The 57,671-nt window shown below is 44.7% G+C and carries 58 protein-coding genes and 1 pseudogene (2 of these 59 running past the window's edge); 9 read left to right on the forward strand and 50 right to left on the reverse strand.

The genetic code is table 11. The features are described 5' to 3' along the window. From der to ACMXYT_RS13255, 17 genes are all read right to left on the reverse strand, one after another. On the reverse strand, positions 1–693 hold the 5' portion of the coding sequence (gene der, locus ACMXYT_RS13175; RefSeq protein WP_415899050.1) for a ribosome biogenesis GTPase Der. 753 nt of this gene lie to the left of the window's left edge; the window shows 693 of its 1,446 coding nt (coding positions 1–693); the start codon lies at positions 691–693; the stop codon falls past the left edge of the window. An 87-nt stretch (positions 694–780) separates the two neighbouring features. Further along, positions 781–1,932, reverse strand: coding sequence for an outer membrane protein assembly factor BamB (gene bamB, locus ACMXYT_RS13180; protein WP_415899051.1), 1,152 nt, complete (start codon positions 1,930–1,932; stop codon positions 781–783). Beyond that, on the reverse strand, positions 1,933–2,592 hold the full coding sequence (locus ACMXYT_RS13185) for a YfgM family protein (protein ID WP_415899052.1): 660 nt from the start codon (positions 2,590–2,592) through the stop codon (positions 1,933–1,935). A 52-nt stretch (positions 2,593–2,644) separates the two neighbouring features. Beyond that, positions 2,645–3,880, reverse strand: a complete 1,236-nt coding sequence (hisS, locus tag ACMXYT_RS13190) for a histidine--tRNA ligase (RefSeq protein ID WP_415901126.1) — start codon at positions 3,878–3,880, stop codon at positions 2,645–2,647. A gap of 48 nt (positions 3,881–3,928) precedes the next feature. After that, a complete protein-coding gene (locus ACMXYT_RS13195; protein ID WP_415899053.1) occupies positions 3,929–4,924 on the reverse strand; it encodes a RodZ domain-containing protein in 996 nt (331 codons plus the stop codon). After that, on the reverse strand, positions 4,921–5,688 hold the full coding sequence (gene pilW, locus ACMXYT_RS13200; protein ID WP_415911543.1) for a type IV pilus biogenesis/stability protein PilW: 768 nt from the start codon (positions 5,686–5,688) through the stop codon (positions 4,921–4,923). Before pilW ends, ACMXYT_RS13195 begins: the two co-directional genes overlap by 4 nt. A 12-nt stretch (positions 5,689–5,700) precedes the next feature. Further along, on the reverse strand, positions 5,701–6,834 hold the full coding sequence (gene rlmN, locus ACMXYT_RS13205; protein WP_415911544.1) for a 23S rRNA (adenine(2503)-C(2))-methyltransferase RlmN: 1,134 nt from the start codon (positions 6,832–6,834) through the stop codon (positions 5,701–5,703). A gap of 78 nt (positions 6,835–6,912) precedes the next feature. Then, positions 6,913–7,320, reverse strand: a complete 408-nt coding sequence (gene ndk / locus ACMXYT_RS13210; RefSeq protein ID WP_067869919.1) for a nucleoside-diphosphate kinase — start codon at positions 7,318–7,320, stop codon at positions 6,913–6,915. A 239-nt stretch (positions 7,321–7,559) separates the two neighbouring features. Then, complete coding sequence (iscX, locus tag ACMXYT_RS13215) at positions 7,560–7,760, reverse strand: Fe-S cluster assembly protein IscX (protein ID WP_415882217.1); 201 nt, start codon at positions 7,758–7,760, stop codon at positions 7,560–7,562. Between the two features lie 10 nt (positions 7,761–7,770). After that, positions 7,771–8,109, reverse strand: a complete 339-nt coding sequence (gene fdx / locus ACMXYT_RS13220; protein ID WP_415882218.1) for an ISC system 2Fe-2S type ferredoxin — start codon at positions 8,107–8,109, stop codon at positions 7,771–7,773. Beyond that, entirely contained in the window at positions 8,109–9,986 is a 1,878-nt protein-coding gene (gene hscA, locus ACMXYT_RS13225; RefSeq protein WP_415899056.1) for a Fe-S protein assembly chaperone HscA, read from the reverse strand. The genes fdx and hscA overlap by 1 nt, the downstream gene beginning before the upstream one ends. Positions 9,987–9,995: 9 nt before the next feature. Further along, positions 9,996–10,523, reverse strand: coding sequence for a Fe-S protein assembly co-chaperone HscB (gene hscB, locus ACMXYT_RS13230; protein WP_415899057.1), 528 nt, complete (start codon positions 10,521–10,523; stop codon positions 9,996–9,998). A 17-nt stretch (positions 10,524–10,540) separates the two neighbouring features. Next, positions 10,541–10,867 (reverse strand): iron-sulfur cluster assembly protein IscA, encoded by a 327-nt coding sequence (gene iscA, locus ACMXYT_RS13235; RefSeq protein ID WP_415882221.1) that lies wholly within the window; start codon positions 10,865–10,867, stop codon positions 10,541–10,543. 34 nt (positions 10,868–10,901) lie between these two features. Next, on the reverse strand, positions 10,902–11,285 hold the full coding sequence (gene iscU, locus ACMXYT_RS13240; protein WP_415885601.1) for a Fe-S cluster assembly scaffold IscU: 384 nt from the start codon (positions 11,283–11,285) through the stop codon (positions 10,902–10,904). A gap of 29 nt (positions 11,286–11,314) precedes the next feature. Next, complete coding sequence (locus tag ACMXYT_RS13245; protein WP_415899058.1) at positions 11,315–12,529, reverse strand: IscS subfamily cysteine desulfurase; 1,215 nt, start codon at positions 12,527–12,529, stop codon at positions 11,315–11,317. Between the two features lie 19 nt (positions 12,530–12,548). After that, complete coding sequence (iscR, locus tag ACMXYT_RS13250; protein WP_415889106.1) at positions 12,549–13,046, reverse strand: Fe-S cluster assembly transcriptional regulator IscR; 498 nt, start codon at positions 13,044–13,046, stop codon at positions 12,549–12,551. Between the two features lie 151 nt (positions 13,047–13,197). Then, a complete protein-coding gene (locus ACMXYT_RS13255; RefSeq protein WP_415899059.1) occupies positions 13,198–13,944 on the reverse strand; it encodes an RNA methyltransferase in 747 nt (248 codons plus the stop codon). Positions 13,945–14,081: 137 nt separating this feature from the next. On the opposite strand from ACMXYT_RS13255, the gene ACMXYT_RS13260 reads away from it, so the two are divergent. Then, positions 14,082–14,894: an inositol monophosphatase family protein gene (locus ACMXYT_RS13260; RefSeq protein WP_415899060.1), complete on the forward strand. Its 813-nt coding sequence runs from the start codon at positions 14,082–14,084 to the stop codon at positions 14,892–14,894. A 93-nt stretch (positions 14,895–14,987) separates the two neighbouring features. Here the strand turns inward: ACMXYT_RS13260 and ACMXYT_RS13265 are convergent, their stop codons facing one another. From ACMXYT_RS13265 to ACMXYT_RS13320, 12 genes are all read right to left on the reverse strand, one after another. Continuing rightward, on the reverse strand, positions 14,988–16,283 hold the full coding sequence (locus tag ACMXYT_RS13265; protein ID WP_415882226.1) for an adenylosuccinate synthase: 1,296 nt from the start codon (positions 16,281–16,283) through the stop codon (positions 14,988–14,990). Positions 16,284–16,326: 43 nt separating this feature from the next. Beyond that, complete coding sequence (locus ACMXYT_RS13270; RefSeq protein WP_415899061.1) at positions 16,327–17,502, reverse strand: ATP phosphoribosyltransferase regulatory subunit; 1,176 nt, start codon at positions 17,500–17,502, stop codon at positions 16,327–16,329. Positions 17,503–17,553: 51 nt separating this feature from the next. Next, a complete protein-coding gene (locus ACMXYT_RS13275) occupies positions 17,554–17,751 on the reverse strand; it encodes a DUF2065 domain-containing protein (protein ID WP_415892369.1) in 198 nt (65 codons plus the stop codon). Between the two features lie 132 nt (positions 17,752–17,883). Then, a complete protein-coding gene (gene hflC / locus ACMXYT_RS13280) occupies positions 17,884–18,756 on the reverse strand; it encodes a protease modulator HflC (protein ID WP_415892370.1) in 873 nt (290 codons plus the stop codon). Further along, positions 18,756–19,955: an FtsH protease activity modulator HflK gene (gene hflK, locus ACMXYT_RS13285; protein ID WP_415899062.1), complete on the reverse strand. Its 1,200-nt coding sequence runs from the start codon at positions 19,953–19,955 to the stop codon at positions 18,756–18,758. Before hflK ends, hflC begins: the two co-directional genes overlap by 1 nt. A gap of 133 nt (positions 19,956–20,088) precedes the next feature. Then, entirely contained in the window at positions 20,089–21,393 is a 1,305-nt protein-coding gene (gene hflX / locus ACMXYT_RS13290; protein ID WP_415899063.1) for a ribosome rescue GTPase HflX, read from the reverse strand. A 6-nt stretch (positions 21,394–21,399) separates the two neighbouring features. Further along, entirely contained in the window at positions 21,400–21,642 is a 243-nt protein-coding gene (hfq, locus tag ACMXYT_RS13295; protein WP_007022969.1) for an RNA chaperone Hfq, read from the reverse strand. 125 nt (positions 21,643–21,767) lie between these two features. Beyond that, on the reverse strand, positions 21,768–22,673 hold the full coding sequence (miaA, locus tag ACMXYT_RS13300) for a tRNA (adenosine(37)-N6)-dimethylallyltransferase MiaA (RefSeq protein ID WP_415901127.1): 906 nt from the start codon (positions 22,671–22,673) through the stop codon (positions 21,768–21,770). 37 nt (positions 22,674–22,710) lie between these two features. Continuing rightward, the gene (gene mutL, locus ACMXYT_RS13305; RefSeq protein ID WP_415899064.1) at positions 22,711–24,585 is read right to left on the reverse strand and encodes a DNA mismatch repair endonuclease MutL; all 1,875 of its coding nucleotides are present in this window, start codon (positions 24,583–24,585) and stop codon (positions 22,711–22,713) included. Positions 24,586–24,611: 26 nt separating this feature from the next. Next, on the reverse strand, positions 24,612–25,940 hold the full coding sequence (locus ACMXYT_RS13310; protein ID WP_415899065.1) for an N-acetylmuramoyl-L-alanine amidase: 1,329 nt from the start codon (positions 25,938–25,940) through the stop codon (positions 24,612–24,614). A gap of 22 nt (positions 25,941–25,962) precedes the next feature. Continuing rightward, positions 25,963–26,442 (reverse strand): tRNA (adenosine(37)-N6)-threonylcarbamoyltransferase complex ATPase subunit type 1 TsaE, encoded by a 480-nt coding sequence (tsaE, locus tag ACMXYT_RS13315; protein ID WP_415899066.1) that lies wholly within the window; start codon positions 26,440–26,442, stop codon positions 25,963–25,965. Next, positions 26,435–27,955, reverse strand: coding sequence for an NAD(P)H-hydrate dehydratase (locus ACMXYT_RS13320; protein WP_415911545.1), 1,521 nt, complete (start codon positions 27,953–27,955; stop codon positions 26,435–26,437). The genes tsaE and ACMXYT_RS13320 overlap by 8 nt, the downstream gene beginning before the upstream one ends. Positions 27,956–28,025: 70 nt before the next feature. Between ACMXYT_RS13320 and queG the strand changes: the two genes are divergently transcribed. Continuing rightward, positions 28,026–29,150, forward strand: a complete 1,125-nt coding sequence (gene queG, locus ACMXYT_RS13325; RefSeq protein WP_415899068.1) for a tRNA epoxyqueuosine(34) reductase QueG — start codon at positions 28,026–28,028, stop codon at positions 29,148–29,150. Here queG and orn read toward each other — a convergent pair. Beyond that, entirely contained in the window at positions 29,147–29,653 is a 507-nt protein-coding gene (gene orn, locus ACMXYT_RS13330) for an oligoribonuclease (protein ID WP_415894498.1), read from the reverse strand. The genes queG and orn overlap by 4 nt on opposite strands. Before the next feature lie 204 nt (positions 29,654–29,857). Here orn and rsgA point away from each other — a divergent pair, with 204 nt between their 5' ends. The 6 genes from rsgA (at position 29,858) to ACMXYT_RS13360 (ending at position 36,868) form a co-directional block, all read left to right on the forward strand. Beyond that, complete coding sequence (gene rsgA / locus ACMXYT_RS13335; RefSeq protein WP_415899069.1) at positions 29,858–30,886, forward strand: small ribosomal subunit biogenesis GTPase RsgA; 1,029 nt, start codon at positions 29,858–29,860, stop codon at positions 30,884–30,886. Positions 30,887–30,928: 42 nt separating this feature from the next. Next, a complete protein-coding gene (locus tag ACMXYT_RS13340) occupies positions 30,929–32,557 on the forward strand; it encodes an HDOD domain-containing protein (protein ID WP_415899070.1) in 1,629 nt (542 codons plus the stop codon). An 81-nt stretch (positions 32,558–32,638) separates the two neighbouring features. After that, positions 32,639–33,451, forward strand: coding sequence for a sulfurtransferase (locus ACMXYT_RS13345; protein WP_415911546.1), 813 nt, complete (start codon positions 32,639–32,641; stop codon positions 33,449–33,451). Beyond that, entirely contained in the window at positions 33,451–34,323 is an 873-nt protein-coding gene (gene asd / locus ACMXYT_RS13350) for an archaetidylserine decarboxylase (RefSeq protein ID WP_415899072.1), read from the forward strand. Before ACMXYT_RS13345 ends, asd begins: the two co-directional genes overlap by 1 nt. Positions 34,324–34,501: 178 nt before the next feature. Next, on the forward strand, positions 34,502–35,518 hold the full coding sequence (locus tag ACMXYT_RS13355; protein WP_415911547.1) for a YgfZ/GcvT domain-containing protein: 1,017 nt from the start codon (positions 34,502–34,504) through the stop codon (positions 35,516–35,518). Positions 35,519–35,611: 93 nt separating this feature from the next. Beyond that, positions 35,612–36,868, forward strand: a complete 1,257-nt coding sequence (locus ACMXYT_RS13360; protein ID WP_415899074.1) for a GGDEF domain-containing protein — start codon at positions 35,612–35,614, stop codon at positions 36,866–36,868. On the opposite strand, the gene ung is transcribed toward ACMXYT_RS13360, so the two are convergent. The 6 genes from ung to ACMXYT_RS13390 all read right to left on the reverse strand — a co-directional run bounded on the left by ung (position 36,843) and on the right by ACMXYT_RS13390 (position 41,728). Further along, entirely contained in the window at positions 36,843–37,523 is a 681-nt protein-coding gene (gene ung, locus ACMXYT_RS13365; protein WP_415899075.1) for a uracil-DNA glycosylase, read from the reverse strand. The two genes, ACMXYT_RS13360 and ung, sit on opposite strands and share 26 nt — an antisense overlap. 7 nt (positions 37,524–37,530) lie before the next feature. After that, a complete protein-coding gene (locus ACMXYT_RS13370) occupies positions 37,531–37,971 on the reverse strand; it encodes a hypothetical protein (protein WP_415901128.1) in 441 nt (146 codons plus the stop codon). 110 nt (positions 37,972–38,081) lie between these two features. Further along, on the reverse strand, positions 38,082–39,584 hold the full coding sequence (gene lysS / locus ACMXYT_RS13375) for a lysine--tRNA ligase (protein ID WP_415896881.1): 1,503 nt from the start codon (positions 39,582–39,584) through the stop codon (positions 38,082–38,084). A gap of 32 nt (positions 39,585–39,616) precedes the next feature. Further along, a complete protein-coding gene (prfB, locus tag ACMXYT_RS13380; protein WP_415899076.1) occupies positions 39,617–40,711 on the reverse strand; it encodes a peptide chain release factor 2 in 1,095 nt (364 codons plus the stop codon). 115 nt (positions 40,712–40,826) lie between these two features. Beyond that, a complete protein-coding gene (gene fldB / locus ACMXYT_RS13385) occupies positions 40,827–41,345 on the reverse strand; it encodes a flavodoxin FldB (protein ID WP_415899077.1) in 519 nt (172 codons plus the stop codon). Between the two features lie 59 nt (positions 41,346–41,404). After that, complete coding sequence (locus tag ACMXYT_RS13390) at positions 41,405–41,728, reverse strand: phasin family protein (protein ID WP_415882248.1); 324 nt, start codon at positions 41,726–41,728, stop codon at positions 41,405–41,407. 166 nt (positions 41,729–41,894) lie between these two features. Here ACMXYT_RS13390 and gloA point away from each other — a divergent pair, with 166 nt between their 5' ends. Then, the gene (gene gloA, locus ACMXYT_RS13395; protein WP_415885633.1) at positions 41,895–42,287 is read left to right on the forward strand and encodes a lactoylglutathione lyase; all 393 of its coding nucleotides are present in this window, start codon (positions 41,895–41,897) and stop codon (positions 42,285–42,287) included. Positions 42,288–42,339: 52 nt separating this feature from the next. On the opposite strand, the gene ACMXYT_RS13400 is transcribed toward gloA, so the two are convergent. From ACMXYT_RS13400 to ACMXYT_RS13465, 14 genes and pseudogenes are all read right to left on the reverse strand, one after another. Further along, a complete protein-coding gene (locus tag ACMXYT_RS13400; protein ID WP_415899078.1) occupies positions 42,340–44,043 on the reverse strand; it encodes a type II secretion system protein GspD in 1,704 nt (567 codons plus the stop codon). Beyond that, positions 44,040–44,495, reverse strand: coding sequence for a hypothetical protein (locus ACMXYT_RS13405; RefSeq protein ID WP_415899079.1), 456 nt, complete (start codon positions 44,493–44,495; stop codon positions 44,040–44,042). The genes ACMXYT_RS13400 and ACMXYT_RS13405 overlap by 4 nt, the downstream gene beginning before the upstream one ends. A gap of 6 nt (positions 44,496–44,501) precedes the next feature. After that, a complete protein-coding gene (locus ACMXYT_RS13410; protein WP_415899080.1) occupies positions 44,502–45,716 on the reverse strand; it encodes a type II secretion system F family protein in 1,215 nt (404 codons plus the stop codon). Next, positions 45,713–47,344, reverse strand: a complete 1,632-nt coding sequence (locus ACMXYT_RS13415) for a GspE/PulE family protein (protein WP_415899081.1) — start codon at positions 47,342–47,344, stop codon at positions 45,713–45,715. Before ACMXYT_RS13415 ends, ACMXYT_RS13410 begins: the two co-directional genes overlap by 4 nt. Positions 47,345–47,350: 6 nt before the next feature. Then, positions 47,351–48,439 (reverse strand): type IV pilus twitching motility protein PilT, encoded by a 1,089-nt coding sequence (locus ACMXYT_RS13420; RefSeq protein ID WP_415899082.1) that lies wholly within the window; start codon positions 48,437–48,439, stop codon positions 47,351–47,353. After that, positions 48,439–49,083, reverse strand: coding sequence for a hypothetical protein (locus tag ACMXYT_RS13425; protein WP_415899083.1), 645 nt, complete (start codon positions 49,081–49,083; stop codon positions 48,439–48,441). The genes ACMXYT_RS13420 and ACMXYT_RS13425 overlap by 1 nt, the downstream gene beginning before the upstream one ends. Further along, complete coding sequence (locus ACMXYT_RS13430; protein ID WP_415899084.1) at positions 49,080–50,813, reverse strand: hypothetical protein; 1,734 nt, start codon at positions 50,811–50,813, stop codon at positions 49,080–49,082. Before ACMXYT_RS13430 ends, ACMXYT_RS13425 begins: the two co-directional genes overlap by 4 nt. Continuing rightward, on the reverse strand, positions 50,813–51,706 hold the full coding sequence (locus ACMXYT_RS13435; RefSeq protein ID WP_415912213.1) for a hypothetical protein: 894 nt from the start codon (positions 51,704–51,706) through the stop codon (positions 50,813–50,815). The genes ACMXYT_RS13430 and ACMXYT_RS13435 overlap by 1 nt, the downstream gene beginning before the upstream one ends. After that, positions 51,707–51,781: pseudogene (locus ACMXYT_RS13440) on the reverse strand (prepilin-type N-terminal cleavage/methylation domain-containing protein); the annotation flags it as partial. Further along, a complete protein-coding gene (locus ACMXYT_RS13445; protein ID WP_415899086.1) occupies positions 51,769–52,620 on the reverse strand; it encodes a type II secretion system protein in 852 nt (283 codons plus the stop codon). The gene ACMXYT_RS13445 and the pseudogene ACMXYT_RS13440, both read right to left, overlap by 13 nt. Before the next feature lie 178 nt (positions 52,621–52,798). Beyond that, positions 52,799–53,881: a type II secretion system protein gene (locus ACMXYT_RS13450; protein ID WP_415899087.1), complete on the reverse strand. Its 1,083-nt coding sequence runs from the start codon at positions 53,879–53,881 to the stop codon at positions 52,799–52,801. Positions 53,882–54,006: 125 nt separating this feature from the next. Further along, positions 54,007–54,186, reverse strand: coding sequence for a hypothetical protein (locus ACMXYT_RS13455; protein WP_415899088.1), 180 nt, complete (start codon positions 54,184–54,186; stop codon positions 54,007–54,009). A 451-nt stretch (positions 54,187–54,637) separates the two neighbouring features. Then, positions 54,638–55,873 (reverse strand): GGDEF domain-containing protein, encoded by a 1,236-nt coding sequence (locus ACMXYT_RS13460; RefSeq protein ID WP_415899089.1) that lies wholly within the window; start codon positions 55,871–55,873, stop codon positions 54,638–54,640. 409 nt (positions 55,874–56,282) lie between these two features. Beyond that, positions 56,283–57,671, reverse strand: the final stretch of a protein-coding gene (locus ACMXYT_RS13465; RefSeq protein ID WP_415911548.1) for an EAL domain-containing protein. Its footprint extends 1,902 nt past the window's final position; the window shows 1,389 of its 3,291 coding nt (coding positions 1,903–3,291); its start codon lies off the right edge, out of view — the gene reads right to left on this strand; the stop codon is at positions 56,283–56,285.

A 57,671-nucleotide genomic window follows, 5' to 3' on the forward strand; every position in this document is an offset into this window, starting at 1 on the left:
GTAGTTCTTCTCATCTCTAATATATGGGATATAAACACTGTCTCGAGTTGTACCTGCTTTATCAAATACAACTACACGATCTTCACCCAGCATTCGATTAACCAAAGTAGATTTACCTACATTTGGGCGACCAACTACGGCAATTTTAATACTCTTATCAACTTCATCCATGGTTTCTTGTGTTTCTTCCTCTACTTCAGGAAGTCCTTCAAGAACCATCTCGATCAACTGGGTTACACCACGGCCATGGGAAGCTGCAATCGGGAATGGCTGACCAAAGCCTAACTCATAGAAATCAGCGACAACCACATCTGGGTTTAAACCATCAGTCTTATTAACAACAAGGTAGAATGGCTTATTACTGCGACGAAGGTAATTCGCAATCATCTCATCAGCAGGGTTAATACCAGCTCGACCATCTACGATAAATAGTACTACATCAGCTTCTTCAACTGCCTGAAGCGATTGTTTTGCCATTTCATAATCAATACCTTGTTCATCACCGGTAATTCCCCCGGTATCAACAACAATGTAATCCTGTTCTTCATTCGCCAAGCGACCTTCACCGTATTTTCTATCACGGGTCAAACCTGGCAAATCAGCAACCAAGGCATCTCGAGAACGAGTAAGACGATTAAACAAAGTAGATTTGCCGACATTTGGTCGACCAACTAGCGCAATTACCGGTAGCATTTTACTCACCCCTGCTTTAAGTGCAGGTAAAAACAAAAACGGCGGCTATCTGCTCAGCAAATAGCCGCCTGAAAATTTATAATCTAATTACTGCAAACTTAGGGCAGCTAATCGACCACCATTTGTTAGCACGTACAGAACATCATCTTTCACGATCATATCACCATAGACACCTGACGAGTCTAGCTTATGACGCGCAATAAAGCGGCCATCAATCTGTGATAGGAAGTGTATGTATCCTTGACGATCTGCCACTGCAATTTCGGAACCTAAAGAAACAGGTGCAGTGATGCTTCGATATTGAAGCTTGGTTTGACGCCATACACTAGCACTACTTCCTCTATCGAATGCCTGCACAGAATCATCCGCTTCACTTACGTAGATATTGCCAAAGCCCTCAGCCATTGAGCGGTAGCTTGACACATCTTGAGCCCAAACAACCTGAGCTCTAAATGGGTTAATAGCGACTAAACGCCCTTGATAACTTGTAACGTATAACATGCCATCAACTAGCAATGGACGACCATCAATATCAACCATACGCTCTAATTCAGAGCGACCTTGTGGTAGCGCGACACGGTTTTCCCAAATAGGGATACCCTTTTGGTTATCTAACGCAACAAGCTTACCACTTGCTAAACCAGCAAAAGTAACATCGCTAGCTACGATTGGCGTACTTGTACCACGCAGCGTAAGCCTTGGTACTTGGCTATCGTAAACCCAACGCTTCTCACCGGTACTTGCTTCAAACGCTACAATTTTACCGTTGATCAGCTGAATAACTGCTAGCTCTGCATTAAATTGCGTCGCAGATGTTGCTTCCGAACTAACTTTTCCACGCCAAAGCTCATTACCGTTATCCGCAGCAAGGACGATCACCTCGCCCTCTTCTGTAGTAACAGCAACTTTACCGAAGCCTGCACCTACGCCACCAACAATCGACTGCTCTAGTTCAACCGTCCAGCGTTTTTTACCGGTTTCTAAATCAAAGGCGATTACAGAACCATCTGCATCTGCTGCAAAAATAGCGTCATGATCAATAGCAGGTTTAAACTGATGGAACTTACCCTTCATACCAGAGCCAGCAGAAGTGGACCAAAGTACCGATACTTTTTTCTCTGCTTCAAAAGACTCTAATGGCGTCGGTTGAACCTCTTCCCCGCCATCACCCCAGAATCCGCAACCGCTTACAACAGCTGCTAATAAACCAACAGCCGTTACACGAACAAGGCTCTTCATTTAGCTATCCTCAGATGCCAAGTCATTAAGTTTCATTTCCAGAATAGGTCGAGAACCTTCTTGACCCGCCGCTGCAACTGCAATTTTGTATGCTGCACGAGCTTTATCTGCATCACCTTGTTGCAAATACAGATCACCTTTCAGCTCTTCAATTGCAACTTTGTAACCACCCACGGGCACACTACCAATAAGCGTCAGCGCTTTATCAACTTCACCTTGGGCAGCAAGAATGCGTGCTTTACGTAAGTTGGCCAAAATAAACATAGATTCCGTTGGCTGGTTTTTAAGCAACCATTCCAACTCTTCTAGTGCTTTTGGTAGCTCTTTATTATCTGCAGCTACACGGGCCATTATTAACGCTGCATAATTAGCATATGCCGTGCCTTCATAATCATCTTTTAGCTGCTGGCTCAAGTGAGTCGCGGTAGCTAGTTGAGCTTCATCTTGTTGAGGCCCAACCGCACCTACAACGGCTTCTAGGAGGTTTTGATACAGAATAGATGCATTTTCAGCTTTAGCTGCTTGTTGATCCTGCCAGCCTTTCCATCCCAATACAGCAGCCAATGCCACAGCAACGCCCAAAATTAGGGATTTGCCGTTTTCATTCCACCAGTTTTTTAGTGCCTGGACCTGCTCTTCTTCGGTGCGTAACTCTGCCACCATTAACTCCTGTATCTAATAGACTTTTACGTTCGTATTTTACTAATCAGACTTATCGTAAACCGCTGATCTTATCGACAATTTGTTCTTCATTAAGATCAAATGAAGGCTCTTTGTCATACCAAATTGTGCCAGAAAGTTGCTGATTATCGTTTGCTTTAAGCAACAGAACAATAGGCGCACCCGTTTGCTGTGCTTTTTGGCTGATATTTTTTAAACCACCACAGTGAATACGGACCCTTAAACCCGGAAACTGATCACGTAGCTTATCCGCGAATAATACGATTCTTGATTGAATGCCTTTCTCCTCAGCTGCCACATAAAGATCAAAAGGCTGCTTTACACTTTCAGGTATCAGCTCTAAGGTTTCCAGCAATAGGATCAGGCGTTCAACCCCCATCGCGAAACCTACTGCAGGTGTTGGACGTCCACCAAGCTGCTTAACTAAGCCATCATAACGACCACCTGCACATACTGTTCCTTGAGCACCTAATTTCTCAGTCACCCACTCAAAAACCGTTTTGCAGTAGTAATCTAGACCACGCACTAAACGAGGATTAATCTCATAGGCGATACCCGCCTCATCTAACATTGAGGTTAATTCAGCAAAGTGGGTTTTCGATTCTTCATCAAGATAATCTGTAAGCACAGGTGCAGCATCAAGTAATGCTTGAGTATTCTGATCTTTACTGTCGAGAATACGAAGTGGGTTAGAATCAAGGCGACGCAAACTGTCTTCGTCCAACTGATCCTTTCTTTCTTCTAGATATTCAACAAGTGCAGCTTTATAATCCGCTCTTGCTTCGTTACTACCTAGCGAATTTAATTGCAGCGTTACCGAATCGAGAAGACCTAAGTGTTTCCATAATCGAGCACTTAGCATGATCACTTCGGCATCAATATCAGATGACGCCATACCAAAGGTCTCTACGCCAATTTGATGAAATTGACGATAACGGCCTTTCTGCGGGCGCTCATAACGGAACATTGGTCCTTGATACCAAAAGCGCTGCATCTGATTAAACAACAAGCCATGCTCCTCTGCTGCGCGGACACAACTTGCAGTACCTTCTGGACGCAAAGTTAAGCTTTCGCCATTGCGATCATCAAAGGTGTACATCTCTTTCTCAACGATATCAGTAACTTCACCGATAGAGCGTTTAAAAAGATTTGTTTGCTCAACCACAGGCATACGAATTTCACTATAACCGTATGCTGATAGAACATCTTTAACTGTCTTTTCTAGGTACTGCCATATTGGCGTTTGTTCAGGCAGGATGTCGTTCATCCCGCGAATGGCTTTAATCTTGGCCAAAACGAAAACCTTAATTCAAAATTATTCTGCTACCGGAAGGGTCAAGCGGACAATATTCTTACGTGTGTGAGGATCTAGATTAAGTGCTTTACCGTTATAGCTCACACTAGACACAGCATCTGCAGCCCCGATCAAAATATTCAATGGCGGTTTACCTGTCACATTAAGGCTTTGCCCTTTACCTCTAAGGTTATTAAACAAAGTCTTACCATTCGCATCCTTGATAGACACCCAACACTCTGCGACAAAAGAGGCGCTAAAATTAACTTCACTTAGATCCGCCGTAGAAGGTGTAGGAACAGGTTCTGAGTCAGGCTCAGTCGCCGCTTCAGTTTCTTCTGTAGTTTGAGCTTCTTTCTGCTCAATCGCTGTTTGTAACTTCTTAATCTCCTCAGCAGTGAGATATTCGGGTTCAGCTTCAGACTGATCTGCTGTAGGCGCCTGCTCCTCTACCGAATCAGATGCAGGCTGATCATCTAACTTTGGCAACACTAACTGGGCAGTCCCACCTTCTATTGCTACGACTGCATCTTCGGTTGGAGTTGGTAAAGACTCTGTTTGCACTGAACTTTCTTCTGTAGGTGCTATATCTTGTATAGATCCACCATGCTGAGTCTGCCACCACCATAGAATTAAACCGATAAGAGCGATAACGATAAGCCATGTTGAGATTTTCATCACGGGGTGATTCATCTCAACTTGCTGACGAACACGACTTACTGGGCGAATTTGACCTTTACCACCCTCGCCATGAATCGTTTCAAATTCTGCAACGAGTTGATCATCATCAAGGTGGAGTAGCTTCGCATAAGCACGGATATAGCCTTTAGCAAAGACAAGGCTGGGTAAGCCTTCTAAGCTACAAGCTTCCAGTTGAATAATATACTGTGCAGGTAAATTAAGATCGGTAGCTACTTGTTCAATACTTAAGGATAGATTTTCACGTGCTGTAGTTAAACGCGCACCCCACTCTTCTGCCAATACTTCGGGCAAACATTCTTGCTGTTCTGTGCTCAACGAGTGGACTCCTTATATTCCTGATACTCTTTTGATTCAGGAAATAAATTTTTCAATATCAAAGCGTATGTTGCAGCTCTGGAGGCGTTACGCTCTTCCCTAGCCAAACGTATACCAACCCAAAGGCTTTTAGCGTAATGCTCAACCCTACGGCTTTCAACAAGCGCTAAGAATTTTTGAAACTGTTTGTCTGCTTCTAGATAGTTACCTTCAGCAAGTAATATTTCAGATAATTCAACCATAGACACTGGCCTATTAGCTGTAACCTGAAGTGCACGTTGAAAGGCATGCTTAGCCGCATCTTCTCGATTCAGGTTGCGATAACAACGACCTAAATTTTCAAATGCTTGAGAGCGGCGATTATAGAAAGGATCTTCTGTCGCTCGAGCTAAGGCTCTGCACGCTTCTTCGTAACGCCCCTTTGCAAACAGAAAGGCGCCAAAATTATTGTGCATCATCGCGGATGAAGGCTCAAGAGCAGCAGCCCTACGAAAATACTTTTCCGCCAAATCATCATCACCTTCAATTTGGAACGCCAATGCTATGCCATTATGTGCTTCAGCATAACCTGACTGTATCTCAATAGCTCTTTGAAATGATGTTTTCGCGTTTGAAGTGTCACCGGATCGAAGGTATTGAAATCCTAAGCGAGTATAAGCCTCATGTGCCTGATTTTTCTCGCTATTTCTTGAGGAGCCTTTAGTTGCACACCCTGCAACGACTAGCACCATGAACAAAGCGAGTACCAGTTTGATTCCTCTCACGCGCTATCCCTCTTATTGCGTATTTTGCGACACCTGCTGTTCTTCTTGGACAACAGGAATATATTTTTGGCTGCGTCGGGTTTTATCTGCCACTTGCCCCACTAACTGACCGCAGGCAGCATCGATCTCATCACCACGCGTACGTCGGACTGTAGTTACAATTCCACCATGAACGATTACTTCTTTAAATGCCACTATTCTTTCTTCTGAAGGGCGTTCATAGCCTGAATTCGGGAAAGGATTAAATGGAATCAGGTTGAGCTTAGACGGCATCTTGCGCAGAATTTTTAATAACTGTTTAGCGTGCTCAGGCTTATCATTCACACCGTTAATCAGAGTATATTCGACGGTGATCACACGCTTATCATTTAAGTTTTCAAGGTAACGATTACATGCAGCTACCAATTCTTTGATTGGATAACGGCGGTTAATAGGTACCAGAATATCTCGTAGATCATCATTTGGCGCATGAAGGGATACAGCCAAAGAAACATCCGTTACGTCTTTTAACTTATCAATAGCCGGAACAACACCTGCTGTTGATAGCGTTACTCGACGCTTAGAAAGACAATAAGCATTATCTTCCATCATCAATGTCATCGCATCGACAACATTTTCAAAATTCATTAAGGGCTCGCCCATACCCATCATTACAACATTGGACACCACGCGCTGTGAGGTCGTGTTGTAGTCGCCATAAGAGCGAATCGCAATCCGAAGCTGCCCGATAATCTCAGCCGCTGTCAGATTACTGTTAAAGCCTTGCTTACCTGTGGAACAGAAGCTGCAATCTAGAGAACAACCCACCTGAGAAGAAACACATAGAGTCTTCCTTTCACCATCAGGGATCAACACAGCTTCAACGCTAGAACCGCCTTCTGTACGAATAACCCACTTACGTGTTCCATCCTTAGACGTTTTCTCCATGAGAACTTCGGGCTCGCGGATTTCAGCAACCTCCGCCAGTTTTTGGCGCAGTGCTTTACTGATATTTGTCATCTCTTCAAAATCAGAAGCGCCTAACTGATGAATCCATTTCAGTACTTGAGTTGCTCGGAATTTCTTTTCCCCAATTTCCTCAAAGAAAGCTTCCATCTTTGTTGGAGATAAACCGAGTAAATTTACTTTTTTAGCGGATTCAGTCATGGATGACAGGTACTCATATTTTGTAACAAAGGCAGGCTGCCTGTAAAAAGTCTAGATTACAGACAGCCCAAACGGTAATTACTTACCGAAGAAGTATGCGATTTCGCGCTCAGCAGATGCTGGAGAGTCAGAACCGTGTACAGCGTTAGCGTCGATAGACTGTGCAAAATCACGACGGATAGTGCCTTCAGCTGCTTCTTGTGGGTTAGTTGCACCCATAAGTTCGCGGTTAAGAGCGATTGCATTTTCACCTTCTAGAACCTGAACAACTACAGGACCAGAAGTCATGAATTCAACTAGATCACCGAAGAATGGACGCTCTTTGTGCTCAGCGTAGAAACCTTCAGCTTCTTCTTTAGAAAGCTGTTTTAGTTGCATTTCAACGATTTTAAGACCGTTAGACTCGAAACGAGAAACGATTTTACCGATTACATTTTTAGCAACTGCATCAGGCTTGATGATAGAGAACGTACGTTCTAGAGCCATTGTTTTAACTCCCAAAATTAAAATAAAAGAAATATCTAAAAACCAGCACAGCGAGACCTAAGCACAATCAAGCAAAAAATCATGCATAAACTTAGATAGCTGAAAATAGGCTTTTAGATAGCCCCTCGAAATCAGCGCGCAATTATACGCCACTCTTATGACAGAAGACAGTAGCTAATATTAGCCTCCATAACCAAACAAACCCGGCAAGCCGGGTTTGTTTTAAAGGACTAATGGAATTAATCCATTTCCTCTATCCAAGCCATCTGAATCCCTTCCAGAATTTTCTCACCACAACGATCTGGATCATCATCAAATTCTTCTAGATCCATAACTTTCTGGTACAGATCCGGGAAGCTAATTACCATTGGGTCCTGATCTGGATACTTTTCAGATAACTCAATAGCGATATCTAGAACATCTGTCCATCTAAGACTCACAACCAGCTCCTCAGTGTCGCTCTGACACTTGGTTAATTGTGTATTTTGGAATTTCAACAACCAAATCTTCTTCAGCAACTACGGCCTGACAGCTTAAACGTGACTCAGGCTCTAAACCCCAAGCCTTATCAAGCATATCATCTTCAAGCTCATCGGATTCTTCCATAGAATCAAAGCCTTCACGCACAACAACGTGACAGGTAGTACACGCGCATGATTTCTCACACGCATGCTCAATATGGATGCCATTCGCAAGCGCCGCATCGCAAACCGTTACGCCTGGTTCAGCTTCGATCACTTTACCCTCTGGACATAACTCATCGTGTGGCAGAAAAATAATCTGCGGCATTACTCACTCTCCCCAAGTTCATCAACACTATGCCCCTGCAGCGCCTGTTGAATATTATAATCCATACGGCGTGCGGCATATTCATCAGATGCTTTTGATAAAGCAGAGATTCCCTGCTCAATCGCACTCACATCGCTACCCTGGCGAATATCTACCAGAGTTTCTATTTCATTTTGTAACTGAGATCGCTCATCTTCACTCAGTAACTTGTCACCATCCGCAGCTAGCGCATCTTTCAAAGATACGATCAATCGATCCGCTTCCACCTGCTGCTCCCTCAACGCACGCGCATCTTTGTCTTCCGCCGCATTAAGATAAGATGATTTAAGCATCTCGGCAATTTCACTGTCACCAAGACCATAAGAAGGTTTTACCTGAATACTACTTTCCACACCCGAGGTTAGCTCCTTCGCCTCAACACCGAGCAAACCATCAGCATCAACCTGGAATGTCACGCGAATCTTAGCAGCACCTGCCGCCATCGGAGGGATTCCTCTCAAGACAAAACGCGCAAGAGAGCGACAATCTTGAACTAATTCACGTTCACCTTGGACAACATGAATTGCCATAGCCGTTTGGCCATCTTGGTAAGTAGTGAATTCTTGCGCACGCGCGACTGGGATTGAAGTATTCCTGTGAATAACTTTTTCAGTTAGCCCACCCATCGTTTCAAGACCCAACGATAGCGGAATCACATCCAGCAGCAACATATCACTATCTGGCTTATTACCAGCTAGCACATCAGCTTGAATTGAAGCACCGATAGCCACAACACGATCCGGATCGATATTGATATGAGGCTCACGACCAAAGAATTTCTGAACCTGCTCACGCACTAGCGGTACACGAGTCGAACCACCCACCATAACAACTTCAAGCACTTCATCTGCTGCTACGCCTGCATCCTTCAAAGCACGACGACAAGCACGAGTTGTACGTTTTACTAAGGGCGCTATTAGAGAATCAAAATCTTCGCGCGTAACAACCAACTCATGGCATTCAGAGCCTAGCTCTAAAACAACGCTAACTTGTGGCTTATCTGTTAGAAGCTCTTTAGTTTCTTTAGCTTTCTCTGTCAGATAACGAGACGCATGACTGTCTATCTGCTCAAGCTGAAGCTGCTCGGCAAACCATTGCGCCAATGCCAAATCAAGGTCATCACCACCTAGAGCGCTATCGCCTCCAGTAGACAATACTTCAAAAACACCTTTATTGAGGCGCAAAATCGAGATATCAAAAGTACCGCCGCCTAGGTCATAGACAGCAATAACACCCTCTTTACCTTCATCCAAACCATAAGCAACCGCAGCTGCAGTCGGCTCATTAAGTAAACGAAGTACTTTGATGTTGGCAATTTTAGCTGCATCTTTTGTCGCTTGGCGCTGAGCATCATCAAAATAAGCCGGAACTGTAATAACCGCACCAACCAACTCACCACCCAGCGCTTCTTCCGCACGCTCGACCAAACTACTTAAAATATCTGCCGAAACCTGAACAGGACTCTTGTTACCTGCAGCCGTGCGAATATATGGCATGCCACCATCTTCAGCCTCAAAGTGATAAGGAGCCTCATCACCTAACGCTTTAACATCAGCCACACCACGCCCCATAAGACGCTTTGCAGAAATGATGGTGTTGTATGGATCTTCGGATGCATGCGACCGAGCCTCACGGCCTACTTGAGAGTTACCACAAGGCAGATAACGCACAACGGAAGGCAATAAGTGCTCGCCATCAAGATCTGGCAAGGTAACCGCCTCACCACTCTTAACTGATGCCACTAGGGAGTTGGTCGTACCTAAATCAATACCTACTGCCAACTTATGCTGATGTGGAGCTTCACTCTGCCCCGGTTCTGCTATCTGTAATAGCGCCATATATTTGCGTCAGCCATCCAACCGATCTTCAAGACGCTCGATCTCGACTATCAGTTTTTCTAAAAATTGCATTTTGCGCACAATGACAGCAGCAGTATCTAACTGCTCTGACTGATAACACTGTGCAAACTGTTCCCGTAACTGTTCTAACGACTCAGTCACATCATCCTGTAGAGACTCAAGCTCATCGAAGGGATCGTCTTGGTCAGGAATCTCTTCCAGCTGCTCGCGAAGTTCCATCTGCTGCATCAAAAACATGGGATCAATAGCAGTCGAGGCTTCACTAATTGTATCAATACCCTGCAACGACAATAGATATTGAGCACGTAGCAATGGAGAGCGCAATGTAGCAACCGCTTCATTGAGATGCGCCATATACTGAACAGCTAAGCGTTGTTCGCGCTCAGATTTATGAGCATAACGATCCGGGTGAAGTGTTTTTTGCAGTTCACGGGATAGATCAGACAAGACTGCCTGATCTATATGAAATGATATCGGCAGGCCGATAAAATCAAAATAATTCTTATTGATATCCATCGTTCTGCCAAGAAGAATTAGACGTTAAAGCTTTCGCCGCAACCACATTCGCTAGAGACATTAGGGTTGTTAAACTTAAACCCTTCGTTTAGTCCCTCTTTCACAAAATCCAGCTCAGTACCATCAAGATACAATAGACTTTTTGGATCTATCACAATCTTAACGTCTTGCGGGCCCTTGAAAATTTCATCTTCAGAATTTACTTCATCAACAAATTCAAGAACATAAGCCATACCGGAACAACCTGAAGTACGCACACCCAAGCGAATACCTTCGCCGTGACCGCGTTTCTCTAGGTAGCGCGCAACATGATCTGCTGCAGCATCAGTCATGGTAATTGCCATAAACGTCTAGCTCTCCCAACAAATAAGTGGATACTTATTTGTCTTGTTTTTCTTTGTAGTCTGCAACAGCAGCTTTAATTGCATCTTCGGCTAATACTGAACAGTGAATTTTCACTGGCGGTAGCGCTAACTCTTCAGCGATAGCAGTATTTTTAAGCTCAGCAGCCTCCTCAAGGGACATGCCTTTAACCCACTCTGTAACTAGCGAGCTAGATGCAATTGCAGAACCGCAACCGTAAGTTTTGAATTTAGCATCTTCGATAATACCTTCATCACTTACTTTAATCTGCAAACGCATAACATCACCACAAGCAGGCGCTCCAACCATACCTGTACCAACGTTACCATCTTTATCATTCATTTTGCCGACATTACGAGGGTTTTCGTAATGATCAATAACTTTCTCACTATAAGCCATGACGACCTCCAAATACTCTTAGTGCCAGATTAGTGATGTACCCACTCAACCTTGCTCAAATCGACACCGTCTTTAAACATATCCCACAGAGGTGAGAGCTCACGTAATTTGCTAACTGCATCTTGAATTTGAGCAGCAGCATAATCCACTTCTTCTTCAGTAGTGAAACGACCGAAAGAGAAACGAATAGAACTGTGTGCCAGCTCATCGTTCAAACCTAACGCACGCAGAACATAAGAAGGCTCTAAACTAGCAGATGTACAAGCTGAACCAGAGGAAACCGCTAGATCTTTCAGCGACATCAATAAAGACTCACCTTCAACAAAAGCAAAACTAATATTCAGGTTACCTGGAATACGCTGCTCTTTAGAGCCATTTAGGTAAACCTCTTCCATTTCCCCCATACCTGCTAAAAAACGATCACGCAGAGCAATAATGTGCGCTGTATCTTTTGCAAGATCTTCTTTACAAATACGAGCTGCTTCACCCATACCTACAATTTGGTGAGTTGGTAGAGTACCAGAACGCATACCACGCTCATGACCACCGCCATGAATTTGAGCTTCAAGGCGTACACGCGGCTTACGGCGAACAAATAACGCACCAATACCTTTCGGCCCGTACATCTTGTGCGCAGAGATTGATAGCAAATCAACCTTAGCTTTACCTAGATCGATCTCAATTTTGCCCGCACTCTGAGCAGCATCAACGTGGAAAATAATACCTTTAGAACGAGTAAGTTCACCAATTGCTTCGATATCAGTGATCGTACCCACTTCGTTGTTAACATGCATAAGCGAAATAACAATCGTGTCTTCACGAATCGCTTCAGCTACAGCTTGCGGCTCAATCAAACCATCAGAATTTGGCGTTAGGTAAGTGATCTCAAAACCTTCACGCTCTAGCTGACGGCACGTATCCAAAACGGCTTTATGCTCAATTTTAGACGTGATGATATGTTTGCCTTTCTTCTGATAGAAATGAGCAGCACCTTTAATAGCCAAATTGTTTGACTCGGTTGCACCTGAAGTCCAAACAATCTCACGCGGATCAGCATTAATAAGATCAGCGACCTGACGGCGAGCAGTCTCAACTGCTTCTTCCGCTTTCCAGCCAAAGAGATGTGAGCGTGAAGCTGGATTACCAAAGTTGCCATCCATTGTCAGGCACTCAGTCATCTTTTCAGCAACCCTAGGATCAACTGGGGTAGTTGCAGAATAATCCAGATAAATCGGTGTTTTCATTCATTCTCTCCAAGCGCGTTTAAACGATCGCTTTTTCACTGCAGTTTAGGTTTTCCGCGCCGATCAGAACCTGATCCATTTGGATTCGATCCTGACGCTCGGATGTAACCTGAACATCTTTTCTTACAACTAGGTCTGCCAACGTAATTCCGCTTAAAAATGCGTGAATTTGGTCACTTAAATCGCACCAAAGGTGGTGGGTTAGACATTTTTCGCCACCCTGACAATCACCTTGACGATTGCATCCAGTTGCATCTACTGATTCATTCACAGCATCAATAACTTGAGCAACATTGATGCCCGCTTGTTCACGATTTAGTTGATAACCACCACCTGGCCCACGAACACTACGAACAAGTTCGTTACGGCGCAGCTTAGCAAAAAGCTGCTCTAGGTATGACAATGAAATACCCTGCCTTTCAGAGATATCAGCCAAACTAATCGGCCCTTTACCTTCATGAAGAGCCAGATCCAGCATCGCTGTAACGGCATAACGCCCTTTAGTTGTTAATCGCATAATTTCCGCCTTCACGCGCAATAGCATTTGCGTGGCATTATGCAATACCCGACTAAAAAGGTCAACTAAATACCCTACTATTATTGTAGGTCTTTATATTCTTTATCGCGCGAATTCTAACACGAAATATTCACAACCCAACGCATAGGGATCAATCTTTAGCATTAGAGTTCTTTTGTGTAGCCGTCAAAATACCTCTTAATACGTTAACCTCCACTTTATCCGGCATAGCCCGTAGATAAAGCCTCCGCAGCCTTGGCATTAATTGACGAGGATTTTCAGGATCTAAGAAATCAATATCTATAAGTGTTTCTTCCAAGTGCTTGAACAAACGCTCAAGATCAGCACTATCAGCAAGCTCTATATCCCAGTCCGTACCCCATTGAGGTTTATGCTGCTCAATCTCTTGAGCGTAAATGGAAGCCATTCGCAATTCGTAGGTAATAACCTGCACCGCAGCCGCGAGGTTCAACGAACTAAAATCAGGATTGGAAGGTATATGTACGTGATATTGGCAGAGGTGTAGCTCTTCATTGGTCAAACCACGATCTTCACGACCAAATACAATCGCAATTTTCTTATCCACCGCAATTGGCTGAACAATAGCTGCCAACTCGCGAGGATCAACCACCGGCCAAGGGATATGACGACCTCTAGCACTGGTTCCAACAACGATCTGACAATCTGCAATCGCTTCTTCAAGCGTGTCATGAATAACAGCGCTCTCAAGGAGATCAGTAGCCCCTGCCGCTCTTGATTCTGCATTCACATGAGGAAACTTTTTAGGCGCTACTAAATGCAACTCCCCCAAAGCCATATTTTTCATAGCCCTCGCCACACCGCCAATATTACCTGGATGAGTTGTATTAACGAGAACAATGCGAATATTTGCAGACATAGACCTTGCCACCACAATAAATGAAGGCGAGTATTCTAACAGAGCTGTAAACAATTGAGCCACTTATTCACAGCATCCCCTATCCTCAGGTATAATACTTTTTTAATTTTCCCGAATATTCTTCAGGTTCCTAACAAATGCAACCCATGGTTAATATTGCACTGCGCGCAGCACGCGTTGCAGGCGAGCAGATCGTCCGCGCCGTTGAGCGTCTGGATTTGGTTAAATCCGAACAATCTGATGTAGCTAAGCTTCTAAGCGACACATGCAAGAAGGCAGAGCTGAGCATTGTTCACACTATTCAAAAAGCTTATCCAAATCACAAAATCGTGGGTGAATACACAGGCGAACACGCACCTCTGAGCGATGGACCTGAATTCTGCTGGACGATCAACCCTATCGACAGCATTTCAAACTTCTCCAATGGTTTGCCAGTTTTTGCAATTAGCATGGCGGGCCAGCAGAATGGCCGCACTGAACACGCCCTTATCCTGAACCCAATTACCGGTGAAGAGTTCACTGCAAGCCGCGGCGACGGAGCTCAACTAAACGGCAAACGCCTACGTGTTAGTAATCACAAAACTGTCGAAGGATCTTTGATCGGTACAGGTTTCTTCAATCGCCCAAGCGATAAAGCACACTTAGAAGCCTACCTAAACATATTCCGCGATATGACGCTAACTGGCGGCACTATCTATAATGGCGGCTCCCCGGCGTTGAATCTTGCATACACAGCAGCTGGTCGCATTGATGGTTTCTACCAAATCGGCCTTAACCCTTGGGAAATGGAAGCTGGCCTATTATTAGTACAAGAAGCAGGCGGCCTTGTGGGTGACTTTATGGGTGGAAACGATTTCCGCCAGAGCGGCAGCTTAATTGCCGGCAACCCTAAGATGTTTAAAGCTATCTTAAAGGGCTTACAATCTTCTTTAACTGAAGAGTTAAAATAAACGATAAAATAACGCCAAAAAGCCATCCACAGGATGGCTTTTTTACGCACAAAAAAACCGGCATCAGCCGGTTTTTTTGTACCTGCCTAATTTTTACGCTTCGTAAGGGTTACGCAATACAATAGTCTCGATACGGTCTGGACCAGTAGAGATAATATCCACAGGCGCTTCAACTAACTCTTCCAAACGCTTGATGTACGCTACCGCTTCAGCAGGTAGTTCATCCATAGACTTAGCACCAACAGTAGAGCCAGCCCAACCAGACATAGTCTCGTATACTGGCGTTACTGCTTCGTAGTCTTCGCTACCGCTTAAAGAATCAACCACATTACCTGCAGAGTCTTTATAACCTACACAGATACGAATCTCTTCCATACCATCAAGTACGTCTAGCTTAGTTAAGCACAAGCCTGAGATTGAGTTGATCTGGATAGCATGCTTAACTGCAACAGCGTCAAACCAACCACAACGACGCGCACGACCTGTAGTAGAACCGAACTCATGACCACGTTCAGCCAAACCTTCGCCCACTTCACAATGAAGTTCTGTTGGGAAAGGACCGCCACCTACACGTGTTGTATACGCTTTAGTGATACCCAGAATGTAATCTAGGTATAGAGGGCCAAAACCACTACCCGTAGATGTACCACCGGCAGTTGTGTTTGAAGAAGTTACGTAAGGGTAAGTACCGTGGTCGATATCTAGCAATGAACCCTGAGCACCTTCAAACATGATGTTCTTGCCCTGCTTACGCAGATCATGAAGCATTGAAGTTACATCAGCAACCATTGGCGCAAGCTCTTCACCCATAGCCAATGCTTCGTCTAGAACTGTTTGGTAATCAACAGCGTCAACCTTGTAATACTCAACCAACTGGAAGTTATAGTATTCGATAACTTCTTTCAGTTTTTCTGCAAAGCGCTCTTTATCTAGAAGATCAGCCAAACGAAGACCGCGGCGAGCCACTTTATCTTCATAAGCAGGACCTATACCACGGCCTGTGGTACCAATCTTAGCTTTACCACGCGCAACTTCACGCGCTTGGTCCATCGCAATATGGTATGGCAAGATAAGTGGGCAAGAAGGGCTCAAACGCAAACGTTCGCGTACTGGCACATCCGCCTCTTCCAAACCTTTAATCTCTTTCAGCAATGCTTCTGGAGAAAGCACTACACCGTTACCAATCATGCACACGACATTGTCGCGCAAAATACCTGAAGGAATCAGGTGCAAAACTGTTTTTTCGCCATCAATAACCAGCGTGTGACCCGCATTGTGACCGCCCTGAAAGCGCGCCACTGCAGAAGCCTGATCCGTAAGCAGATCTACGATCTTGCCTTTACCTTCATCACCCCACTGGGTACCCAGAACAACTACGTTTTTGCCCATTGTTGCCTACTTGAGATTACTTAAGAATAAAATTTTTTACTGATCACAGGCCGCTAACGACCCATTCTCCATCACGTTGTACTAACTGAGCAGTACACTCTTTTGCCGGTTCAGCGCCCGGTAACGCATAGATAACTTTTACACCTTCAGAGCGCAGCTGACTTACTTTAGCCAATAGTTCTGCACTCTCTTCCGCTGGCGCTAGAACGATCTGTTTTTCATCAAGAACAACAGAAGAAAGCTCAACCAACGTTTTAAGATCAGCACTAAAGCCCGTAGCTGGACGCGCACGACCGAAATCTCGACCGATCTCATCGTAACGGCCACCTTTTGCAATAGCTTGACCAAATTCAGGTGTATAAGCAGCAAAAACCACGCCTGTGTGGTAGTTGTATCCACGCAATTCACTCAGATCAAAATACTGATCTAACTGCGGGAAACGCAAAGCAATACGCTCTGCTAACTGCTGCAAATAATCAATAGCTTCAAGCACTTGCGCTGGCGCAGACGCGAACAGCTCACGCGCTCGAGCTAAAACATCGCTACCACCGTTCAATGATGGCAACGCTGCCAAGAAAGATTTACTTGTATCGTCTAGATCTAGCTGTTCTACGAACAACTGGAGCTCTGGTAGCGCCTTACGCTGCAGAATATCCAAATACTGCTCTTTGTCGTCAGCGGACAGCTGGATCATTTCCATCAAACCAGAAAACACGCCAACATGGCCTAGATCAATACTAAGATCACGATCAACTCCCGCTGCATGCATGGTTTCAACCATCAGGGAGATCACCTCTACATCACTCTCAATACCAGAGTGACCATAGAGCTCGGCACCCAACTGCAGTGGGTTACGAGAAGCTAGTGGCTGAGTTGGCAACGCATGCACAACTGAACCACAGTAACATAGACGAGTAGCACCAGACTCACGTAGACGATGCGCGTCAATACGTGCAACCTGAGGTGTAATATCAGCGCGGAAGCCTAGGGTATGACCACTAATTTGATCAGTTACTTTTACAGTATTCAGATCAAGATCATGACCTACACCTGTAAGCAAAGATTCTAAATGCTCCATTACAGGAGGCATAACCTGCTCATAGCCCCAATGCTCATACAGATCCAATAAACGTCTGCGTAAAACCTCAACGCGACGAGCCTGCGGTGGAAGTAATTCTTGTACACCTTCCGGTAGCAGCCAACGATCTGCCAATGCCATGCGGTACTCCGTATCTTATAAAACAACACGCCGATCAGTAGCGACTCGGCTTTAATTCACTATATAAAGCGCAACTAGACCCAACAGCATACTCACTAAACCTATCAGGCGTAGTGACCGATCACTGATCATCGAAAGCTGTTGCACCAAATTACGCCAGCGCTGCGGATAAAGAAAAGGAATAACCCCTTCTAAAATTAGCATCAAGCAAAAACCAACAGCGAGTGAATGCAGTAGTTCGGATGACATGCTTACTTCAGCCTATACAATCCAATTGCCACAAAAAAACCGGGCTTTAACCCGGTTTTGCTATTCTACCACGGAATCAGAGGAATGCCTTCCCCTGATCCATTTTTTTGTACATTTTTACGCCAGCCGTTGTTACTCGGCTTTCGGTGCTCCCAAATATTTAAAGAAGTCACTATCTGGCTTAAGTACTAGAACGTCACCACTCTGACCGAAAGACTCACGATATGCCTGCAAGCTACGGTAGAAAGAGTAAAATTCTGGGTTTGCAGAGTATGCTTCAGCGTAGTTTTTAGCAGCTACGGCATCACCTTCACCACGAATCTCTTCTGATTCACGGTAAGCTTCCGCTTCAATAACCGTCTTCTGACGATCTGCATCCGCTCGGATACCTTCCGCTAGCTCTTTACCACGAGAACGAAGCTCACGAGCCTCACGCTCACGCTCGGTACGCATACGATCATATACAGACTCAGATACTTCCTGAGGAAGATCGATTCGTTTTACACGGACATCAACAACCTCAACACCCAGCTTGTCGATAACTACGGGGCTAATCTCGCTGATTAGCTTACGCATAAGCTCTTCACGCTCGCCAGATACCACTTCAGTTACCGTACGCGCACCAAACTGGTTACGCAGCGCAGCATCAACACGCTGTGACAGAAGGTTTGCGGCGTTAAACTCATCACCCGAAGTCGCTGTGTAGTATTTCTGCACATCTTTAACACGCCATTTCACGAAAGAGTCTACGATCAGACGCTTCTTCTCAAGTGTAAGGTAAGCCTGAGGGCGCGCATCCAATGTCAAAATACGTGAATCGAACTTACGCACTTTGTTTACAATTGGAATCTTAAAGTGAAGACCTGGACCTACATCGGCGTCAGACACCTCACCAAACTTAAGCAATACTGCACGTTCAGTTTCTTTTACGATGTAAAGAGAGCTCTGACCAACCAGCACTAATACAGCAAAAATGATTATGAAAAATAGTGATTTAGACTGCATTATCGACCCTCCCGACGACTACCTTGACGCTGACGTAGCTGATCAACTACTTGATCAGTAACCTCACGCAGGCTCTGACTATCTAGTCGCACTGAGCGATTACTATCACCTGTTACTGGACGATTTTGCATAATCTTATCCAGCGGTAGGTACATCATGTTATTTCCACCTTCCACATCAACTAGCACTTTAGGGTTCTGAGAGAGAACTTCCTGCATAGTATCTAGGTATAGACGCTCACGCGTCACTTCAGGTGCTTTTTCATACTCTGTTAACAAAGCAGTGAAACGTTTCGCATCACCCTCTGAGCGAGCAACAACTTGCTCTTGGTAAGCGCTTGCCTCTTCAAGCATACGCTGCGCTAGACCACGCGCTTCAGGGATAATACCGTTGGCGTAGGATTCCGCTTCGTTCTTAACACGAACCTCATCTTCTCGTGCCTTGATCACGTCATCGAATGCATCTTGCACCTGGTTAGGAGCTTTTGCTTCTTTGATGTTCACTTTAGAAATCTGAAGACCTGTACCGTACTCAGTCATGTAGTTCTGGATACGATCCTGAACTTGAACCGACAAAGTTTCACGACCTTGTGTCAAGATAGAGTGCATGTCAGTAGAACCAACCACATGACGAAGAGCCGATTCAGCTGCGTGTGACAGACTGGATTCAGGATCACGTACAGTCAGCGTAAACCCTTTGGCATCAGAGATCAGATACTGAACCGTCATTTCGATATCGACGATATTCTCATCTTTGGTCAGCATTAGAGCACGATGATCACGAGTACGTAGACGAGTTGTGTTAACAATCTCAACCACATCGATCATAGGTGGATTCCACTGCAGACCTGGACCTACGGTTTCGCTGAACTTACCAAGTCGTAGCACTACACCACGCTCTTGTTGGTCAACGGTATAAAAGCCCATACCAGCCCAACCTAGAGCAGCAATCAAAAGTACGATAAAGAAGAAGCCAGAACCAGAGGAGGAGGAAGAGCCACCACCATCACCGCCATAGCCGCTGGATTTTTGACCACCACCGAAGATGCCGTTCAATTTATCCTGCAGTTTACGTAGCGCTTCATCTAGATCAGGGGGCCCCTGATCACCACCACCTTTATTACCCCCGCGGTTATTGTTATTACCGCCACCCCAAGGGTCCTTATTATCACCGTTACCACCAGGCTCATTCCAAGCCATACGTCACTCCGTATAAAAACAACATGTTAGGTAGATTAAAACATATATCAGCGAAAAATATTATTCGCCAGATATTACCCCTCAATTAACTAAAATCGAGGTTTTGAAACTTTTTACTCGACAGGCTGAATCCTTACCAAGGATTAACTTCGACAGGAAAACAACGATCACGTTCCATTCCCAATCGGCTCAACAGCTGTAGCATGTCTTTTTTCTGTATACGCACTTCCAAAATAATAGATCCTTTTTCATCTACTTGTTCAGAAAGTACGGCACCGCTCTCATACAATTTAGCTCTAAACTGACCTTCTTGCGGTTCCAGACACACGTTATCATGAAATACATCATCTGCAAGCAGCTCATTAACCGCTTGAAACAGCAGATCATGCCCTTCGCCCGTGACTGCGGATAACCATACTCGACTAGGCTTACCCTCTTCATCACGATCGATACGAGGCTTGCGCCCTTCGATCAGATCAATCTTGTTATAAACCTCTAAAACTGGCACTTCATCCGCACCAATTTCAGCTAGTACGTTTTCTACTTCAGCAACATGGTCATGACGGTCATCATCATGAGCATCGATGACATGAAGCAACAATGTCGCCTCTATGGTTTCTTGCAAGGTCGCGCGAAATGCTTCCACCAGCTTATGTGGAAGATGACGAATAAAGCCTACAGTATCTGCCAGAATAGCCTGACCAATATCTTCGACTTCAATCCGACGCAACGTTGGGTCTAGTGTTGCGAATAATTGGTCTGCTGCATAAACCTCAGAAGTCGTCAGCGAGTTGAACAACGTAGATTTACCTGCGTTGGTATAACCCACCAGCGATAAAGTAGGTACTTCAGCGCGTTTACGCGAACGCCTACCTTGCTCTCGCTGCTTGCGAACCTTTTCTAAGCGCTTGTGGATAGATTTCATCCGAGCACGAAGTAAACGCCTGTCGGTTTCTAGCTGAGTTTCACCCGGACCACGTAGACCGATACCACCTTTTTGACGTTCAAGGTGAGTCCAACCACGTACAAGACGGGTCGACATATGATCAAGCTGGGCTAGTTCAACTTGAAGTTTACCTTCATGGGTTCGCGCGCGCTGAGCAAAGATATCCAAAATAAGGCCTGTACGATCAAGCACCCTACTTTGTATCTCTCGTTCGATATTACGCTCTTGAGCAGGACTTAAAGCATGGTTAAAGATCACTAATTGCGCATTATGCAGATTAACTAGCTCGCGCAATTCATCTAGCTTTCCCTGACCAATAAAAAACTTCGGATTAGGATGAGAAAGAGACCCAGTCAAAAATTCGACTGGGTCTGCACCTGCAGATAGGGCTAGTTCTTCGAGCTCTTTAGGACTTTCTTGATCGGCCTCAGCGGCCAGATTCATATGAATCAAAATGGCACGTTCGCCACTTTTAGGACGTTCAAAGAACAATGATTATTAGTCCTCTGCTTTTGCTTCGTCTGCTGCAGGCAGTTTAACCGGGCGCGCAGGAACAACAGTTGAGATGGCATGTTTATAAACCATCTGACTAACAGTATTTTTAAGCAGAATAACAAACTGATCGAAAGACTCGATCTGGCCCTGCAGTTTAATACCATTAACTAAGAAAATAGACACAGGAATACGCTCTTTACGTAGCGCATTCAAATAAGGGTCTTGTAATGATTGCCCTTTTGACATTTGCAAACTCCTTCCCGAGGAAAATTTTATAATTTTTTCGTTATAGTATGGCTGACGGCTCTTAAATTTACTGCTTTTGCCGCTTAAACGCCTTATTTTACAGCTTTTTACTGTCTAGCCTGACATTATATAATGCTACCTTCAATGAATTTCAAGGCATTCTGCAAGAGATTTGTGTCGTGAGTGTCAATCCAATTAAGGTTTTCCCAACTTCTTAGCCACGTAACCTGCCTTTTTGCGAGCTGCCTTGTAGCTACAACACCTTTAAATTTCATCGTGTCATAATCCCAAGTTCCGGCAAAATATTCCCATACTTGGCGATAACCAACACAGCGCACAGATGGCATCTGCAGGTCTAAATCACCTCGATTCCAAAGCGTCCTTACTTCATCGACAAAACCTTGCTCAAGCATGATATCAAAACGACGAGCAATGCGATCATGCAGTTCAGAACGCTCTTGCGGCATCACTGCCAGAGAGACAATCGGAAAATCGGGCTTTTGCTTTTCCTGCTCGGCCCACAGATCCGTCATAGAACGGCCAGTAATTTCATATACCTCTAGGGCACGTTGAAGTCTCTGAGCATCATTAGGGTTAAGTCGCTTAGCCGATTCAGGATCAACTTCAGCCAATCGAGCATGCATAGCAACCCAACCTTCAGCTTCAGCCTCCTGTAGCAGCCTTTCACGAACCGCTGCATCGGCCTCTGGTAGATTCGCTAAGCCATTTTTCAACGCATGGAAATAGAGCATAGTTCCACCGGTCAAAATTGGCACTTTACCCGCTGACCGAATTTCCTCAATCTGCTTGAGCGCATCCATACGAAATTCTGCAGCCGAATAGGCTTCGGAAGGGTCACAAATATCAATTAGGCGATGCGGATATCTAGCCAGCGTTTCGTGATCAGGCTTCGCAGTCCCTATATCCATGCCTTTGTAGATCATAGCTGAATCAACACTAACGATCTCGCAAGGCATATGATCGTAAAGCTTCATCGCGAGATCCGTTTTACCAGACGCAGTAGGCCCCATTAAAAAAACGACGGGTAGATTACTCACTAAATTGCTCCTACTGGCCACGCATAAATAATTTATCAAGATCAGCCATGCTCATCTGACTCCAAGTTGGTCGACCATGGTTACACTGACCACTGCGCTCGGTTTGCTCCATATCCCTTAACAAGGCATTCATCTCTGGCAAAGTTAATTGGCGATTTGCTCTAACCGCCCCATGACACGCCATGGTCCCCAACAATTCATTGATATGTTGCTCTATACGCTTACTTTCGCCATATACCAACATATCTGAAAGCACATCACGGATCAGTTGCTCGATATTGCCTTTAGCCAAAGAAACCGGTACTTGGCGAACAACAATCGTTTCTTCGCCCATGCGCGCTAACTCAAAGCCTAAGCGCTTAAACGTATTTGCCTGCTCATCAGCACAATCCGCTTCCCGTTGACTTACTGCAAGACTCATAGGTACCAAGAGCGGTTGAGAGCGTACAACATCCTGTTCAAAAGACTGTTTCATGCGTTCATAGACGATACGTTCATGGGCCGCATGCATATCTACCACTATTAAGCCTTGGTCATTTTGAGCAAGAATGTACACCCCATGTAACTGAGCGATCGCGTATCCCATTGGTGGGCATTGCTCATGCTCTACCTCAGATTCAGCAGACACACCAATATCGACTGTTGTTGCAGGCTGAGGGTGAAGCGCGGCATAGCCACTGATCTGCTCTTGAATCTGAGGCCCAGAGGGCGTTGATGTTGGCTGATAAGCAGGTGCAACGTAACCATTGCCACCTGAACTATTAACGCCAGATCTAAACGCCATGCGATTTTGTTCGAAATTCTGTTGTACTGGCTGTTGTTGAGTCTGTAACTCAGCAACTGCAGGCGCGGAGCCTTCCGGTATCTGATCTTGCGGGCGCATATCCGCAATCAAACGGTGCAGAGTCCGGAATAAGAAATCATGAACTAAACGACTCTCGCGGAAGCGTACCTCATGCTTAGTCGGATGCACGTTAACATCAACCAATGCAGGATCAAGCTCAAGATACAGCACATAAGCTGGATGGCGACCGTGATAAAGCACATCTGCATAAGCCTGTCTTACAGCGTGCGTAACAACTTTATCTCGAATCATTCGACCATTTACAAAGAAGTACTGCAGATCAGCCTGACTACGAGAAAAAGTAGGCAATCCAACCCAACCCCACAAACGTAGACCCGATGCTTCGGCAACCACATCTGCTTTTAAAGCGTTATCAATAAACGCTGAACCACAGATACTGGCAACACGACGTTCCTGTTCTAATTCACTATCCGCCTGTCGAAGCTGATGGATAACCTTGCCGTTATGGCGCAACTGAAAGGCAACATCGAAGCGGCTTAATGCAAGGCGCTTTACCACCTCATCAAGATGGCGAAATTCAGTTTTTTCCGTTTTTAGAAATTTCCGACGCGCTGGGGTATTAAAAAACAGATCTTTCACTTCAACCGTTGTGCCTTGTGGATGGGCAGCCGGCTCAAGTTGAGCCTCCATATCCCGCCCTTCCGTTTGCACCTGCCAAGCGTTATCTTGCTCAGCCTGTCTCGAGGTCAAGGTCAAACGTGATACCGAGCTAATACTGGCTAGCGCCTCGCCACGAAAGCCAAGACTACCAACGGCCTCTAAGTCTTCTAGCACTTTGATTTTTGAAGTAGCATGTCGACTAAGTGCGAGAGAAAGATCATCTTTTTCAATGCCAAAGCCATTATCACGGATGCGCATGAGCTTAACACCACCCTGCTCAACATCGACGTCGATTTTATCTGCTCCCGCATCCAAACTATTTTCAAGAATCTCTTTGATAACAGAAGCTGGGCGCTCAACTACTTCACCCGCCGCAATTTGGTTGGCCAAACGCGGCGATAAAAGCTGTATACGTGACATTAATCTACCTTTGGATTTAGCTGAGGCTAGCTGGTTGGAATACGTAAAACCTGACCGATCTTAATTCGATCATTTTTCAAGTTGTTCTCTTTGCGCAATGAGGATAGAGAGACACCGTTACGAGAAGCAATCACCGATAGCGTATCACCACGAACCACTTTGTATGTACGATTATCTTTTTCTCTACGCTGCGCGATATACGTTAGCGCAGGCGGCTTACGCTCAAAGTGTTGAGTAATCCCTTTAAAGACAGCACCCGCCATCTTCTTCTGATAGCTTTTGGTCTTTAACTTAGCAGCTTCACCAGGATTCGAGATAAAGCCTGTTTCAACCAGAATCGATGGGATATCAGGCGATTTCAAGACAACAAACCCCGCCTGCTCTACATGGGGTTTATGCATTTTAGCGAAGCGCTTTATATTGCCATGAATCTGTTTGGCGATAGAGCGGCTGTCCTCACGACTAGCGGTCATCGACATATCGAGCAACACGCTCGCCAACACATTATCTTTATCATCTAAGCTAACGCTACCTACACCACCAATGAGGTCGGTACTATTTTCTTTACGCGCCAACCAACGACCCATTTCACTACTTGCCCCACGGGACGATAGAACCCAGACTGATGCGCCTCGGGCACGTGCATCTTTGAAGGCATCCGCGTGTATAGAGACAAAAAGATCGGCATTATGCTTACGGGCAGCTTTCGTTCGACCGCGTAAACTTACATAGTAATCACTCGTACGTGTTAGCTTGCCTTTGTAACCAGGGGTAGCGTCTAAACGTCGTTTTAGTTCTTTAGCGATCGCAAGCACAACATCTTTCTCTCGAACTCCACCAGGCCCAATGGCCCCTGGGTCATCACCACCATGACCTGCGTCGATAGCGATCACAATATCGCGACCCGCTACGGCTTTAGGTTTGGCCGTTTTCTTAACTGTTTTGAGCGAAGACTTTTCGTAAAGGTCTAATACGAGTCGGTGACCGTATTTTTGATTGGGCTTTAATTCAAAACTTTTGGGGCGAACCGCCCTTTTGAGATCCAATACTAGGCGAAGGGTTTGACCGTTTTTACCGGAACGAATCTTTTTGACCGGGCTTTTATCTAAACCAAGCTTATCCAGCCCAGCTTTTAACGACGCCTTTTCAATATCAAGCACAATTCGGTCAGGCTTATCGAGTGTAAACACTTTGTGAGATGCAGGACCGCTCATATCAAATACGAGACGAGCATGATCCGGCGCTAACCAGATACGCACATTTTTAACATCCGCAGCATGAGTAATCGCGCTACAGATAAAAATCAAACAACCTAATAATCCAGCAAAAACATGCCGGAAAGCGCTCATTCGCATAGTGCTTAAGCTTAGCCCCTTCTTACTTCTCTTCAGTCGCTTGCAATAACTTATCGGCCATCTGCTGGCCTAATCCAGACTGTGGTGTCCAAGTTAATTGTCGTCCGCGACCATCAAGCTCAATCTGCAACAACAAATCAGCCTCAGGCAGAATACCTTGCCCTCTTTCTGGCCATTCAACTAAACATAATGCCTTATCTTCAAAATAATCACGAATACCAAGAAATTCCAATTCCTCAGGGTCCGACAACCGATACAAATCAAAGTGATAAATCTGCTGTTCACCTACTTCATAAGGCTCCACCAGCGTATAGGTAGGACTCTTAACCGAACCTTGATGACCACAACCACGAAGAATACCGCGACTTAGGGTTGTTTTACCCATACCTAAGTCACCTAAAAGGAAAATAACACCTCTACCCGCTGCTGCATTCGCAATTTTATGGCCGAATGCGATCATCGCCTCTTCATCGGATAGTTTTACTTGATACTGATTACTCATACTTACTATTTATTACTCTTGGAATTGCATCAAACAGATCTGATGCGATTAAACCTATTTCACCTTGTTGCTTCACAACGTAGTCAGCGGCTTTAGCATGAATAAACACCGCCAAACGAGCGGCATTCTCAGGTGATAAGCCTTGAGCTAGGAGCGCGCCACAAATACCCGACAAAACATCTCCCATCCCAGCAACCGCCATACCCGGATTACCGGCGTCACAAAGATAAACTACTTCACCAGCACTGACCAACGAACCCGCACCTTTTAAAACAACGCTACCACCACAAATTTGCTGCAAACACTCAACCGATGCGAAACGATCAGTTTCTAACTCAGTTACAGACTTATCCATGATTCTGGATGCTTCTCCCGGATGAGGGGTACAGATCCAATTTTTCCGATTCAGAGAGGCAAACAAAGACTTTTCAACAATTAAATTCAGCGCATCAGCATCCAAAACCAACGGTTTCTCGGTTGCAAGCGCAGCACGCAACATCTGATCGGACCACGCATTTTGCCCAAGACCCGGCCCTATGACAATCACATCCGCACGATCCAATAAGGGTAATAAGTGCCCCGTTGAATCAACAGGGTGCACCATAACTTCAGGACAGCGTGTTAATGAAGCCGTTACGTGCTCTGAACGGGTCGCCAAAGACACTAAACCAGATCCACTTCGCATCGCTGCCTGAGAAGCTAAAAGGGCCGCTCCCCCCATACCAGAATTACCGCCAATCACTAGCAGATGACCAAACTTACCTTTATGTGCATTGCGCTCCCTCGCAGGTAGCAGCTCAGCTAAATCGCTCTCCGTGGTTCGAAAAACATCTACCGTAACCAGGTCATAAACTTCATCAGGCACTTTTAAGTCATCAAATAGAATCTGGCCACGATAGTTGACCCCTTCTGAGGTAAACAAACCACGTTTAAGACCAATAAAGCTTAATGTGATATCTGCTCGTACAGCCACACCTAAAACAGCACCGGTATCAGCGCAAATACCTGAGGGAATATCAACTGCGAATATTGGTTTATGACTGCGATTAATCTGCCTGATCACCCTTGAAAAGGGCTCCCTGACTTCACCCGTCAGCCCCGTACCCAACAGCGCATCTACAATAAGATCGCCCCATAGCTCGGAACCTGCAGATGCCACCTCTATGTTTCCAATTATCGGCTGCAACTGTTCCCAAGCCTGTAGTGCTTCACCACTAAGCTGCGAGGAGAAATCGGCTTTGCCTACGCAGACTAACTGCACCCGCAAGCCTTTATTGATAGCGAGGGCCGCTACCACAAAGCCATCGCCACCATTGTTACCTGCGCCACAAACAATGCTTAACGACTTTACCTGCGGAAAACGATCAAGTATTTCAGCAAACACCGCATGGCCTGCTCGCTGCATTAAGCGAATACCCGGAATACCAAACTGAGTAATTGCGGTATCATCCAACACTCGAGTTTGTTCGGCAGTGTATAATGGTGCGGGTAAGACAGCTCTGTTGATGGACATCTGCTCTGCGAACTCCTTTGAATTTCTGCCATTATAGAGGAACCTGTGCCTATTTAGGCAAGCAGACACCATGACAGATATGCCAACTGAATCCCTGAAAGCGTTAGCCCAAAAGATCAAAATGTGGGCAAAGGAACTTGGCTTTCAGCAATGTGGAATTACCGACTGCGATTTAAGCCAAGAACAAGCGCATTACGAACAATGGCTTAGTAACGGCTTCCATGGAGAGATGGCGTATCTAGAGAACCATTTAGATAAACGTTTCTCTGCTAATAGTTTAGTACCCGAAGCGCAACGTATCATCTGCGTTCGCATGGATTATCTGCCACCCGACACCAAGATCACAAAGATCCTCGACGATAACGATAAAGCCTATGTATCGCGCTACACCTTAGGTCGAGATTATCACAAACTGATTAGAAAACGTTTGACCCAGCTCGGCAAAAGAATTGAGCAGGAGATTGGCGAATCGGTCTACCGAGCGTTCGTGGATAGCGCTCCTATTTTGGAAAGACCATTAGCGGAAAAAGCCGGTATTGGTTGGCGAGGCAAACATACCCTAATTCTCAACCGTGAAGCTGGCTCCCTATTCTTTCTTGGCGAGCTCTTAATCAACCTACCATTACCAATAGACGAGCCCGTTACAGAAGATCATTGTGGTAAATGCAGAGCTTGCTTGGATGTGTGTCCAACCAAGGCCTTTCCGCAACCGCATGTTTTGGACGCACGCCGTTGCATCTCCTATCTCACCATTGAGCTGAGTGGTTCAATTCCTGAAGAGTTACGTCCTCTGATGGGCAACAGGATCTTTGGTTGCGATGATTGTCAGTTAATTTGTCCTTGGAATCGTTTCTCAGATTTCACTCAAGAAAGTGACTTTCATCCACGACAAAAATTAGATGATATCGAGTTAGTAACTCTGTTTACTTGGTCCGAAGAAGAGTTTTTAAAAAAAACCGAAGGCTCGGCAATCAGAAGAACAGGGCATATTGGCTGGCTGAGAAACATTGCTGTGGCATTGGGAAACAGCAACGGTAGCAATGCAGTAATTGAAGCTTTAGAAAGTAGACGTACCCACGAATCTGATATCGTTCGCGAGCACGTTGAGTGGGCCCTAAAGCAACTAGAAAGTAGAACTGCTGCGCAGACTCTTCCTATTCAGACCCACCCTCGCCGTAAAAAAATTCGGTTTTAATCCAGCTTAATAAAGTGCTCGCGGTAGTACTTAAGCTCTTCAATTGAGTCTTTGATATCGTCTAGCGCCAGATGAGATCCTTTTTTCACAACGCCTTTAGCGACTTCTGGCTTCCAGCGTTTCGCCAGCTCTTTTAAAGAGCTCACATCAAGATTTCGGTAATGGAAGAATGCCTCTAGCTCAGGCATATATTTATTCAGGAAACGTCGATCCTGACCAATGCTATTTCCGCACATTGGCGAAGCCCCTGCTTCCAGATACTGCTTTAAAAATTCAATTGTCTGCGCTTCCGCCTGTGCTTCAGTTACCTGACTATCTTTAACGCGCTGGGTAAGGCCTGACTTCCCATGCTGATTGGTACACCACTCATCCATACCGTCCAAGATTTCATCAGTTTGATGAATTGCTAGCGTTGGGCCTTCCGCTAAGATGTTCAGATCAGAATCAGTGACGATGGTTGCGATCTCGATAATGACATCCGTTTTGGGCTCCAAACCAGTCATCTCTAGATCAATCCAGATCAGATTTTCCTTACTTACCACCTTATTACCTCCAAAAATGACGTTTTCACCTACCTATGTCACTGAATAGCGGACTTAATTCGCAGGTTCTTTGACTTTCCCTTAGAATACCCTACCTTCTAACATCTTGCTTCGATATTAACGGAGACTATTAGCACTCGCGCTTTAAAGCGCTGCTAACTCATTATGGCAAAACGTAAATTAACTCGCCGTCAAAGCTGGCGCATCCAGAAGATCCAAGACGAACGCGCCGCTCGCGCATCGAAAAAAGATGCCGCGATTGAACAGCAATTGGATAGCAGCGACCTCGGCCCAGAGCAGCACGGTTTAATTATCTCTCATTTTGGGCGCACAGTTGATGTAGAAGCAACCGAAGGTGACAACCAAGGTGAGATTATTCGTTGTCATATGCGTACTAACTTAGGCCAATTGGTTACCGGCGATAGAGTTATCTGGCGTGAAGGTAAAGATACCGGCGTAGTCGTAGCAAAGCTAGAGCGTAAAAGTGAACTACTGCGCCCGAACCCATACGGCGATATGAAGCCTGTAGCCGCAAATATCGATTTTATTGTTATCACCGTAGCGGTTGAACCCACACCTTATGCCAATCTTATTGATCGCTACCTAGTGGCAGCAGAATTAAGCGGTATAGAACCAGTAATTTTATTAAACAAAACCGACCTATTAAATGATGGCAATCGTGAAGAGATTGACGCAATGCTACAACGTTATAGAGATATAGGTTATACCGTTCTGCTTGCATCGAGTTCTAGTGAAGAAGGCTTAGCTGATCTAAAGAGCTATCTCGACAATCGTATCAGCGTGTTTGTTGGTCAATCCGGTGTCGGGAAATCCTCTTTAATCAATGTGTTGCTGCCTGGTGTAGATTTAAAAGTAGGCTCACTCTCAACTCAAACAAAAAAAGGCCGACACACTACTACAACAGCACGATTATTCCACTTCCCAGATGGCGGTGACTTAATCGATTCTCCTGGGATTAGGGAGTTTGGTTTGTGGCATATTGAGCCTGATGATGTTATCAATGGTTTCAAAGAGTTACAGCCTTTAGCTGGGTCGTGCCGTTTTCGCGATTGTAAACATGAAAAAGAACCTGGCTGTGCACTAAAGTCGGCTGTTGAAGATGGTACTATCAGCGAATACCGTTGGAAGAGCTACAAACATATTCTTAGTTCTATTGAAGAGCAAAATAGTTAAATTTGGTCCATAGTTTCAATATTGGAATCAGGCGGAGAACAGATGTCAGAGTCCCCATACGGAGTGGAGAGTTGGGTTGAGTACCTGAAGGATCGCCCATTGCCTGTCAGAAACAGTGTTCTTCGTCGTCTGCAAAAACAGTTACGAGACCCCAACGTTACCCTTCAAACTCTTAACCGAATCATTAAATCAGATCCGGTTTTGTGTCTACATATGGTCAGAAAGGCATCTGAATTACATAACCAAGTCGATTCAAAAGTAACCAGCATTGACCACGCCATAAGCTCACTAGGCCTAGATAATATTGATGCGGTTTTAAAAGGAACAACAGCACTCAAACTAAACCCATCTAGCGTTGCTCAAAAGATGTACTTCCGTTACATCGCCATAAGCCATCATGCAGCAACCCAAGCCTCAAATTGGCTCGAAATTCGCCGCGCACCTTTTGTTGAAGAAACTCATCTTGCCGCACTGTTTTACGGCGTCGGACACTGGATGCTTTGGCAGCATGCGGCTCTGCATATGAGTGAGATCCAAGTCAAACTCAGAGAAGAGCGTACCGATGTAGTTCTCGCAGAAACAGATGTACTAGGCTGCACAATACAAGAGATATCTCATGGCTTAATCGAACACTGGGGCATTTCCGAATTAGCATCGATCAGCTTGGAACATGAAACATCGCCCAACAAAAAGACCTTAGCGCAACTCCATCAACGAGCGCTTGGTGACCCTCGCCTGACAGACGAGGACCTTCGTGAAATCAATCATTTGGTTCAAGAGAAGTTCTTCCCGGTAAAACTCGCAAATTGGATCGCTTTGACAGCTAACTTAGGCTGGCAACAGACCAAAACTATGAAGATAATCGATATCATTAACGATTATCTCAAAGGCGAGATTGCTGACACTATTAACATGCTGCATAAGAACTGTGCTCGCGCATCCTCTTTGTACCATGTAGCAGGCACCTTAGCTCCTGCAGCTGAGATGATCATGCTTCCTTCGGATAAACAAATTAATTACCGCCTATCCGAAAAAGAGAGCCACATTCTATCGGCAAGCCTACCGGAAGTAACCAAACCTCAAATCGAAGTTCCGCAACCAACGCCCGAACCTGAAGAGATCGTTGAAACCGAGATCAGCTTGCCCGCCAAACCAGATTTCCAAGATCAAAACGTCTACGATCAAATCGCTGAAAGGTTCCTAAAGGGTTACGATCTATATACGCAGCCTAAACATATCCTTCAGGGGTTAATCCAAGGTACTAACCGTGGCTTAGGCTTTGAGCGAGTATGTATGTTCCTCGTCAACCCAAAGACAAACAGTATGAAAACAGCTTTTGCCGTTGGGTTCGAAGACAAGCATCCGATGTCGACATTCCAATACGATTTAGAGATCCCAAGCCTATTTAAAAAGCTGAAAGAAAAACCTGGGTGTATTTGGGTGAAGCCTGAAAACATCGACAAAATGAATCCGATGTTGCCAGAAGTCTATCGAAGCTGGGGCAACCCAAATGGATTCCTGTTAATGTCTCTTTTCTTTGGCAAGAAGCCAATTGCGATTATTCATGCCGATTACGGTAGTCACGGCCCTGAAATTAGTGATTTCCACCATGAGCGATTCCGCTACCTCTGTTCAGCTGCCACTTTAAGCCTAAAAAAGATGCTTAAATAAGACCGGTATATCAGCACGCTTGAATAAGTGGCAACAATCCCAATATTATCTTTGACCAGCCCTTTCTTTTGGAGTGACTGAATGAATTTACCTTTAAGCGTTGAGGCGCAAACTTTACACCAGCATCTCGACGACCCTCAGGTACTGGTAATTGATCTTTCCAGCGAAGAAAACTATCTAGCTGGCCATATTCCAGGTGCCATTCACTTAGCTTCAAGCCGCCTGTTAAATGGTGAAAAACCAGTTCCAAATACTGTTCCGACCAAAGAAAAACTCGCTGCTCTTTATAATGAATTGGGTATCACACCTGATACATGGGTTGTTGCGTATGATGATCAAAAAGGCCCTTGGGCTGGCCGCTTCATGTGGACGCTAAACATATTAGGCCACCAGAACTGTTCTGTATTAAACGGCCAATTCGACGCTTGGAAACAAGCAGGCTTGGCAATTGAACAGCAAAAGAACCAACCGTCACCAAGTAATCACGAAATCAACTATGATGGCTCTCTGCTTGCTGATGCGGATTTTATTCTTTCGCACCTAGATGACGCTAACTGCACCATCTGGGATGCACGTAGCGCAGCAGAATACAGCGGTGAAAAGGTCATCAATGCTCAAAAAGGCGGCCATATTCCAGGTGCTAAACATTTCGAATGGACTGACTGCTTGATAAGCGATTCTGATCTTCGCCTAAAACCTAAAGATGAATTGTTATCCTTACTGGCAGAAGCAGGGATTAATCCCGACAACACTATCATTACCCACTGCCAAACTCACCGCCGCTCAGGTTTAACCTACTGGGTTGCTAAACACCTCGGATTTGAAAACATTCGCTGCTACGACGGCTCATGGTTCGAATGGGGCAACCTTCCAAACACTCCTGTGGAGAAATAATGAAAAGCTTTACTGACCGTCTGTTTATTTTATTTCAACATGTCGTGCCTCAGCATTTGTTATCACGCTTGGTAGGCAAGATTGCAGACTGCCAAACTCCTTGGGTGAAAAACACATTTATTAAATGGTTCGCCAAGAAGTATCAGATCAATATGACGGAAGCTCGTGAAGAGATTCCAACCAATTACCCTAGTTTCAATGCTTTTTTCACCCGTGAATTAAAAGACGGTGCACGTACCATCGATATGGATGCAACTCATATCGCTAGCCCAGCAGATGGCGCAATTAGCCAGCTAGGCAAGATTGAACATGGTCGTATCTTTCAAGCAAAAGGCCGTGGCTATGGTTTAGCAACGCTATTAGGTGGCGATCAAGAAAGAGCAAAAGATTTTATTGATGGTGAGTTTGCGACCATTTATCTCTCTCCAAGAGATTACCACCGCGTTCACATGCCCGTAAAAGGCACGCTAACCCATACTACCTATGTTCCTGGCGATCTTTTTTCTGTAAACCAGACAACAGCGGAAGGCGTTGATCAATTGTTTGCCCGTAACGAACGCCTAGTTGCTTACTTCGACACAGAATACGGCCCTATGGCGATGGTGTTAGTCGGCGCAATGATTGTGGCTGGCATTGAAACTGTTTGGTCAGGACAAGAAGCACCTGCGCTAAAACGCCCTGTTCACACAAGTTTCAGCCCGACCTCTCCTGAGCCTATTACTTTAGAGAAAGGCGAAGAGATGGGGCGCTTTAAGCTTGGCTCAACTGTTGTATTGCTGTTTAGCAAAGAGCAGATCTCTTGGGCAGAGGAGCTAGCCGCAGAGAGCCCAGTTGAGCTTGGAAAAATGATAGCGAAGAAAGTCGACGCTTAAACATCCTCTGTTGTATTTGTGCACCTTGCTTCCTAAATTCAACTTTCACAAGGTGCACTGAAAGGTTAGCCAGAAAGATTTATCTCATTCTGAATAACCATAAACTTTGTCTGCTGTCCTCAGTTTGTATTTAGCATACACTAGGAGTGTAGAGTCACAGTCTAGGTATTAATGTACGATGAGCAATCTGATTGAATTATTAAAAGATAAAAATATTCAACTCAATACTGACAACACAGCTGTACTCAGTACAACCGCCAAAACGACCCAAATTATCCCACTGCTACATCAACGCGTTCTATCTATAGCAGGTCCGGATACTGAAAAATTCCTTCAAGGCCAATTGACCTGTGATGTCTCAGAAGTCTTCGCACGCGGCAGTGCTCTAGGCGCTCACTGTAATATTAAAGGCCATATGCTTAGCTTATTCCGTATGCTTAAACGAGGCGAAGATCACGTTTGGTTGCGTATAAGCCATGATATTTTTGACAGCGCTACCAATAACCTGAAAAAGTACATGATCTTTTCCAAAGCGGAAGCGGAAGATGTTAGCGCACAAGTAGGTGGCATTGGCCTGACAGGCCCTGGTGCACAGGCACTTATAGAACAGCTATTCGAACAATCACCAACTGAAGACGACGGCATTATTAGCCTAAGTAACGGCGTTGTTGTTCGCGTGCCTGGCAACCGCTACGAAATTTGGATGGAAAATAGCGCTCTAGTAGAGCTAATCCAAAACCTTCAAGACGAAGTAGGCATTGGCTCAACCGATGATTGGGTACTGAGCGAAATAGACGCAGCAATCCCTGACCTTCGCGCAGAAACTCAGGAAGCCTTCATTCCTCAAATGACTAACTTCCAAGCATTGGGCGGCGTTAGCTTCCGTAAGGGCTGCTATACAGGACAAGAGATCATTACCCGTCTACAACATCGCGGACAGCTGAAAAAGCCGATGTACATTGCTGAAATCACAGCTAATCAGCAACCAAAGCCAGGCCAAGAAGTAAGTAGCCCAGACAAACCAAAAGCAGGCCAAGTAGTAATAGCTGCACCTTGTGGCGAAAACCGTTACCGCGTATTGGCTGTACTGGTAAAAACACTTGCCGAGAAAGGCGATCTTAAAATTGGAGATGCAGCTCTGGAGTTATCCACACTGCCTTACGAGCTGGACCCAAAACTATTTGAGCCAAAATAAGCTGAACAAATAGAAGACAACTGTTGACCCAGAAAGCAATAAACGCGACACTCCCATACAACTTTCGTAAAAGGCCTAGGGAGAGGCTCAAGGATGACAACTTCGGCACCAACCAGTCCGAGAGTACCTTTATTGCTTACTGGTGCAACAGCCACTCTGTGCTTACTGCTTCTCCTTTATATTCACCTTAGTGCACAAAGCACCCTGCAAAAATTCATCCCATGGCTCGATGCCTCTATGGAGATCAAACTTGAGGTAGCTCAAGCCCATCTTTGGTTTGAAGAAATCTCCGCAGGTGACCCTTCTGTATCCATCGACACCGTCTATACACACTTAGATCAGGCAACTTGGTACGCCAATGCCATTTTGGATGGCGGCACCCTTAAACAGAATATCTACCAACCTTTAGAATACAAAGAGCTGAGGCTGCAAGCCAATCGGCTTGTTTACAAGCTACAGCAGCTCCGCAAATCGATCGACCAAAGGCATGTAGACCTAGAGGAATCGGCTGCAGGAACAGAGAGAGAACAACACCAAGACAAGATTTTTATGGAGATCATTCAGAAGGCAAATGCCTTAGAAAGCTCCCTCAAAATGCGTATTAGTTATGAAGACACCGCTCAAAACTCTCTCCTCGCTTTACTGCTTCTAGCCATCGTCGCCATGACGTTAATATCCGGGTATTCGGTTCGCCGCTTTACCGATAGCAGAACTCGCTATACACAAAAGTTAGCTTTAGCTAACACACAGATATCCGAGCAAAATCGACGTCTAAAAGAGCTCGCCCATACAGATCAGTTAACCGGCCTGCCCAATCGCAAAATGCTTGAAGCCATTACCAAACAAGCGATCAGTCGAGCCCAAAGAAAACAGAGCGTTTTATCCCTTACTTTTATCGATCTAGATTTCTTCAAACCTATTAATGACGAGTACGGTCATAACGTTGGCGACAAAGTTCTCACCAACTTCACAACAGCCATTAATCAAATCCTTCGTGAAGATGATATATTGGCTCGCCTTGCCGGTGACGAGTTTATTTTACTGATTCAAGCAGACAGCATGTTTGAAGCACAGGAAGCGTTGGATCAGATTATGGAACGCATCCATGAACGTCTGAATCATCCGATCCTCGAAACCCCAGCAGCACTGCATATACGCTGTAGCGCAGGTACTGCTTTTGCTCCAAAAGACGCTATAGACTTCGAGGGATTATTGCACTGCGCCGATATAGCAATGTATGAAAGTAAAAAGCGCGGGCGAGGTCAGCATTGCTACTTTACCTCCAGCCCGGTTACGCAGTCTGAATTACCGCTATCGTTAAAATCTAGAGAGACGGAAGCTGCCAATTGATAGGCACTTTACCCTGCTGCTGCAGATACTGATTGGCTTGACTGAAATGCTGACAGCCCAAGAAACCGCGATGAGCAGACAGAGGTGAAGGGTGAGGTGCTTTTAAGACAAGGTGCCTTTCTTGATCAATACAGGCTCCCTTTTTCTGTGCGTAACTACCCCAAAGAAGAAATACGACATTATCGCAATGTTGATTTACTGCTTGGATAATTTGATCGGTAAATGTTTCCCAGCCTTTACCTTGATGAGCACCCGCACTGCTCTCCTCCACTGTTAGTACGCTATTGAGTAGCAAAACCCCTTGCTGAGCCCATGATTCCAAATGACCATGATCAGCTCGAGGAAGCCCTAAATCACTCTCTAGCTCTTTATAGATATTCACAAGAGAGGGCGGCACTTTGACCCCCGGCATCACAGAAAAGCAAAGCCCATGAGCTTGACCTGGTTGATGGTAAGGGTCCTGACCCAAAATCACGACCTTAACATCATCCAAAGGCGTCGTTTCTAAAGCATGAAACCAATTATCTGAATGGGGGTAGATAATTTTACGCTGAGTTTTTTGCTCTTTAAGGAACTCTTTAAGAGCCAGCATATAAGGCTGCTGAAATTGTTCAGCCAAAACAGCTTGCCAGCTTGGAGCGTTTTCAAGTGCCATATTAGTATCAACCACCACAATTTTTAACTTCGTTAGAACTTAACTCAACAGGCTCTGTAATGACCCTACGATGCCAGATGGAATAGTATCGTAACTTTCCAGGGGCGTGAGAGACGATGCCAGAGATAATAATTGCTAGAAAATAGATATAAGCATTTGGCTGCTCAAACCACCAAAATACGGTGGATAAAAGCAGTAGCTTAATGCCGATAGCAGTGCCTCTGAGCTGTATCAACCAAATACCATCTCCATACGCTTCCATAGCGGCCATCAGAAAACCACTAACAAGGGTCATAAGCAGATAAGGATACCAACTACTCTCTGGCTGCTGAAAAAGATAGGCACCAGCCAAACCCGCAATTCCAACGAGATGAATCGTTCGCAAACTTATACCCAACCAGCGCTTAGCCGGTATAGAGCGTTTTTCTGTTGGGAATAACCAGTTCATCGCCACAGCATCTCTTCCTTTTTTACCTAACGATATAGAACAACCATAGGTTTAGCTATATACAAAAAAGCCCTCAAACGAGGGCTTTAAGTATGAAAACAGTTCTGATCTTAACCGCGCGGACGCATCGCAGGGAATAGGATCACGTCACGGATAGATGGAGAGTCAGTAAACAGCATCACCAAACGGTCGATACCAATACCTTCACCAGCCGTTGGTGGTAGGCCGTACTCCAACGCGTTGATGTAGTCACCATCGTAGTGCATCGCTTCATCATCACCCGCATCTTTTTCCGCTACTTGCGCACGGAAACGTTCAGCTTGGTCTTCAGAATCATTCAACTCCGAGAAGCCATTAGCAAGCTCACGACCGCCTACGAAGAACTCGAAACGATCAGTAATGAAAGGGTTTGCATCGTTACGACGTGCAAGCGGAGACACTTCTGCTGGGTATTCAGTGATGAATGTAGGCTGATCCAAACGGTGCTCTACAGTCTTTTCGAAGATCTCAATCTGAACCTTACCTAGGCCCCAGCTATCTTTAACATCGATGTCCATGCGCTGTGCAATCTGACGTGCAGCAGTTTCATCTGCTAATGCTTCGGCAGTGATATCATCGTTGTAGTGAAGAATAGAATCAAAAACGCTGATACGACGGAATGGTTTTTCCAAATCGTATTCAAATGTTTCCAACACTTCACCTTCATCGTTACGTACTGTATTGATGATTGTTGTTGTGCCCAAAACATCCTGCGCAACAGTACGCAGCATATCTTCTGTTAGATCCATCAGATCGTTGTAATCCGCATACGCCTGATAGAATTCGATCATTGTGAATTCTGGGTTATGACGTGTAGAAAGACCTTCGTTACGGAAGTTACGGTTGATCTCGAATACACGCTCAAAACCGCCGACAACCAAACGCTTCAGATATAGCTCAGGCGCAATACGCAGATACATATCGCGATCTAACGCGTTGTGGTGCGTGATAAATGGACGGGCTGTCGCACCACCTGGAATCACCTGCAACATAGGCGTTTCTGCTTCGATAAAGCGACGCTCAGTCAGGTAGTTACGGATGCCAGAAACAATCTTTGAACGTGTCTCAAATACCTTACGAGAGTCTTCGTTAGTGATCAGATCAACATAACGCTGACGGTAACGGATCTCAGTGTCCTGAAGACCTTTGTGCTTATCAGGCAGTGGACGCAAGTTTTTCGTTAGCAACTGGTATTCGCCCATATCTACATATAGATCGCCTTTACCAGACTTATGCAGCTCACCTGTGATACCTACGATATCACCAAGGTCCAAGCTTTTAGCAAACTTACGCGCTTCTTTGTTTACGTAAAACTGGATACGACCTGTCATATCCTGAATAACACCAAAAGCACCACGGTTTAGCATTACACGACCCGCAATGCTCACCTTGATGCCTGCTTCAGCCAACTCTTCCTTCGATTTATCGCCGTACTGAGCCTGAAGGTCTTCAGCATAGCTATCGCGACGGAAGTTATTTGGGAATGCATTACCTTCATCACGTAGCGCGTTTAGCTTTTCACGGCGCTCCGCAATCAGGCGGTTTTCATCTTGCTTCTGAGTGTTATCAGACATCGGTGTGGTAAACCTTTAAGTTAATAAATTCTTTACAGGCCAGCTTTAAGGCTAGCTTCGATAAATAGATCCAGATCGCCGTCCAGTACTTTGTCACAGTTCGAGCTCTGAACGTTTGTACGCAGATCCTTAATGCGCTGATCATCCAACACATAAGAACGAATCTGGCTGCCCCAGCCAATATCCGCTTTATTATCTTCTTGCTCCTGCGCCGCTTCTGTACGCTTGAGCATCTCAACTTCATATAGTTTTGCACGAAGCTGTTTCATACAGGTGTCTTTGTTCTGGTGCTGAGAACGCTGCGCCTGGCTTTGTACTACAATGCCGGAAGGTTCGTGCGTAATACGTACCGCAGATTCCGTACGGTTGACGTGCTGACCACCAGCACCCGATGCACGGTATACATCGATACGTAAATCTGCAGGGTTGATCTCAATTTCAACGTTGTCATCAATCTCTGGAGATACAAATACAGAAGAGAAAGATGTATGACGACGACCACCGGAATCGAATGGTGATTTACGTACTAGACGGTGAACACCGGTTTCAGTGCGCAACCAACCAAAAGCGTACTCGCCTTGGAAACTAATCGTCGCTGACTTGATACCTGCAACATCGCCCGCAGAACATTCCAACAACTCAGTTTTGAAGCCTTTATCTTCACCCCAACGCAGGTACATACGCAGCATCATTTCAGCCCAATCTTGAGCCTCAGTGCCGCCAGAACCTGCTTGAATATCAAGGAAGGCATTGTTTGGATCGGCTTCACCAGAGAACATACGACGGAATTCAAGCGTCTGCAGTTTATCCAGCATGTTATTCACATCACTTTCGACTTCTGCGACTGTATCTTCATCATCTTCTTCAACAGCCATATCTAACAGATCACGTGTATCATCAACACCCGCTGTCAGTTCATCGATTGTGTTTACCACGGCTTCAAGCGTAGAACGCTCTTTACCCAATTGCTGCGCATTTTCTGGATTATCCCAAACTGCAGGGTCTTCCAGTTCACGAGTGACCTCTTCCAGGCGCTCTTTTTTGCCTTCGTAATCAAGAAAGCCACGAAGCGCTTCAGTACGCACTGTAATATCTTTGAGGTTGTTAAGAATCGGGTTAATTTCCATGGTATAGAATCTATAGCCGGCAGTTTAAAAAAGGGCAGTATTTTACCGAAAATCAGCGCACAACACTACTTGTTTAGGCTGAATAGTTAACACAGATTTGATAACAACGATAAGACTACAGTTCAAACTCTTTGCTGATTTGCTGGCACCAAGTGGCAACACGCTCTTCAGTTTCTGAACGCTGACAATCTTCATCGATTGCAAGGCCGACAAACTTCTGATGATCTGGAGTTAAAGCTTTAGAGGCTTCAAAGTTATAGCCCTCTACGGGCCAATACCCAACCATCTCAGCACCTTTACTCTGCAACCTTTCGTGCAAAAGCCCCATCGCATCTAAAAACCACTCGCTATAGCCGATTTGATCACCTAGGCCAAACAGCGCACAGCTCTTACCTGCAACCGCTACGGCATCCAACTGCTCCCATAGATCAGCCCAATCTTCCTGTAGCTCACCAAAATCCCACGTTGATATACCTAGGATTAAATGTTCGTATTCAGACACGCTCTCGATACCGTCAGCAGCAATATCGATACGATGGACTTTATCTTGACCAAGATGTTCTGTAATTAGCTCTGCTACGCTTTCAGTATTTCCCGTAGTGGAGCCATAAAACAAACCGATTGAAGCACTCATTTTTCTTTCCAGATAAAACAAAAAAAGCAGCCCTAGGCTGCTTTTTAGGTGGTTTAAAACTACTTATTAAAAGCGTCGAATGTATGCTGAGCTACATCTTCAATTTCTGTGCGAGCATCTTGTAACGCTTTCATATTCTGTTCGCTTGCCGCTTTGAGAGTGTCTTCCAGCTCTTTCGCATAGCTACGTTGTAGCTCCATCAAATCACTTGGTGACTGACACTTTTGCATCTCTTTTGTCTGCTGAATAGTCGCTTCAATACAAGACTTTGTGCATTCCATCTGCTGGCGAGTAAGCTCTTCAAGCATCTTGGTTTGAATATTGACCAACTCTTTGAACGGACCCATTGAATCCGAGATCTTTTTATTCATATCTTGAAACATAAACACCTTCCCTATCTCGCCAGAGAAACAACCATACGCACACAATACCCAGAACAGAACGTAGGACTTCTGTTATATCTATCCTTATAATAAAGCACTGTAAAGATATAATGGCAAAACTTATATCTCCCATCATACCAAAGATAAATAAAAAGGATGCTGAATTATGCGCCTTTTACACACCATGTTGCGTGTTACTGATTTGCAGCAATCTATTGAGTTTTATACTCAGCTAATGGGCATGAAACTGTTACGCAGTAAAGACTATCCTGACGGTCGCTTCACCTTAGCTTTTTTAGGCTATGGCGATGAATCTGAGCACACCGCACTCGAGCTCACCCATAACTGGGATACTGATCAATACGAACTCGGTAATGCGTTTGGTCACTTAGCCATCGAAGTTGACGATGTATACGCCGCGTGCGATGCAATAACAGCCAAAGGCGGTGAAGTGGTTCGCCCTGCAGGACCAATGAAACACGGTTCAACGATCTTGGCCTTTGTCAAAGACCCTGATGGTTATATGATCGAACTTTTAGGGACGAAGAGAACCGACTAAATCAAGCCTAGATATCTAGGCCTGATTTAAAGTAGTTTATGACGGGTGCAGGTTATCCCGCATCCATCATAAATTGATCAATATCAGACAGTTTTGTCTCTTCTTTCTTAGGTTCAACTTTAAGCTGCTCAGATGTCTGATTGACCGGAGTTTTAATAAACCTATTTTCAGCAGGGGCTGGATCAGGGAATCCGTCATTATACTGTTGATAAAAACGGTTATTACCACGTTGCAACTCTTGACTCTCTGAAGGTGAGTTTAGAATTCTAGGCGTAATCAATAAGACCATCTCTGTCTCTTCATCGCTTTCGATCGTCGACTTAAAGATATTACCCACAACAGGCACTTCACCCAGTAACGGAACCTTGCGTTCATTTCTAGTTCTAGTAGTACGAATTAAGCCACCTACAGCCACTGTGAGACCATTCTTAGCTGCAACGATACCTTTTAGACGAGAAGTATTAACTGTATCAATCGCCAAATTCACAACATTACCATTACCATCAGGTACAGGAATTGTGCCACCTCCAGGATTCAGGGTGGAGCTTTCTTGTTGCAGTTCCAGAAGCACCGTACCATCTGAATTAATACGCGGGGTAATTTTTAAAGAGATACCGATCTCTTCTAACTCAGTATCTGTTTCTATATAAGAAGGAGATACGACTACCCCATTATCAATCTGTGCAGGATTAAAGGTAAAACCACGTGTTAGAACGCTCTCTTCACCAATAAAAAGATCAGCTTCACGATGGTTAGAAGCAAGCACCATCGGATTTGATAACACTTTTAAGCGCTTATTTTCATCAAGAAATTCAATATTTGCTTTAAGCTTATCGTTAAGGAATTCATAGATAAAACTGCCGCTATTAAGCAAAGCATTATTACCCAATTTGAGAGGAACTGTAGATTGATTACCACCTTGAGGCGCTAACTCAAAGTTAAAGATAGAGTTAAAGTCATCCCCTAAAGTTATGCTCAGAATTTTCATCTCTAGCATTACTTGAGGTACAGGAATATCCATCTTATCCACCAACTGTTTGATGGAATTAATAATCTTGCTGTCATCAGTTCGCACAATAATCATATTGTGTTCATTGTTCACTGTGACATAGATTGGCTGCGCTTTGAGGCTCAACGCTTGCATTGATGCAGGATCAACCGTAAGAGCATTACTATTGCCTCTCAGCAACTGTTCTAACTGCCCCACGGAGAGATCCCTTGTCTGATTTCTCAACTCAGAATTGTCACTGCTGTTACCGCTGCTAGAACTATTCCGAGAGGATGAATTAGAACTTGATCGACTGGAGTTGTTACTTCCAGGCTGCTCTCCTAACGAAAGCTCCACTCTATCGCCATATAAATCTTCAATAGCCTGAGCGACGATACGGACATTGGCATTGAGTAAGCGAAAAACTTCGATACGCTGACTTTCACGAACCACTAAATCCTTTGCATACTCTTCACGCGTCATAATGCGATAAGTATTGGTATCTTGATCATAGCGATACCATAGATCACTGATACGGCTGATCGATTTAATGGCATCAATATCTGATACGTTTTTTAGGTGGATCGTGACTCGCTTATCTATAGCGTTGGGTGTGGCAATAATATTACTCTGCGAGAGCTCCGATAGGGTTCGAATTACATCACTTAAGCGGGTATCAGCAAATTCCAATTCTGATATCTTTGCGGCTGATACTGCCATTGGGTTTAACAGCGCCAAAGCAAGGGCAAGTTTTCCTAAAGCTTTCATCGTAATACCTTCATCTGCCCTAAAGTGCCTGTCTCAACAGTAATACTTAAACGGGAAATTTTTGTAATTCTAATCGCCTGTCGAGGGTTGGCTGGATCAACATTAATTTCATCACCCTTTTTCACTAAGTGCACACGATCCCCAGCTATTTGTAACAGCGCCATCGGACTGGAATCACCCCGATCGATATAACCTTTAAACAGCAAATTAGGGACATTAACTTCGCCCGGAGTACGACGGAACCCTTGACCAAACCGATCAACAATTCCACCTAAAATGCCCTGCTTTTCTTGTTGCGGAGCACCTTGCGGCTCACTAAAGGGGTCTCGCATAACAATGACACCTGAGCCAGCTCCAACATTAGCTGTGACATAACCAGTTGACGGGGATTCAGCAGTAGCTGTCATAGGAAGCGTAAGCACACATAAAACGATTAAAATTATCTTTTTCATCATCAATTAACCTGACACCGCAAACATCGATTTGAAGAATCCGTAATACACATAACCCACAATGCCACCGATCAGAAGAATGGCTACCGGCTCCATAGCTGTAGCTATCGCCTTAGTGATCATGCGCACACGCTCTTCATAAAACGTACCGGCATCTTTCATCACCGATACCATGCTACCTGTTCTTTCACCGACTAGAGTCATTTCTTGAATCAACCCTTCGATATGGGGCTTACGGAAACTTTTACCCATATCAGCACCTTGAAGAATCTCTTCTGATGCATCCGCAATATCTTTGGCTATCACCTTGTTATTAATCAATTTACTAATGATCTCTAAGGACTGAACCACGGATATGCCACTTTGCAACATACTGGATAATCCCCAAGTAATTTGCGACATAGAACTTGCAGAGATCATCGTACCCACCAGAGGAATTTTTAGGAGCAAGTAATCGATATAAAAGCGCCCTTTCTTACGCGAATACGTCAAAATAATTCCGATCAAAGCGAGTAAGATCCCTACCAATACATGCGCCCAATACTGTTGGATAAAGTTAGAGATACCCATCATCTGAATCATCTCTGGCGGAGGCGTTCTACCCGTTTTTTCAAAGAAAGCGGCAAACTTAGGTATAACCGTCGACATCAAAAAGATAAACACCCCAACGGTCATAAACAGCACCACCACCGGGTATGTCATGGTAGAGATAAGTTGGGTTTTGATATCAGCTTGGCGCTCCATAAAATCAGCAATACGCACTAAAGCAGGTTCCAACTCGCCACTGGCTTCAGCACTGCGCAGCATATGCAGTGCTAGCGGAGAAAAAACAGACTCATATTTCTCCATAGACTGAGAGAAAGACATACCTGCGCTGATCTGATCATTCAAATCCAGAATAATCTCTCTCATCCTGCCTCGTTGAATACCACCTAAGATATTCAATCCTTCGGTCACAGAAAGTCCTGAACGAAACATCAAAGCTAACTGACGGAAAAAGAAAATTTTCTGGTTAGTCTTAACCGGCAACAGACAAAGCAGCTGCTCAAAGGCATCTTGTTTCGGCTTATCAGCAGAACCACTTCCAGCATTCTCTTGAATACTGCTGATATAGATCCCTTTCTTTTGCAGCTTAGCAATTGCTGCATCATGATCAACGGCTGAGATAGTCCCTTCGCAGGTTTCACCCGAGGTATTCATCCCCTGATAGACGAACTTCATCCGTTAGCCTCCTCATCAAACTGATTAAGAAGACCTAAGCGACGCAGCTCTTCCATCGAGGTTAAGCCCTGAAGTACCTTCTCGCGGCCATCATGAGCAAGACTGATATAATGCTGAGCATGTTTACGTAACTGTTGTTCGTCTGCTTCTTGAGTGATTAACTCCCGCAAAACCTCGTCCATCCACAAGGTTTCGAATAGAGCAATACGCCCTTTAAAGCCTGTGCCATTACACAGGGAACACCCTTGAGGGTGAGAGAGCATAACTAGATCATCAGAGGGCAAACCCAGCTGTTTCAATTCTGAAAAATCCGCCGGCATCTCTAACTTACAGCTTTGACAAAGCTTTCTGGCCAATCGTTGCGCGACAATCCCTTGGAGGCTTGAAGCGATCATAAAGGGCTCAAGCCCTATATTCTTCAAACGCGTGACACTAGCAATCGCAGAATTAGTATGCAGGGTAGATAGAACCATATGGCCCGTAATCGCAGCTTTCAGAGCAATCTCACCGGTTTCAGAATCTCGGATCTCACCGACCATAATGATATCGGGGTCGTGACGAAGGAAACTTCGAAGGGCAGATGCAAAATTCACCTTTGCATTCATCTGTACCTGAGAAACACCCTCTACCACCATCTCAACAGGATCTTCCGCAGTCAGAATATTGGTGCTTTCCGATTTTAACTCGTCAAGCGCAGCATAGAGCGTAGTGGATTTACCGCTACCTGTAGGCCCTGTAATCAGAACGATGCCATGAGGCTGAGCAATTACGCGACTAAACTGCCGTAAGGTTGCATCAGACATCCCTAGCTGTTTCAGGGTAAACAACTGATTATCCGTGCCAAGCAAACGTAGGGTTACTCGCTCACCATGCTTAGTTGGCGCTGTCGCCACACGCATTTCAAACTCGACATTGTAAGGCGTTGTATAATCAGCACCGCCATCCTGAGGCATTCTAGTTTCGGCTATATCTAGGTTAGACATAACCTTAATACGACTAACTAAAGAGATCCCTTCCGAAAGGGTAAAACGCTTCCCATATTGCTGTAACTGGCCATCTACCCGCAATCGCACAATATAGTAGTCAGCTAAGGGCTCTATATGAATATCGGATGCTCGATGCATATAAGCTTGATTCAACAATTCAGAAAACTCTGCAACTGCATCAAAACCTAATTCTGCATTGCTTAACTCCACATCTAAACGCAAACTGCATTCAAATGCTTCTGGCTCAGACAAGCAGAGTTTTACATCCGTTTTGAATAATCGCTGTAACTGTTTTTCGAGTGTGGGATTCTCTGGAGAATCGGTAACGACATAGATTTTATCGCTATCAACTTCACCTATATCGACAGGGAGAATACGAAACTGACGAATAAAACTTTGCGGTATATTACTCAGGCGACTTTGATCTACTTGGATCTGCGATGGTCGAAGATACTGCATACCATGCTCACTAGCATAAGCATGATAGAAGCTACTTGGCGCTATACGCTGCTCATAACAAAGCACCGTCTTCTCATCCATTTTTAAACGGCGCGCATGTAAGCTGGCCTCTGTATGCTGGCTCTCTGAAATTAAACCTTGCTTAATAGCAGCTTCAATTAGCCATTTATCCCTAATCGCCATAGCCGGTTACCTGCCCAACACTCGAAGAGAGTTCTCAAACTGCTCTTTTCGACTGGTTAGCTGCAACGCTTGCTCTTTGGTTAAGAACTTTTCATATACACGTTTAGCTAATGCAAATTCGAAAGTCTGATTACCTTGTGCCCGCCCTGTTTCCATCACAGAACGAATTTGCGTGGAGTTATTCTCACGAATAAGGTTAGATACAGCGCCATTGACCATCAAAATCTCATTCACCGGAATACGCCCTTGGCCATCAGGAGAGCGGACTAAAGTCTGGGTAACGACTGCGCGCAAACACATAGACAACTGCTGACGCACAGTATTTTGCAGATCGCCAGGGAACATACCGATTAATCGATCAATCACGCCAACCGCATCATTTGTATGCAGAGTGGCAAATACCAAATGGCCTGTTTCCGCCGCGGTAATAGCAGCATGCATGGTTTCAAGATCACGCATCTCACCCAGCAACATTACATCTGGATCTTCACGCATCGCACTACGAATCGCATCCGCAAAAGAAAGGACATCATCACCCACTTCGCGTTGATGCACTACGGAGCGAATATTACTGTGTACAAATTCAATCGGGTCTTCGATGGTTAAAATATGACAAGCACGCGTCTCGTTTATCTTATTGATAATACTTGCCAATGTCGTGGACTTACCGCTACCGGTAGCCCCTGTAACTAAAACTAAGCCATCCTTAAAACCTACGACATCTTCAAGCTGCGCAGGCAAACGCAGTTCTTCAAAGGTACAAAAGGATCCATCAAGCGCGCGAATAGCAAAAGCTAATGCACCACGCTCAAAGTAGATATTCAGACGAAAGCGGACGCCAAGCTGATTGGAATAGCCCAAGTCACAACTGCGTTTGCTGATAAGATGTTCAAATTGCTCTGTAGATAAAACCGCTTCTGCCATCCCCGTTAACTGGTCTTTCTCAAAAGGGGGAAGCTCTTCACGTTCTTGCAGTTCACCATGAATACGCATCACCGGCGCAACATTGGCAGAACAATGCATATCTGAAGCGCCTAGTTCCAGCATCATTGCCAGTAACTGTTCAAACTGATCTTTATAGTTGTTATTTTCCATCACAATGCCAACGTCATCTCAATATCTAGCACGCGTCCACCACCTAAGGCAGTTCGATCAGTACGGCTAATCTGGAATTTGATTGGAATAACCGAGTATTCCAAGCGGGAGAGCTGCTTAATAAACCCATACAACGCGCTAAAACCGCCCTGTAGACGCAATTCATATAGAGGGCGGTTGAGATCCCCTGCCCCCTGCTTCGCAGGCTTAGACGAAACCATTTCAGATAAATTACCCTCGCTCTGCACTTTCGAAAGCAGTTGTAAACGATTCGCTTCCGCATGCTGGGTTATTTGGCTAAGTAACTGAGCAAACTTTGCTTTATCACGGACATCTATAAAGCTATAGCCAAAACCAGAAAGCTTAGATTTTTCCGATTCAATCGCTTTAGTTAGTTTCCGCACATCACTGGCACTAATTTTCTTACCATCAAGCTTCGGTACTTCGCCGGTGCTTTTTCTCTCGCGTTTAGCTGCCTTCTTAACTTTTTTCTCAACAGATTCAATTCTATCTTCTAAAACAAGCACTTGTTTATTCAGTTCAGCACCCCGAAAAAACAGGTAACCACCCGCGATCAAAGCAGCGCCTAAAACTGCAACTAGGATCCTTTCACGCATGTTCATTTCAGCAAAGGCATTCATCATTGAGCCCCCTTTTGTTTCAAAACGAACTCAAAAACATAAATACCGTTTTGCATCAGCGCTGAATCCCCTTTGAAGTTACTCGGGCTCTTATCGATATACATATTCAGTGGCTCAAGGCTGATGGATAGAACCTGATTGAAGTCATCAATGCTGGCCTGATCTACAGCCTTCCCCGTAATAGAGAATTCATACCAGGCACTTTCTTTCATTGACTCCAGCACTACGCCATCGTTAATACTTTCCGATAGCACGGGTAGAAGGCGTTCAACAAATGACTGACGCTTAACAATCACTTGCTCAACCAGCTGTTTTTCAGATTGCAATGCGCTCAGTAAAACAGTGCTCTGCTGATACGCGGTGATATTCTTGCGGGCTTCAGCACTCTCTTTACGCTGCCGATCCCTTTTCTCTTCCATTATTTCTAATTGCCTTTCAGAAGATGCTAATTCCTGTTGCAATCGATCTAACTTCCAATAAAAGAAACCTTCATAAGCAGCGATTAACAGTGGCAACATACAAGCAGCCATTGCAATTTTAAAACCGTTACTACGATAAATAGGATCAGGTGGGGGCATGCCAATTAAAGGCGCGACAGAAAGTGGGGCACTGCCAAGAAAATGTCTCGCAACCCCCAGCTCAGCTAACAACTCATTTCTGCCAGAAGGTATTTTATCCGCCGCTGCCTGAGCTAAAGATTCTGCATCGAGCTGTAGCAATGATTCTAGCTGAGAGATTTGGTCGCTAAATGCGCTATCACCATCAGCAACAAGCCAACGATTTGCTTGCGTAAACGAACCTGTCGTTAAGAGCTCTGCAACCGCCCCTGCATCTAACATATGGCTGGAGCATTTCACCATCGCCACATCGCGGATCTGGTTACCCTGCAACACAGCACAAAAAACATAAGCCTTATGGAATTCGGTTAACAATACAGTGTCAGTGCTATCCAACAACGGCACAGTGGAGCCCGCAAAAGGGTATACCTGACGCAGGTTCAGCTTAGGGAAACCGGAACTACCACCAACCTTTTTAACCGCATCTAACCACTGCTGATGCTGAGCAGCTGGCATAGCACTACACAAAAACTTTTGCGCGTCACCTAAGTCATCATCACTATAAGGTGATTCCGCCTTGGGCTGCGGTCGCCATTGAGTTAACAAACGCTGATCTGCCAGCTGCAGCTTCTGTTGGATATGCAAGCATTCAGCGATCTGCTCCTTCGAAACCATCTGCTCACGAATCGCGACTTCACCCAAGCGCATTGGGCTTCGGCCGCCATGCTGAGCTGACAACTGCTTCTCTTCTGTTACTAGATGCACCAGTTCTTCACGTTGTTCTGGAGTGATATAGCCACGCCCCATCAACAACCACCCCAGATCCCAGTTGGGTGATTGCATAGCAACAACGCCTTCCATCTCCCAGCGCAGCATCTCAAGTAAATTTTCTGCTTCAGGAGAATCAAAACTTTCAGTGATCTGAACAAGATCTGGAATAGCGCTGATATGCAGGAGTAAGGCATTACTAGGTACATTTTTACCCAGCACATTCTTTAACTGCTCCAACACATCAGTCAGTGCTGCGATAGGATCAATCTGTTGTGACGATACAGATACTGTTACTTTAAGTGCATCACGATTGCCATTAATAACGGTTGCTCGCAGACCAAACCCATCTGTTTTTAGGACCAGCAGACCTTTACCCGCTGCTTTTTTATTCAGAAACGACAGCATTAATTAACCTCAAATGTCAGTGCTGGTTGCGTTGCACCTGGAATAACTAGCAGGCGGTCATATTTCAAAACAGTATTTCCTGCACTATTTAATACAAACACTGCATGCTGACCTGCAGGGACAAATTCATTACTTGCATCAGAAACGGGCTCGCCATTTTCACTCCATTCCCCAGAACCTAAAGATAATGAATGTGTCGCAGAAGAGACTGGAACGTCAAAATGATAAGTCACCCAACGATTAGCAGGGTTAGCTGGGCTACCCGCTGACTGATTTTTAAAAATCACAAGGGCTAAAATTAGGTTATTTCCACTTTTGTCATCGACTAAGATATCAATTTGATTCAACCTTACTTGCCAATCATCTGCTTTTACTTCACCGGAAATAACAATGTCATAAGGTGCTGGATGATCTTCATCACCTTGATAATTAAACTGGTAGGTATTAGAAGCATTGCTTACAGCAAAAGGGATCCCCCAACCGTCGAGAAATTCCTGATTGCTATCTAAACCAGAGGAAAGGTAGTTCCCGCGGTAACCTTTTAATTGCGGATAAGCAGATCTTTCCGCCGTTGAAGAAGGGCCTAAAACGGTATAAGGAGAATGCATTCCGTAGTTCAGCCAATCGTCTCCTCCATCTTCCGGCCAATCATTCTTATTGATTAATGGTTGTAACATTTCGGCCACTTGTGGTGAGGCTGCACTCGCCGGTGGTAAAACACCGTTATCGATAACAAAGCCAGAAAGCACTGGTTGATTGCGGTAGCTGCTTTGCATCAAGATGCTTTTTCTAAGCAGCTCCATCTTGTCTAAAGTTTCATCGTAACGAAGCTGATTATCCTGATTATCGATAAACACTAACGGAGTACTGGCCACTAAGCCGATAATTAACATTACCAACACCAGCTCTAATAAGGTAAAGCCAGATTGATGTTTAGAAGATTGTTGATTGAGGATTAGCGAAGGCATAAGACAATATCATCCCCACTACTGCTACAAAGAAGATCAGCATCACAGAAATCAGCATCAACTGGATCTGTCTCGGTATAATCGCAACGGTTTGGCTCGTAAATACCATTCGAACCAAAACTCACTAATCGAGGCACCCCTGGCACGATAGTGCTATTCGCCATCACCTCTAGATCAATCGCCAAATATGGGCGACCAAAGCGATTGATCAGGGTTGAATCATCACCCGAAATTTTACGCCATTCCAATAGACAGTCTGTCGTATTGCAACCATTTACACTGCGGCTCTGACCGTCATCGACGGGGTAATGATCATAAGGGTCTGCGATACCAATTACAGATTCAATCTCTACAGCATCAATCACAAAAGGCTCACCCGGATCTGCTGGGACACTAATACTCGAGCCATCAGATGTCAGATCGTCACCAATATCCAGATAAAGATACTTGTGGCCATTTAGGTAGGGGCCGCGCCAACCTCGACGATAATCCACACTCCAAACAGCAGCAGAAGCGGGTTTAATAAACAAGAAACCTAAGTCAGCAGGGGTTTCACGAACAGGTAAAGTGCCATTGTCTTTATAATAGGCTTCGATTGCCTCACTCAGCTGCTGCATCTGGTAACGCGCAGCTTGATCTGCGGCATCTGATCCAACGTCACGGAAAGAGGTAACCACACCACCCGCCACAACCAAAAGAATGGCTGCAACCACCAGCATCTCCAAAAGAGTAAAACCCTTCTGAGACGACAAAACCGCTTTGCTAAAAACATCATTACGGACACTTTTAGAAAAACGGTCTATTAGGGAACTGCGGTATTTTTTATCTACCAACTTCATATTTAGCCATTGTATTTATTATTGTTATTAGCCTGTCCTTAGCTATCTATCTTCATCCAAGTAAAGCCTTTGTTACTAAGCCCCCTTCGCCATATTTAACTGGCTTAAGGGCAAAAAATTACAAATATTTCTAACAAAAAAGGCAGGAGCTAAGCCCCTGCCTTTTTAGAAATAAGCATTACTCTTCTTCGTTACCTTTAGCTTCAGCGATCTCATCGTCATAAGCGTCGCCACCAGCATCAAGAATCGCTACAACTTCAAGCTCTTCGCCAACTTCTTCCCAGTTCGCTACTAAACAATCTGTTGTGTTAGCTGGATCAAGTAAGTCACCTACGTCGCCAGTATCACATTCTGCAATTTTCACTACGATAGAGTAGTTAGAATATTTATCTGCAGGCGCATTACCATCTTGAGGCGCACGAGCAATAACTGCATCTAGCTCAGCACTTGGGCCAACACCAAATACAGCCAATACTGCATTATCTTCTTCGCCAAGTTCTTCAGGCTCATTGAAAAGTGCCACAGGTATAGTTTCAGTAGTAATAGCTCCTGTGAGGTCTACAGCAGCACCTGCACCAAACTCCCACTCATCATCTTCAACAAGAGGCGTATTGAATACCATTGATGGTTTAGTTACTTCTACTAAAGGAATCTCTTCAACATCTTGATCAAAGCCACCTGCTGCAGTGAACAAGTTGTTACCCGTAGTGTTATTACAAAGTTCGTTATTCACATAACGAAGGCTAGTCATACCATTATTAGCCAACGCAGTAACAGCTTCAGCTCCGATGTTAGCAATACCTAACTTGCCGAACATATCACCTGATAAACCACCGTCGACACGTGGTACATTTGAAGTATTTCCATTGTTACTTAGCAATACGCTTGCTGCGCCATCAATTTGAGCAACAGTTGCAGTGTAATCAGCTTGTACACCTGCAGAACAAATCAAAGAATCAAGACCAGCAGGTAGCAAACGTTTTTCAGTCACATTAAAAACATTCATGCTGTTTTCAAGTGTAGCCATAGTATGTACGGCTGTAGCTTGAGCTGCACTTTCTTCGTTACCATCCATATTTGAGATAACTGCACCTGCAATTACCGCAAGAATCGCAACGACAACTAGCAATTCAAGCAGCGTAAAACCGCCCTGTTTACCTTGAAGTTTTTCACCCTTAGCGCGTAATTCTGCATCTTTAACCTGAGTCAGGTCAGCATTTTTGAACTTGCGAATCGTTTCTTTGATCTGTTGAGCGTTCATTATTTTTCTCTTTATTATTTTTACCGCATCTGTCTCACACAGATTTTTGGATTTTTAGTTATAAAAATCTTTAAGATGCAAACCCGCATTGCACTCTTTTAATTGGGGACGAACTCTTCGCTAGCTTAAACATCCACCACAAAACGGTACTGTCGGCCGTAATGGAGAATGACCTCTTTTTGCTGGCGTTTTAGAATTTTCGTTTCTATTCGGATCTCGCCGTAACCATCATGAGCAAGCACATCTTCAAACAACTCCAACAATTTCTTTTTAGCTGGATCAGCTGCTGGTTTATCCATGCTCATAATTTTTTGCCCTTGGCTATGGCTTAATCTGACTTCCTTGAAATGTTGGGAACTAATCCTTAGCGCCCAATGTCTGAAAAACGTGACAGAAAAGGTAACTGTTTCAAAAATGTTACCAAACTGGCCATTGGAGCCACCTTTTCTAGTACTTTGGGATCAACTTTATCCCGAGAAATTCATGATAGATTCCTGAAAGCCTAATAATAAACACCGGAATTCATCCCAGAGAAGGCTGATTTTTAGTAGAAAATATTGGAAAGGGAGATTCGGGAATTTAGGGCATAAAAGCCACTAGCGAAAAAAAACATTAGGGAAATCAAATATAATTTCAAACAAAGATAGAACAGATATGTAGGTGAATTTAGAAAGAATTTATCCTTGTTTACAAAGCGCCAACATCAACAAAATCTGCCAAAAACTTATGTCTGGCAACAATAAAATAAGTAAGTGCTTATTTATTAGGCAGGGCTTTTGACACAGGCGTTGCACCTTCAGCACCCACAACACAACCTCGGCCACTCTGTTTTGCATCATACAGGGCATCATCAGCCCGCTTGATTAAAGCGTCTAAATTGAGATCGGTCGGCTCAGCCACAGCAAAACCGATGCTAACTGACATAGATAGCTCATATCCTGAAATGGAATATTTAGATTGAGAGACTAACCGCAATAATCGATCAGCTACTTGCTGAGCGCTGGCATAGGAGATATCAGGGATAAGCGCGATAAATTCCTCACCACCATAACGACCTATAGCGGAATAAGAACGCAGTTCACCCATCAACCTATGCGCCACCAGTTGCAGAAGCTTATCCCCGACTAGATGCCCATAGTTGTCATTCACTTTCTTGAAATGATCAAGATCTAACATCAGCAGAGCAAAACTACTCTGTTTGGAAGAGGAGCGTTTATAACGTTGCCATTCTGCCTCCATTCTTCTTGTAATCTCAGCCCGGTTATAAAGCCCAGTTACTGCATCAACCGTAGCGAGTTCTTCTAGCATCTCTTGCTGGTAGATCATTTTCTTCACAGCTTTGCGCATAAATACAAAGGCCGTACCAAAAACGCTAAACAAGATGATCGCTAATACACCGACAAACAGGATGATGCCTTGCTGCACCTCGCCTCTAAAACCCGATGTATCTTGGTAAATTTCAAAAACTCCGATAAGTGCACCTTTCTGGTTTCTAACTGCCACGTAGCTTTCAACTACATCAACATCAAATCGGGTTTCATTAGCCAGATCTCTTATCTGGTCTTTTCTTTGAATATTAGAACTCGCTCCCTCAACAAGCGCCTGCTGCAACATTTTATTGGCACTCGCATCCCTCCCAATAATACTGAGGTCGGTGCTGTAGATAATGATGCCACTTGGGGCGAAAAGCTTAATTTTTACGATCCCATAAGGCTGAATAAAGTCCCTAAGGGTTTTATTCAGTGCTAACAGCTGCGGTGGTAAAAGCGGTGCTGACTCAAGGGCTGAATTTAGATCGGTTCGGTAGGTAGCAAAAATCGCTTCTGTAAGATTAATAGCGTTGGATTCCGCTATCCGAACTACATAACGCTCATAAAGTTTACTTGCGGCGTAACCGCTCAATAGCAATAAGACAATCGATGCAAGAATGGCAACTAAGGTGAATCGTTTGAGGAACTGACCAAACGATGATGACAGTGCTTTAGGGCTCAACAACCAAAACCTCAATACAGCAGGTACTGTTTTCTCTTTCTCTAAATTAGATTAGCAGAAACCTAACCGACCGTTCACGCTCCTTTTTTTCAAAAACGACCATTTTTAGCCTAAAGACTAAGGAACCTGAGAACAAGTCCGATACGACTTTGCTATGCCCCTTGGGTACAGGCTTTCAGAGCAATTGAAGCACGAGGCAATGATTACAGGCATGCTGGTTGCCTGTCGAAAATCATTAACAAAGTGATTCAGTTGCTCTGTAAGCCCCAAAGGGTGAGTTCTAAAACGTCCATCTACTTTGTCAGTCAGTTTGAAAAGGTCTAGACATTTCACTGCACTGACTTTCGCGTATCTGGTCGTTTTATAACTCACTGAGAAAGTATGGGACTTATTCGCAGGTTCCTAAATGCTATTGAAGTTTAACAAGCATTTTTTCAAATTGGAGATAAGGAACAGGTCGACTACTGAGGTAGCCTTGATAATAGTGACAGGCCTTACTTTGCAAGAATCTTAGCTGCTCCTCAGTCTCTACGCCTTCAGCTAAGACTTTAAAACCTAAGCTGTGTCCCATGGCAACTATAGTTGCAGCAATCACCATATCGTCTTTATCTTGCGGAATATCCTCGACAAAGGATTTATCAATTTTCAGGACATCAATCGGGAATTTTTTAAGGTAAGCGAGCGAAGAATAGCCCGTACCAAAATCATCAATCGCGACTTTAACACCCAGCTCTCGAAGCTGATGAAGCAGATCGATAAACTCCTGCTCTCTTTCCATCAACGCGCTTTCGGTAATCTCCAATTCCAGATACTGCGCTGGCAATCCCGTTTGCTCCAGTACATTAGTCACTAACTGACATATATCGGTGTGGCGTAACTGAACAGTAGATAGATTTACAGCCATTGAGATCGGCTTATATCCCTTATCCAACCATGATTTCAGCTGTGAACAACTTTGCTTAAGAACAAATCGACCTATTGGATTAATCAAGCCGGTTTGTTCCGCTAATGGAATAAAATCGGCGGGACCAATCAAGCCTTTTTCTGGATCTTGCCAACGTACCAACGCTTCGGCACCAACGAGTTCTCCCGAGGCTAAATCGATTTGCGGCTGATAAAAAACTTCGAGTTCCTGGTTATCAATCGCACGAGATAATCTGGCTTCAAGTTCTAATCGACTTCGAGCATCATGAGTTAGCTCTTCCGTAAAGTAATGAAAACAGCCACGCCCCTCACTCTTAGCACGATACAATGCTGCATCTGCATGCTGAAGCAATGCCTCAGCATCTTCACTTTGTGTCGGGTAGATACTAATACCAACAGAGCCACCTATAGCAACATCGCGTCCATTACTTAATGTCCAACGCTTACTAATGGCCTCGATCATTTCATTAGCGACAAGGCCTGCATCTTCTGGATGCTGGATATCATCCAGTAATAGAGCAAATTCATCTCCGCCCATACGACAAACCAGATCGACTTGTCGCAAGCGCTCTTTAAGAAGTGCAGCCACCTGTTGTAGTAACTCATCCCCAGCGGCATGACCAAAGCTATCATTTACATCTTTAAAGCGATCCAAATCCAACAACAGCAACGCCAACTGCTTATCTTTGCGCTTTGCGACCGCTAATGATTGTTCCAATCGCGATTGCAACATCAGACGATTGGGCAGATTGGTCAACATGTCATGATGAGCTAAGTAATTAAGCTTCTGTTCTGACTCTTTGAGCTTAGAAATATCCGAAAAGACACCGACATAATGAGTGACCTTTTGATAATCATTGGTAACCTGACTAAT

The sequence above is a fragment of the Neptuniibacter sp. QD37_11 genome (genome assembly GCF_047778105.1).
Taxonomy (GTDB): Bacteria; Pseudomonadota; Gammaproteobacteria; order Pseudomonadales; family Balneatricaceae; genus Neptuniibacter.

Excerpts from the sequence above, each read along its gene's own strand:
- ACMXYT_RS13270 (WP_415899061.1), bottom strand. The coding sequence starts at position 17,502 with ATGGCATTGGCAGATCGTTGGCTGCTACCGGAAGGTGTACAAGAATTA.
- ACMXYT_RS13435 (WP_415912213.1), bottom strand. The coding sequence starts at position 51,706 with ATGTTAATTATCGGCTTAGTGGCCAGTACTCCGTTAGTGTTTATCGAT.
- ACMXYT_RS13265 (WP_415882226.1), bottom strand. The coding sequence starts at position 16,283 with ATGGGCAAAAACGTAGTTGTTCTGGGTACCCAGTGGGGTGATGAAGGT.
- ACMXYT_RS13445 (WP_415899086.1), bottom strand. The coding sequence starts at position 52,620 with ATGAAGTTGGTAGATAAAAAATACCGCAGTTCCCTAATAGACCGTTTT.
- ACMXYT_RS13390 (WP_415882248.1), bottom strand. The coding sequence starts at position 41,728 with ATGTTTCAAGATATGAATAAAAAGATCTCGGATTCAATGGGTCCGTTC.
- ACMXYT_RS13360 (WP_415899074.1), top strand. The coding sequence starts at position 35,612 with ATGACAACTTCGGCACCAACCAGTCCGAGAGTACCTTTATTGCTTACT.
- ndk (WP_067869919.1), bottom strand. The coding sequence starts at position 7,320 with ATGGCTCTAGAACGTACGTTCTCTATCATCAAGCCTGATGCAGTTGCT.
- bamB (WP_415899051.1), bottom strand. The coding sequence starts at position 1,932 with ATGAAGAGCCTTGTTCGTGTAACGGCTGTTGGTTTATTAGCAGCTGTT.
- hscB (WP_415899057.1), bottom strand. The coding sequence starts at position 10,523 with ATGGATATCAATAAGAATTATTTTGATTTTATCGGCCTGCCGATATCA.
- iscR (WP_415889106.1), bottom strand. The coding sequence starts at position 13,046 with ATGCGATTAACAACTAAAGGGCGTTATGCCGTTACAGCGATGCTGGAT.
- ACMXYT_RS13420 (WP_415899082.1), bottom strand. The coding sequence starts at position 48,439 with ATGGAAAATAACAACTATAAAGATCAGTTTGAACAGTTACTGGCAATG.
- ACMXYT_RS13345 (WP_415911546.1), top strand. The coding sequence starts at position 32,639 with ATGAATTTACCTTTAAGCGTTGAGGCGCAAACTTTACACCAGCATCTC.
- ACMXYT_RS13450 (WP_415899087.1), bottom strand. The coding sequence starts at position 53,881 with ATGAACGCTCAACAGATCAAAGAAACGATTCGCAAGTTCAAAAATGCT.
- ACMXYT_RS13245 (WP_415899058.1), bottom strand. The coding sequence starts at position 12,529 with ATGAAAACACCGATTTATCTGGATTATTCTGCAACTACCCCAGTTGAT.
- ACMXYT_RS13430 (WP_415899084.1), bottom strand. The coding sequence starts at position 50,813 with ATGCTGTCGTTTCTGAATAAAAAAGCAGCGGGTAAAGGTCTGCTGGTC.
- asd (WP_415899072.1), top strand. The coding sequence starts at position 33,451 with ATGAAAAGCTTTACTGACCGTCTGTTTATTTTATTTCAACATGTCGTG.
- ACMXYT_RS13405 (WP_415899079.1), bottom strand. The coding sequence starts at position 44,495 with ATGAAAAAGATAATTTTAATCGTTTTATGTGTGCTTACGCTTCCTATG.
- ACMXYT_RS13370 (WP_415901128.1), bottom strand. The coding sequence starts at position 37,971 with ATGAACTGGTTATTCCCAACAGAAAAACGCTCTATACCGGCTAAGCGC.
- queG (WP_415899068.1), top strand. The coding sequence starts at position 28,026 with ATGACAGATATGCCAACTGAATCCCTGAAAGCGTTAGCCCAAAAGATC.
- hscA (WP_415899056.1), bottom strand. The coding sequence starts at position 9,986 with ATGGCGCTATTACAGATAGCAGAACCGGGGCAGAGTGAAGCTCCACAT.
- ACMXYT_RS13255 (WP_415899059.1), bottom strand. The coding sequence starts at position 13,944 with ATGTCTGCAAATATTCGCATTGTTCTCGTTAATACAACTCATCCAGGT.
- fldB (WP_415899077.1), bottom strand. The coding sequence starts at position 41,345 with ATGAGTGCTTCAATCGGTTTGTTTTATGGCTCCACTACGGGAAATACT.
- hfq (WP_007022969.1), bottom strand. The coding sequence starts at position 21,642 with ATGTCAAAAGGGCAATCATTACAAGACCCTTATTTGAATGCGCTACGT.
- miaA (WP_415901127.1), bottom strand. The coding sequence starts at position 22,673 with ATGGGGCCTACTGCGTCTGGTAAAACGGATCTCGCGATGAAGCTTTAC.
- prfB (WP_415899076.1), bottom strand. The coding sequence starts at position 40,711 with ATGGAAATTAACCCGATTCTTAACAACCTCAAAGATATTACAGTGCGT.
- hflC (WP_415892370.1), bottom strand. The coding sequence starts at position 18,756 with ATGCAGTCTAAATCACTATTTTTCATAATCATTTTTGCTGTATTAGTG.
- lysS (WP_415896881.1), bottom strand. The coding sequence starts at position 39,584 with ATGTCTGATAACACTCAGAAGCAAGATGAAAACCGCCTGATTGCGGAG.
- ACMXYT_RS13425 (WP_415899083.1), bottom strand. The coding sequence starts at position 49,083 with ATGATGAATGCCTTTGCTGAAATGAACATGCGTGAAAGGATCCTAGTT.
- ACMXYT_RS13400 (WP_415899078.1), bottom strand. The coding sequence starts at position 44,043 with ATGAAAGCTTTAGGAAAACTTGCCCTTGCTTTGGCGCTGTTAAACCCA.
- tsaE (WP_415899066.1), bottom strand. The coding sequence starts at position 26,442 with ATGAGTAATCAGTATCAAGTAAAACTATCCGATGAAGAGGCGATGATC.
- ACMXYT_RS13355 (WP_415911547.1), top strand. The coding sequence starts at position 34,502 with ATGAGCAATCTGATTGAATTATTAAAAGATAAAAATATTCAACTCAAT.
- ACMXYT_RS13455 (WP_415899088.1), bottom strand. The coding sequence starts at position 54,186 with ATGAGCATGGATAAACCAGCAGCTGATCCAGCTAAAAAGAAATTGTTG.
- orn (WP_415894498.1), bottom strand. The coding sequence starts at position 29,653 with ATGACTGGTTTGGAGCCCAAAACGGATGTCATTATCGAGATCGCAACC.
- ung (WP_415899075.1), bottom strand. The coding sequence starts at position 37,523 with ATGGCACTTGAAAACGCTCCAAGCTGGCAAGCTGTTTTGGCTGAACAA.
- ACMXYT_RS13310 (WP_415899065.1), bottom strand. The coding sequence starts at position 25,940 with ATGCGAATGAGCGCTTTCCGGCATGTTTTTGCTGGATTATTAGGTTGT.
- iscU (WP_415885601.1), bottom strand. The coding sequence starts at position 11,285 with ATGGCTTATAGTGAGAAAGTTATTGATCATTACGAAAACCCTCGTAAT.
- ACMXYT_RS13415 (WP_415899081.1), bottom strand. The coding sequence starts at position 47,344 with ATGGCGATTAGGGATAAATGGCTAATTGAAGCTGCTATTAAGCAAGGT.
- mutL (WP_415899064.1), bottom strand. The coding sequence starts at position 24,585 with ATGTCACGTATACAGCTTTTATCGCCGCGTTTGGCCAACCAAATTGCG.
- ACMXYT_RS13275 (WP_415892369.1), bottom strand. The coding sequence starts at position 17,751 with ATGTCATCCGAACTACTGCATTCACTCGCTGTTGGTTTTTGCTTGATG.
- ACMXYT_RS13260 (WP_415899060.1), top strand. The coding sequence starts at position 14,082 with ATGCAACCCATGGTTAATATTGCACTGCGCGCAGCACGCGTTGCAGGC.
- fdx (WP_415882218.1), bottom strand. The coding sequence starts at position 8,109 with ATGCCGCAGATTATTTTTCTGCCACACGATGAGTTATGTCCAGAGGGT.
- rsgA (WP_415899069.1), top strand. The coding sequence starts at position 29,858 with ATGGCAAAACGTAAATTAACTCGCCGTCAAAGCTGGCGCATCCAGAAG.
- hflK (WP_415899062.1), bottom strand. The coding sequence starts at position 19,955 with ATGGCTTGGAATGAGCCTGGTGGTAACGGTGATAATAAGGACCCTTGG.
- ACMXYT_RS13410 (WP_415899080.1), bottom strand. The coding sequence starts at position 45,716 with ATGAAGTTCGTCTATCAGGGGATGAATACCTCGGGTGAAACCTGCGAA.
- hisS (WP_415901126.1), bottom strand. The coding sequence starts at position 3,880 with ATGAACGACATCCTGCCTGAACAAACGCCAATATGGCAGTACCTAGAA.
- gloA (WP_415885633.1), top strand. The coding sequence starts at position 41,895 with ATGCGCCTTTTACACACCATGTTGCGTGTTACTGATTTGCAGCAATCT.
- ACMXYT_RS13320 (WP_415911545.1), bottom strand. The coding sequence starts at position 27,955 with ATGTCCATCAACAGAGCTGTCTTACCCGCACCATTATACACTGCCGAA.
- rlmN (WP_415911544.1), bottom strand. The coding sequence starts at position 6,834 with ATGACTGAATCCGCTAAAAAAGTAAATTTACTCGGTTTATCTCCAACA.
- iscA (WP_415882221.1), bottom strand. The coding sequence starts at position 10,867 with ATGGCAATTACCATGACTGATGCTGCAGCAGATCATGTTGCGCGCTAC.
- ACMXYT_RS13340 (WP_415899070.1), top strand. The coding sequence starts at position 30,929 with ATGTCAGAGTCCCCATACGGAGTGGAGAGTTGGGTTGAGTACCTGAAG.